The organism is Streptomyces panacea, from assembly GCF_040560175.1.
Lineage (GTDB): Bacteria > Actinomycetota > Actinomycetes > Streptomycetales > Streptomycetaceae > Streptomyces > Streptomyces panacea.
In genome coordinates, this window is the sequence record NZ_JARJHW010000022.1 from 1 (window position 1) to 55757 (window position 55757).

General features: G+C 71.7%; 51 protein-coding genes and 3 pseudogenes (1 of these 54 running past the window's edge). 28 read left to right on the forward strand and 26 right to left on the reverse strand.

All coding sequences use genetic code 11. From position 1 onward, the window contains the following. Positions 1–99 precede the first annotated feature (99 nt). Both P3L51_RS08175 and P3L51_RS08180 read left to right on the forward strand, forming a co-directional pair. Positions 100–1710 carry an alkaline phosphatase D family protein gene (locus tag P3L51_RS08175; protein WP_354604417.1) on the forward strand — a complete coding sequence of 537 codons (1611 nt, stop codon included), beginning with the start codon at positions 100–102 and terminating at the stop codon, positions 1708–1710. A gap of 276 nt (positions 1711–1986) precedes the next feature. Beyond that, positions 1987–3420 carry a GNAT family N-acetyltransferase gene (locus P3L51_RS08180; RefSeq protein WP_354604469.1) on the forward strand — a complete coding sequence of 478 codons (1434 nt, stop codon included), beginning with the start codon at positions 1987–1989 and terminating at the stop codon, positions 3418–3420. Here P3L51_RS08180 and P3L51_RS08185 read toward each other — a convergent pair. Continuing rightward, complete coding sequence (locus P3L51_RS08185; RefSeq protein ID WP_354604418.1) at positions 3332–4600, reverse strand: trans-sulfuration enzyme family protein; 1269 nt, start codon at positions 4598–4600, stop codon at positions 3332–3334. The two genes, P3L51_RS08180 and P3L51_RS08185, sit on opposite strands and share 89 nt — an antisense overlap. 59 nt (positions 4601–4659) lie before the next feature. Between P3L51_RS08185 and P3L51_RS08190 the strand changes: the two genes are divergently transcribed. Both P3L51_RS08190 and P3L51_RS08195 read left to right on the forward strand, forming a co-directional pair. After that, positions 4660–5160, forward strand: a complete 501-nt coding sequence (locus tag P3L51_RS08190; RefSeq protein ID WP_354604419.1) for an Lrp/AsnC family transcriptional regulator — start codon at positions 4660–4662, stop codon at positions 5158–5160. 41 nt (positions 5161–5201) lie between these two features. Beyond that, entirely contained in the window at positions 5202–6884 is a 1683-nt protein-coding gene (locus P3L51_RS08195; RefSeq protein ID WP_354604420.1) for a DUF885 domain-containing protein, read from the forward strand. A gap of 419 nt (positions 6885–7303) precedes the next feature. Here the strand turns inward: P3L51_RS08195 and P3L51_RS08200 are convergent, their stop codons facing one another. From P3L51_RS08200 to P3L51_RS08210, 3 genes are all read right to left on the reverse strand, one after another. Then, the gene (locus tag P3L51_RS08200) at positions 7304–10327 is read right to left on the reverse strand and encodes an AAA family ATPase (protein ID WP_354604421.1); all 3024 of its coding nucleotides are present in this window, start codon (positions 10325–10327) and stop codon (positions 7304–7306) included. Beyond that, entirely contained in the window at positions 10324–11490 is a 1167-nt protein-coding gene (locus tag P3L51_RS08205; RefSeq protein ID WP_354604422.1) for an exonuclease SbcCD subunit D, read from the reverse strand. The genes P3L51_RS08200 and P3L51_RS08205 overlap by 4 nt, the downstream gene beginning before the upstream one ends. A 69-nt stretch (positions 11491–11559) precedes the next feature. Continuing rightward, positions 11560–12186, reverse strand: a complete 627-nt coding sequence (locus P3L51_RS08210; protein WP_354604423.1) for a YigZ family protein — start codon at positions 12184–12186, stop codon at positions 11560–11562. A gap of 113 nt (positions 12187–12299) precedes the next feature. Between P3L51_RS08210 and P3L51_RS08215 the strand changes: the two genes are divergently transcribed. Next, complete coding sequence (locus P3L51_RS08215) at positions 12300–12719, forward strand: CoA-binding protein (protein ID WP_354604424.1); 420 nt, start codon at positions 12300–12302, stop codon at positions 12717–12719. Positions 12720–12743: 24 nt separating this feature from the next. On the opposite strand, the gene P3L51_RS08220 is transcribed toward P3L51_RS08215, so the two are convergent. Beyond that, the gene (locus P3L51_RS08220; protein ID WP_354604425.1) at positions 12744–13307 is read right to left on the reverse strand and encodes a YbaK/EbsC family protein; all 564 of its coding nucleotides are present in this window, start codon (positions 13305–13307) and stop codon (positions 12744–12746) included. A 28-nt stretch (positions 13308–13335) separates the two neighbouring features. Further along, positions 13336–13908, reverse strand: coding sequence for a helix-turn-helix domain-containing protein (locus P3L51_RS08225; RefSeq protein WP_354604426.1), 573 nt, complete (start codon positions 13906–13908; stop codon positions 13336–13338). A 95-nt stretch (positions 13909–14003) separates the two neighbouring features. Here P3L51_RS08225 and P3L51_RS08230 point away from each other — a divergent pair, with 95 nt between their 5' ends. Continuing rightward, complete coding sequence (locus tag P3L51_RS08230; RefSeq protein WP_354604427.1) at positions 14004–14870, forward strand: EamA family transporter; 867 nt, start codon at positions 14004–14006, stop codon at positions 14868–14870. A 22-nt stretch (positions 14871–14892) separates the two neighbouring features. Here the strand turns inward: P3L51_RS08230 and P3L51_RS08235 are convergent, their stop codons facing one another. Then, complete coding sequence (locus tag P3L51_RS08235; protein WP_354604428.1) at positions 14893–15636, reverse strand: acyltransferase; 744 nt, start codon at positions 15634–15636, stop codon at positions 14893–14895. Between the two features lie 359 nt (positions 15637–15995). Between P3L51_RS08235 and P3L51_RS08240 the strand changes: the two genes are divergently transcribed. From P3L51_RS08240 to P3L51_RS08260, 5 genes are all read left to right on the forward strand, one after another. Further along, positions 15996–17759 carry a sensor histidine kinase gene (locus P3L51_RS08240; RefSeq protein WP_354604429.1) on the forward strand — a complete coding sequence of 588 codons (1764 nt, stop codon included), beginning with the start codon at positions 15996–15998 and terminating at the stop codon, positions 17757–17759. Positions 17760–17986: 227 nt separating this feature from the next. Further along, a complete protein-coding gene (locus tag P3L51_RS08245) occupies positions 17987–18409 on the forward strand; it encodes a roadblock/LC7 domain-containing protein (RefSeq protein ID WP_354604430.1) in 423 nt (140 codons plus the stop codon). Beyond that, positions 18406–18765 carry a DUF742 domain-containing protein gene (locus tag P3L51_RS08250; RefSeq protein WP_354604431.1) on the forward strand — a complete coding sequence of 120 codons (360 nt, stop codon included), beginning with the start codon at positions 18406–18408 and terminating at the stop codon, positions 18763–18765. Before P3L51_RS08245 ends, P3L51_RS08250 begins: the two co-directional genes overlap by 4 nt. After that, positions 18746–19360: a GTP-binding protein gene (locus P3L51_RS08255; protein ID WP_354604432.1), complete on the forward strand. Its 615-nt coding sequence runs from the start codon at positions 18746–18748 to the stop codon at positions 19358–19360. The genes P3L51_RS08250 and P3L51_RS08255 overlap by 20 nt, the downstream gene beginning before the upstream one ends. Beyond that, entirely contained in the window at positions 19357–20655 is a 1299-nt protein-coding gene (locus P3L51_RS08260; protein ID WP_354604433.1) for a cytochrome P450, read from the forward strand. The genes P3L51_RS08255 and P3L51_RS08260 overlap by 4 nt, the downstream gene beginning before the upstream one ends. Before the next feature lie 112 nt (positions 20656–20767). On the opposite strand, the gene P3L51_RS08265 is transcribed toward P3L51_RS08260, so the two are convergent. Beyond that, positions 20768–21994, reverse strand: coding sequence for a cytochrome P450 (locus P3L51_RS08265; protein ID WP_354604434.1), 1227 nt, complete (start codon positions 21992–21994; stop codon positions 20768–20770). Between the two features lie 196 nt (positions 21995–22190). Here P3L51_RS08265 and P3L51_RS08270 point away from each other — a divergent pair, with 196 nt between their 5' ends. Then, complete coding sequence (locus tag P3L51_RS08270) at positions 22191–22721, forward strand: gamma carbonic anhydrase family protein (protein ID WP_354604435.1); 531 nt, start codon at positions 22191–22193, stop codon at positions 22719–22721. Positions 22722–22732: 11 nt separating this feature from the next. Here the strand turns inward: P3L51_RS08270 and P3L51_RS08275 are convergent, their stop codons facing one another. Continuing rightward, positions 22733–23398, reverse strand: coding sequence for a DedA family protein (locus P3L51_RS08275; protein ID WP_354604436.1), 666 nt, complete (start codon positions 23396–23398; stop codon positions 22733–22735). A gap of 136 nt (positions 23399–23534) precedes the next feature. Continuing rightward, positions 23535–23972, reverse strand: a complete 438-nt coding sequence (locus tag P3L51_RS08280; RefSeq protein WP_354604470.1) for a DUF4442 domain-containing protein — start codon at positions 23970–23972, stop codon at positions 23535–23537. A gap of 108 nt (positions 23973–24080) precedes the next feature. On the opposite strand from P3L51_RS08280, the gene P3L51_RS08285 reads away from it, so the two are divergent. Next, the gene (locus P3L51_RS08285; protein WP_354604437.1) at positions 24081–25148 is read left to right on the forward strand and encodes a DUF8017 domain-containing protein; all 1068 of its coding nucleotides are present in this window, start codon (positions 24081–24083) and stop codon (positions 25146–25148) included. A 74-nt stretch (positions 25149–25222) separates the two neighbouring features. Here P3L51_RS08285 and P3L51_RS08290 read toward each other — a convergent pair whose 3' ends face one another. From P3L51_RS08290 to P3L51_RS08305, 4 genes are all read right to left on the reverse strand, one after another. Beyond that, on the reverse strand, positions 25223–26068 hold the full coding sequence (locus P3L51_RS08290; RefSeq protein WP_354604438.1) for a spermidine synthase: 846 nt from the start codon (positions 26066–26068) through the stop codon (positions 25223–25225). A gap of 91 nt (positions 26069–26159) precedes the next feature. Further along, entirely contained in the window at positions 26160–27338 is a 1179-nt protein-coding gene (gene tuf, locus P3L51_RS08295) for an elongation factor Tu (protein WP_354604439.1), read from the reverse strand. Between the two features lie 97 nt (positions 27339–27435). Continuing rightward, the gene (locus P3L51_RS08300) at positions 27436–27573 is read right to left on the reverse strand and encodes a hypothetical protein (protein ID WP_354604440.1); all 138 of its coding nucleotides are present in this window, start codon (positions 27571–27573) and stop codon (positions 27436–27438) included. Between the two features lie 66 nt (positions 27574–27639). Then, complete coding sequence (locus tag P3L51_RS08305) at positions 27640–28338, reverse strand: DNA alkylation repair protein (RefSeq protein ID WP_354604441.1); 699 nt, start codon at positions 28336–28338, stop codon at positions 27640–27642. 139 nt (positions 28339–28477) lie between these two features. Here P3L51_RS08305 and P3L51_RS08310 point away from each other — a divergent pair, with 139 nt between their 5' ends. Next, the gene (locus P3L51_RS08310; RefSeq protein ID WP_354604442.1) at positions 28478–29227 is read left to right on the forward strand and encodes a TVP38/TMEM64 family protein; all 750 of its coding nucleotides are present in this window, start codon (positions 28478–28480) and stop codon (positions 29225–29227) included. Between the two features lie 76 nt (positions 29228–29303). On the opposite strand, the gene P3L51_RS08315 is transcribed toward P3L51_RS08310, so the two are convergent. Genes P3L51_RS08315 through P3L51_RS08330 form a run of 4 tightly spaced genes read right to left on the reverse strand, consistent with a single transcriptional unit; the run spans position 29304 to position 35479 of the window. After that, positions 29304–30377 (reverse strand): enoyl-CoA hydratase/isomerase family protein, encoded by a 1074-nt coding sequence (locus P3L51_RS08315; protein ID WP_354604443.1) that lies wholly within the window; start codon positions 30375–30377, stop codon positions 29304–29306. Further along, positions 30374–31390 carry a methylmalonyl Co-A mutase-associated GTPase MeaB gene (gene meaB, locus P3L51_RS08320; RefSeq protein ID WP_354604444.1) on the reverse strand — a complete coding sequence of 339 codons (1017 nt, stop codon included), beginning with the start codon at positions 31388–31390 and terminating at the stop codon, positions 30374–30376. Before meaB ends, P3L51_RS08315 begins: the two co-directional genes overlap by 4 nt. Positions 31391–31394: 4 nt before the next feature. Further along, entirely contained in the window at positions 31395–33602 is a 2208-nt protein-coding gene (gene scpA / locus P3L51_RS08325; RefSeq protein WP_354604445.1) for a methylmalonyl-CoA mutase, read from the reverse strand. Beyond that, entirely contained in the window at positions 33599–35479 is a 1881-nt protein-coding gene (locus P3L51_RS08330; protein ID WP_354604446.1) for a methylmalonyl-CoA mutase family protein, read from the reverse strand. The genes scpA and P3L51_RS08330 overlap by 4 nt, the downstream gene beginning before the upstream one ends. A gap of 340 nt (positions 35480–35819) precedes the next feature. Between P3L51_RS08330 and P3L51_RS08335 the strand changes: the two genes are divergently transcribed. The 5 genes from P3L51_RS08335 to lnt all read left to right on the forward strand — a co-directional run bounded on the left by P3L51_RS08335 (position 35820) and on the right by lnt (position 39812). Beyond that, positions 35820–36692 (forward strand): undecaprenyl-diphosphate phosphatase, encoded by an 873-nt coding sequence (locus P3L51_RS08335; protein WP_354604447.1) that lies wholly within the window; start codon positions 35820–35822, stop codon positions 36690–36692. 39 nt (positions 36693–36731) lie between these two features. Further along, entirely contained in the window at positions 36732–37004 is a 273-nt protein-coding gene (locus P3L51_RS08340) for a DUF4873 domain-containing protein (protein ID WP_354604448.1), read from the forward strand. A 205-nt stretch (positions 37005–37209) separates the two neighbouring features. Then, positions 37210–37380, forward strand: coding sequence for a hypothetical protein (locus tag P3L51_RS08345; RefSeq protein WP_023543147.1), 171 nt, complete (start codon positions 37210–37212; stop codon positions 37378–37380). A gap of 241 nt (positions 37381–37621) precedes the next feature. Then, positions 37622–38080, forward strand: coding sequence for a nuclear transport factor 2 family protein (locus P3L51_RS08350; protein ID WP_354604449.1), 459 nt, complete (start codon positions 37622–37624; stop codon positions 38078–38080). Positions 38081–38201: 121 nt separating this feature from the next. Next, on the forward strand, positions 38202–39812 hold the full coding sequence (lnt, locus tag P3L51_RS08355; RefSeq protein ID WP_354604450.1) for an apolipoprotein N-acyltransferase: 1611 nt from the start codon (positions 38202–38204) through the stop codon (positions 39810–39812). Here the strand turns inward: lnt and P3L51_RS08360 are convergent. Continuing rightward, positions 39736–40641 (reverse strand): Gfo/Idh/MocA family protein, encoded by a 906-nt coding sequence (locus tag P3L51_RS08360; RefSeq protein ID WP_354604451.1) that lies wholly within the window; start codon positions 40639–40641, stop codon positions 39736–39738. The two genes, lnt and P3L51_RS08360, sit on opposite strands and share 77 nt — an antisense overlap. Before the next feature lie 252 nt (positions 40642–40893). Here P3L51_RS08360 and P3L51_RS08365 point away from each other — a divergent pair, with 252 nt between their 5' ends. Continuing rightward, positions 40894–41337: a hypothetical protein gene (locus P3L51_RS08365; protein WP_354604452.1), complete on the forward strand. Its 444-nt coding sequence runs from the start codon at positions 40894–40896 to the stop codon at positions 41335–41337. A 58-nt stretch (positions 41338–41395) separates the two neighbouring features. On the opposite strand, the gene P3L51_RS08370 is transcribed toward P3L51_RS08365, so the two are convergent. The 7 genes from P3L51_RS08370 to P3L51_RS08400 form a co-directional block, all read right to left on the reverse strand. Then, entirely contained in the window at positions 41396–41857 is a 462-nt protein-coding gene (locus P3L51_RS08370) for a hypothetical protein (RefSeq protein WP_354604453.1), read from the reverse strand. Positions 41858–41978: 121 nt separating this feature from the next. Beyond that, the gene (locus P3L51_RS08375) at positions 41979–42662 is read right to left on the reverse strand and encodes a uracil-DNA glycosylase (RefSeq protein ID WP_354604454.1); all 684 of its coding nucleotides are present in this window, start codon (positions 42660–42662) and stop codon (positions 41979–41981) included. 79 nt (positions 42663–42741) lie between these two features. Then, a complete protein-coding gene (locus P3L51_RS08380) occupies positions 42742–44322 on the reverse strand; it encodes an ABC transporter substrate-binding protein (RefSeq protein ID WP_354604455.1) in 1581 nt (526 codons plus the stop codon). Positions 44323–44429: 107 nt separating this feature from the next. Further along, positions 44430–45206, reverse strand: coding sequence for an SDR family oxidoreductase (locus P3L51_RS08385; RefSeq protein ID WP_354604456.1), 777 nt, complete (start codon positions 45204–45206; stop codon positions 44430–44432). 17 nt (positions 45207–45223) lie between these two features. After that, the gene (locus P3L51_RS08390) at positions 45224–45985 is read right to left on the reverse strand and encodes an SDR family oxidoreductase (protein WP_354604457.1); all 762 of its coding nucleotides are present in this window, start codon (positions 45983–45985) and stop codon (positions 45224–45226) included. A 174-nt stretch (positions 45986–46159) separates the two neighbouring features. Further along, positions 46160–46543 carry a DUF3037 domain-containing protein gene (locus tag P3L51_RS08395; RefSeq protein WP_354604458.1) on the reverse strand — a complete coding sequence of 128 codons (384 nt, stop codon included), beginning with the start codon at positions 46541–46543 and terminating at the stop codon, positions 46160–46162. Continuing rightward, complete coding sequence (locus P3L51_RS08400; protein WP_354604459.1) at positions 46540–47394, reverse strand: HipA family kinase; 855 nt, start codon at positions 47392–47394, stop codon at positions 46540–46542. Before P3L51_RS08400 ends, P3L51_RS08395 begins: the two co-directional genes overlap by 4 nt. 400 nt (positions 47395–47794) lie before the next feature. On the opposite strand from P3L51_RS08400, the pseudogene P3L51_RS08405 reads away from it, so the two are divergent. From P3L51_RS08405 to P3L51_RS08440, 8 genes and pseudogenes are all read left to right on the forward strand, one after another. Further along, positions 47795–48226 (forward strand): annotated as a pseudogene (locus P3L51_RS08405) (class I SAM-dependent methyltransferase). A gap of 395 nt (positions 48227–48621) precedes the next feature. After that, positions 48622–49266, forward strand: a complete 645-nt coding sequence (locus P3L51_RS08410; protein ID WP_354604460.1) for a GntR family transcriptional regulator — start codon at positions 48622–48624, stop codon at positions 49264–49266. Then, positions 49263–50210 (forward strand): dihydrodipicolinate synthase family protein, encoded by a 948-nt coding sequence (locus P3L51_RS08415; RefSeq protein WP_354604461.1) that lies wholly within the window; start codon positions 49263–49265, stop codon positions 50208–50210. The genes P3L51_RS08410 and P3L51_RS08415 overlap by 4 nt, the downstream gene beginning before the upstream one ends. Then, positions 50207–52003: an L-arabinonate dehydratase gene (gene araD / locus P3L51_RS08420; protein ID WP_354604462.1), complete on the forward strand. Its 1797-nt coding sequence runs from the start codon at positions 50207–50209 to the stop codon at positions 52001–52003. The genes P3L51_RS08415 and araD overlap by 4 nt, the downstream gene beginning before the upstream one ends. A gap of 87 nt (positions 52004–52090) precedes the next feature. After that, entirely contained in the window at positions 52091–53047 is a 957-nt protein-coding gene (locus tag P3L51_RS08425) for a carbohydrate ABC transporter permease (RefSeq protein ID WP_435594406.1), read from the forward strand. Positions 53048–53055: 8 nt separating this feature from the next. Continuing rightward, a complete protein-coding gene (locus P3L51_RS08430) occupies positions 53056–53949 on the forward strand; it encodes a carbohydrate ABC transporter permease (RefSeq protein ID WP_354604471.1) in 894 nt (297 codons plus the stop codon). Then, positions 53946–55088, forward strand: a pseudogene (locus P3L51_RS08435) (Gfo/Idh/MocA family protein); the annotation flags it as partial. The gene P3L51_RS08430 and the pseudogene P3L51_RS08435, both read left to right, overlap by 4 nt. An 18-nt stretch (positions 55089–55106) precedes the next feature. Further along, a pseudogene (locus tag P3L51_RS08440) lies at positions 55107–55757 on the forward strand (DUF6807 domain-containing protein) (its annotated part continues 201 nt past the right edge of the window); the annotation flags it as partial.

The window sequence follows — 55757 nt, forward strand, 5'->3', positions numbered from 1 at the left end:
TGTACCGGCCGCCGCCGGGGGCTACGTATGGCACGGCACAGCAGTCGCACCGTTCCCCCGTGTCACGGCCCCACCGATCCCGCCGCAGGAGGCACATCGATGACGAACAGTCCCCGGAAACCCGCCAACGCCACGGACCGCCGCACGGTGCTGCGCGGCTCCGTCGCCGCGTCCGCCGCGCTGGCCCTGCCCGCGACCGCCGCGGCCGTCGCCGGTACCGTCGCGGGCGCCGCGCCCGCCCTGGCGCTCTCCGGCCGGCCGAGCGCCGACTGGGGGGTCCAGACGGGCGACGTCACCTCGTCGTCCGGCCTGGTGTGGATCCGCTCCGACCGGCCCGCGCGGATGCTGGTGGAGACCTCGGCGACCAGTTCCTTCCGCCGTACGCGCCGATGGCACGGCCCGCTGCTGGGCCCCGGCACCGACTTCACGGGGACGACGCCGCTGCACGGGCTGCCCGCCGGTGAGCAGGTGCACTACCGGGTGACGCTCGCGGACCCCGACGACCCGCGGCGTACGGGCGAGCCGGTGTACGGCTCGTTCCGTACGGCCCCGGAGCGGCGCCGGCAGGATGTGCGGTTCCTGTGGTCGGGCGACATCGCCGGCCAGGGCTGGGGCATCAACCCGGACATCGGCGGCTATCGCGCGTACGACGACATGCGCCGGCTGGATCCGGACTTCTTCCTGTGCAGTGGCGACACTGTCTACGCGGACGGGCCGCTGCTGCCGTCGGTGACGCTCCCCGACGGGCGGATCTGGCGCAACATCGTCACGGAGGAGAAGGCGAAGGTCGCCGAGACGCTCAACGAGTACCGGGGCCAGTTCCGCTACAACCTGCTCGACCACAACGTCCGCCGGTTCAACGGGCAGGTGCCGACGATCGTGCAGTGGGACGACCACGAGGTGCGCAACAACTGGTACCCGGGCCAGATCCTGGACGACGTCCGGTATCAGGAGAAGAACGTCGACGTGCTGGCGGCGCGCTCGATCCAGGCGTTCGGCGAGTACTTCCCGGTGCGGACGCTCCAGGCGCGCGGCGAGGACCGGCGGGTGCACCGGGTGGTGCGGTACGGGCCGCTGCTCGACGTGTTCGTGCTGGACATGCGCTCGTTCCGTAACGCCAACTCCCCCGGCCGGCAGGCGGACGACACGACGGGCATCCTCGGCGCCGAGCAACTCGACTGGCTCAAGCGCGAGTTGTCGCGGTCGCGCGCGGTGTGGAAGGTGATCGCGGCCGACATGCCGATCGGTCTGGTCGTGCCGGACGGCGCGGCGAACATCGAGGCCGTCGCGCAGGGCGACCCGGGCGCGCCGCTGGGCCGGGAGCTCCAGATCGCCGACCTGCTGCGGTACATCAAGCACCGCCGGATCACCGGCACGGTGTGGCTGACGGCGGACGTGCACTACACGTCGGCGCAGCACTACGAGCCGGAGCGGGCGGCGTTCAAGGACTTCGCCCCGTTCTGGGAGTTCGTGTCGGGTCCGCTGGCGGCGGGCGGTTTCCAGGCGAACGCCTTGGACTCGACCTTCGGGCCGAACCGCGTCTTCGTCCAGGCGCCGGACCGGGCGAACGTCTCGCCGATGGAGTCGTCCCAGTACTTCGGCGAGGTCGCCATCGACGGGGAGAGTGGCGAGTTGACGGTGCGGCTGCGGGCCGAGGGGAACAAGGTGCTGTTCAGCAAGGTCCTGAAGCCGGGGCGGGTGGGCCAGTAGGAGCGCGTCTCCACGGATGCGCGGGTACCGCGAGGTGCCCGCGCGTCCGGGAGCGGGTAGCCTCGCCGGTGGTGAACGGGTGAACCGCCCCCGTCCCGGACCGCCGTCGGTCGCGCCTCCCGTGGGCCCGCGTCAGGACTCCCCGAGGAATGAGCAAGTCGCGCCATAAATCAGCCAAAAGTAGTTGATAGGCGAACAGAAGCATCTTTTACCCATCAGTCACAGTACGTTCGTTATCGCGCAACACCGTTGGGTCACAGTGAGGTCATGACCGATGTGACTTCATCGAAGAGTGCCCGCCGCCCCCACCACTGGCGCCGGGATCTCGTCGAACTGGCCGCCCTGTTCACCGCGGTTGCGGTCGCCGACGCTGTCGCGAACATGGTGGCGCACGGGCCGGACGGACCCTTCCTGCTCGTCGCCTCCGCGATCGCCCTGATCATCACGGCCGCATTCCACACCTGGTGGTCAAGACACCACGGCCACGCACCACCTCGTGAGGCGCCGCGGGCCGACGTCCCGCCGGGCGACGCCCAGGACGCCCCCGCCCCCGCCCCCGTCGGCATCGACGCCGACGCCGACAGCGCCACCGCCCTCTGGCGGATGCGCGCCACCGTGCGCGACGCCCCCGGCTCACTGGCCGCGCTGTGCACCGTCCTCGCCGTCCGCCGGGTCGACATCCTCACCCTCCAGACCCACCCCCTGGCCAGCGGCACCGTCGACGAGTTCCTGTTGCGGGCGCCCGCCTCGCTGCCCGCGCGGCAGCTCACCCGTGAGATCTCCCTGGCGGGCGGCGCTGACATCTGGATCGAGCGCGCCGACACGCACGATCTCGTGGACGCGCCGACCCGGATCCTGGGCCTGGCCACCCGTACCGCCCTGGACGCCGCCGAACTGCCCCTCGCCCTGCGCCAGTTGCTGGGCCGCTGCACGATCCACTCACTGCCCGCGGCCTCCCCCACCGGCGGCCCGACCGGCGGGCGAGCCCCCGTCGAGGACATCCTGGAGGGCACCACCATGCGGATGCGCGACCCGAACGGCGGCGTGATCAGCGTCGAGCGCCACCACCTGCCGTTCACGCCCACCGAGTTCGCCAGGGCCCGCGCCCTGGTGGAACTCGACGCGCGCCTCGGCCCGCGCGTCCCGCGCAGCCGGGACGTCCTGACACTGCCCGAGGGCAGGATCACCGTGCGCCGCGCCGACCAGAGCGACGTCGACGCGGCGTCGGCGATGCACGAGCGCTGCTCGGAGCGCACCCTGGGCCTGCGCTACCACGGCCCCGTCGGCGACGCGGACCGCTATCTCGACCATCTGCTGAGCCCGCGCCACGGGCAAACACTCAAGGTCCAGACGGCGTCGGGGCGCCTCGTGGCGCTCGGCCATCTGCTGTGGGACGGCGACGAGACCGAGGTCGCGCTGATCGTCGAGGACGCCTGGCAGCGGCGCGGGATCGGCTCCGAGCTGCTCGGCCGGCTCGTCGCCCTCGCCGTCGAGGCCGGCTGCACGAGCGTGTACGCCGTCACCCAGGCGTCCAACACGGGCATGGTCGCCGCCATGCGCGGGCTCGGTCTGCCGCTCGACTACCAGATAGAGGGTGGCACGCTGGTCGTCACCGCCCGCCTCAAGGGGACGGACGAACAGCGGACGGACGAACGGCGGACGGTGTACGGGACTCCGGAGATCGCGATGCGTGACCAGGCCGGGCGCTGAGCGCCTCGGTCAGATCCCGCCACAGGTCCTCGACGTCCTCCAGCCCGACCGACATCCGCAGCAGGCGGTCGCTCACCCCGGCCGAACGCCGGTCTCCCTCGGCCACGATGCGGTGGCTGATGGAGGCCGGGTGCTGGATGAGCGAGTCCACGCTGCCGAGGCTCACCGCCGGGGTGATCAGCCGGACCGCGGCGATCACCTCGTGCGGGTCCCCGTACACCTCGAAGGAGACCATCGCCCCGCCGATGCTCGGGTAGTGCACCCGGGCGATGCGCGGGTCGGTGGCCAGCCTGCGGGCCAGGTCGGCGGCGGTGGCCGACGCCGCCCGTACGCGTACCGGCAGCGTGGACAGCCCCCGCAGGAGCAGATAGCCGGCCATCGGGTGCAGGACACCGCCGGTCGCGAACCGCACCTGGCGCAGCTTGCGCGCGAACTCCTCGTCGCACGCCACGACTCCGCCGAGGACGTCGCCGTGCCCGCCGAGATACTTCGTCGCGCTGTGCAGGACGAGCCGCGCGCCGTGCTCGACGGGCCGTTGCAGGACGGGCGTCGCGAACGTGTTGTCGACCAGCAGCGGTATCGAGCCGCAGGAGTGGGCGACGGCGGCGATGTCGACCTCCGCGAGGGTCGGGTTCGCGGGGGTCTCGACCATCACCAGACCGGTGTCGGGCCGGATCGCGTCGGCGATGCCCGCCGGATCGGTCCAGGTGACCTCCGTACCGAGGAGCCCGGCGGTCAGGAGGTGGTCGCTGCATCCGTACAGAGGACGTACGGCGACGACATGGCGCAGCCCCATGCCCGACCGTACGAGCAGGACGGCCGTCAGAGCCGCCATGCCGCTGGCGAAGGCCACCGCGCTCTCGGTGCCCTCCAGCCGCGCGAGCGCCGTCTCGAACCGGGCCGTCGTCGGGTTGTCGAGGCGCGCGTAGACGGGCGGCCCCTCGGGGCGCGCGCCGGTGGCGGCGAACTCGTCGATCCGCGCGGCCTCGTCACGGGTGTCGTACGAGGGGTAGGTCGTCGACAGATCGATCGGCGCCGCGTGCACACCGAGCCGTGCGAGGTCCTCCCGCCCCGCGTGCACGGCTTCGGTCGCGAGCGCGCGGGGAAGGGTCCGGGGGAGCGCCCCGGCGAGGGGTACGGCTACGGGGTCGGTGATGCCGCCGGCATCGATGGAGTCCATGGACGCACTCTGAACATCCGACGGGAATCGCGGGTGGGGCCCCGTGTTACGTTCGCCGGATGAGCGAGTCGGTCGTACTTGACCCGGTCGATCTGCACATACTGCGCCTGTTGCAGAACGACGCACGGACCACCTACCGGGAGATCGCCGCCGAGGTCGGCGTGGCCGCGTCGACCTGTCTGGACCGGGTGTCCAGATTGCGGCGGTCCGGGGTGATTCTGGGACACCAGCTACGCCTCGATCCGGCCAAACTCGGCCGCGGACTCCAGGCGTTGCTCTCCGTGCAGGTCCGGCCGCACCGACGCGAGCTGATCAAGCCGTTCGTGGAGCGGATCCGGAGCCTGCCCGAGTCCCGCGCGCTGTTCCATCTGACCGGGCCCGACGACTATCTGGTCCATGTCGCGGTGGCCGACACGGCGGACCTCCAGCGGCTCGTGGTGGACGAGTTCACCTCACGGCCCGAAGTGGCCCGTGTCGAGACGCGGTTGGTCTTCCAGCAGTGGGACTGCGGCCCCCTCATGCCCCCACCATCAGCCATTCCGTCGGCGACCCGGTCCTGAAGGAGGGTGACGCGCGCTCCTCCCTCGGAGAGGATGTCGCCATGCCAGACACTTCCAGCAGCGCGCTGCCCCGCCAGGTCGCCGACGCCTATGTCGACGCACTCATCGAACTCGATCCGATCACCGGTACCTTCCTGGGCGTCGCGGCCAGTTCCGGTCGCCTGCCCGACTTCTCACCGGCCGGAGCGAAGGCACTCGCCGACCTCGCCCGCGAGACCCTCGCCAAGCTCGACATCGCGACGAAGCTGCCGGGTGCCGACAGTGACCAGGAGCGGCGCTGCGCCAGGCTGCTCCACGAGCGGCTGACGGCCGAACTCGCCGTCCACGACGCCGACGAGCATCTGCGCGCCGTCAGCAACATCCACTCCCCCGCCCACAACGTCCGCGACATCTTCGCCGTGACGCCGACCGAGACGGACGAGGACTGGGCGGCTGTGGCCCAGCGCCTGCGGGCCGTACCGGCCGCGCTGAACGGCTTCCGTGAGTCGCTGGCCCTCGGCCTGGAGCGGAAGCTGCCGGGCGGGCCGCGGCCGACCGCGACGTTCATCGGCCAGCTCACGGAGTGGGCGGGTGACGGCCGCGGCTGGTTCGAGGAGTTCGCGGCGGCCGGCCCCGACTCCCTCCGTACGGAGCTGGACGAGGCGGCGGGCGCCGCCACCGGCGCCGTCGCCGCACTGCGCGACTGGATGCGCGACGTGTACGCGCCGGCCGTCGAGGACGCGCCCGACACCGTGGGCCGCGAGCGCTACGCCCGCTGGTCGCGCTTCTTCAACGGCACGGACCTCGATCTCGACGAGGCGTACGCCTATGGCTGGTCCGAGTACCACCGGCTGCACGCCGAGATGACCACCGAGGCCGCGAAGATCCTGCCCGGCGCGACGCCCTGGGAGGCGCTGGCGCACCTCGACAAGCACGGCGAGCACATCGAAGGCGTGGAGGAGGTACGCAAGTGGCTCCAGGCCCTGATGGACGAGGCCATCGAGGCGCTGGACGGCACGCACTTCGAACTGGCCGACCGGGTACGGAAGGTGGAGTCCCGCATCGCCCCGCCGGGCGGCGCGGCGGCGCCGTACTACACCGGCCCCTCGGAGGACTTCTCCCGTCCCGGCACCACCTGGCTGCCGACGATGGGCGAGACCCGTTTCCCGGTGTACGACCTGGTGTCGACCTGGTACCACGAGGGCGTCCCCGGCCATCACCTCCAGATCGCGCAGTGGACCCATGTCGCCGACCAGCTCTCCCGGTACCAGGCGTCCGTGGGCGGTGTCAGCGCGAACGCCGAGGGCTGGGCGCTGTACGCGGAGCGGCTGATGGACGAGCTGGGCTTCCTGCCGGACGCGGAGCGCAGGCTCGGCTATCTGGACGCACAGATGATGCGCGCCTGCCGGGTCGTCGTGGACATCGGCATGCATCTGGAGCTGGAGATCCCGGCGGACTCGCCGTTCCACCCCGGTGAGCGCTGGACGCCCGAACTGGCGCAGGAGTTCTTCGGCAACCACAGCGGCAGGCCGGCTGACTTCGTGGAGAGCGAGCTGACCCGCTACCTGTCGATGCCGGGCCAGGCGATCGGCTACAAGCTGGGCGAGCGGGCGTGGCTGCTGGGCCGGGCGAACGCGCGTGAGCGGCACGGCGACGCGTTCGACGCGAAGGCGTGGCACATGGCGGCGCTGTCGCAGGGCTCGCTGGGGCTGGACGATCTGGTGGACGAGCTGTCCAAGCTCTGACCCTGGGCGCCCGGCACGACGGTGCCGGGCGCCCGGCCCGTACTCGCGACGCTCGGGGCGTGACGCTCGGAGCTCGGGGGCCGGGCGTCGGGGGCCGGGCGGGACCTTGAAGTCACGCCCTGAGGGCTGTCCCGTCATCCCCGGCAGGCGCCCGACGACAGCCACGGCACCTCGCCGCGCTGTCGGACCGCCCGGATGCGCCCGGCACGAGGGCCACCCTCCGCCTCGCGACGCACCGCATCTGACGCCGCGCGCCGATCCACCGGGGACCACGGGACAGCCCTGAGGACCGGTCGGCTCCCGGCGGTACGTCCGCGGGGCGCTCCCGGGGCCGGGGGCCGCCCGCATGGGCGGCCATGATGGTCGGCCGCCCGAGGGTTGTCATGTATTGCCGCGCGTGGCGCCGCCGACCGCCCCGTTCACCCGTCGGTGCCCCCCGTGCGGAGGCTGACCGTCGAGCCCCGGCGGGACTTCGTCACCTCCAGCTGGGTCGGGATCCGGCGGCGGAGGTCGGCGACATGGCTGACTATGCCGACGCTGCGGTCGCGTTCGCGCAGCGAGTCCAGCACGTCGAGCACCTCGTCCAGCGTCTGGTCGTCGAGGCTGCCGAAGCCCTCGTCGATGAAGAGGGTGTCCAGACGCGCGCCGCCCGCCTCGTCGGTGACGACGTCGGCGAGGCCCAGCGCGAGTGCGAGGGAGACGAAGAACGTCTCGCCGCCGGAGAGGGTCGCGGTGTCCCGCGCGCCGCCCGTCCAGGAGTCGACCACGTGCAGTCCGAGCCCGGACCGCTTCGCTCCGCCGCTCCGCGCGTCGGAGTGGACCAGGGTGTAGCGGCCCGAGGACATGCGCAGCAGCCGTGCGGTGGCCGCCGCCGCGACCTGTTCGAGCCGGGCCGCCAGGACGTACGACTCCAGGCGCATCTTGCGGTCGTTGTCGTTGGACGTGCCGGCGGTGAGCGCGGCGAGGCGGGCCACCCGCTCGTACTCCGTACGGAGGGGGCCGAGACGCCGCACCTCCTCCTCGGCCTGCCGGGAGAGCCCGGCCAGCTGCGCGCCGCGCTCGCGGGCGCCCGCCAGCGCGGCTGACGCGGCGCGCAGGGCCGACTCGGCGGCCTCGTAGGACATCAGGGCCGTGTCGAGCCGCGCGGGCGGGCGCTCGGCGGCGTCGCGCGCGTCGGGCTCGGCGAGCCGGTCGGCGACGGTGGCGGCCTCGGCCTGCCAGTCGTCCATCCGGTGGGTCAGGCCGCGTTGCTCCGCGCCGGAGAGCAGTGCGGCCGCCGCCGCGCGCGGGGTGTCGAACCCGGCCCGGAACGCGGCGTCGGCGAGCCGGTCGTCGCTCTCCTTGAGCCGTTGGGCCGTGGTATCGAAGTCCCTTACGGCGTCGGCCGCTTCGGCGAGCAGCCGTGCCCTGTTCGCGAGCAGTTCGGCGTGCGCGGCGACGCTGTCGGCGTCGCCCCGGGCGCGGACCAGTTCCGATTCGAGGCCGGTCTGTTCGTGGTCGAGCGCTTCGCGCCGTGAGGTACGGGCCGCGACGCGGTTCTCGGCCGACCGCCGTGCGGTGAGCCGGTCCTCACGCTCGCGTTCCGCGTGGGCCAGTGCCTCGCGGGCCGCGTGCGTACCGGCGGCGAGACGGTGTGCCTCCGTGTACTCGCGGCCCAGGCGCCCGGTGAGCGCGACCAGTTCGGCGACGGTCGATCCACCGGCCGCCGACCGGGCCGCCGCGTACTCCTCGCGTACCGAGGCGTGCTCGCGCTCGGCCTCCGCGACGGCCGCCTCCGCTCTCCGGGAGGCGGCGAACGCGGCGTCCTCCGACGCCTGTCCGACCTGGCCCGCCGTGGCGCGCGCGGGCTCGGGGTGGTCGGCGGAGCCGCAGACCGCGCACGGTTCGCCCGCGACGAGCCGGTCGGCGAGTTCGGCGGCGATGCCGCGCAGCCGTCTCTCGCGCAGGTCGAGCCAGATCTCCTTGGCGTCGTTGGCGCGCTCGCGGGCGCTGTTCAGGAGACCTTCCGACCCCGCGGCCCGCGCTTCGAGCGTGTCGCGCGTGTGGGCGGCTTCGAGTTGGCCGCGTGCCGGTTCGAGCTGTCCGGCGAGCTGTTCGGCGCGGGTCGCCGCCTCCTGGGCCGTCTCGACGCGTTCCTGGTGCTGTCGGCGGGCGGAGTCCCAGTCGGCGAGCCAGCCCGCGGCGTCGGCCAGAAGTTCATCGTCGGCGCGCGCCTGGCGGTCCAGGTCGGCCCGTTCACGGCTGATCTCGGCGCTGCGGCGCTCGGCGCCCCGGGCGGCGTCGACCCGGCCCAGCTCCTCGATCATCTTCCGCTCCAGCGCGAAGAGTTGGTCGGCGCCGCTCTCGGTGAGTTCGGCGGGGAGCCGGGTGCGGGCCCGGTCGCGGTCTGCGGCGGCCGTACGGTGCGCGCGCTCGGCGTCCTCGCGCAGGGCGAGCGCGGGGGCGACCCGGTCGGCCTTGCGGGCCCGCTCCAGCGTGGCGCGCGCCGCCTCGTACTGAGGACGGCGGGCTTCGAGCGCCTCGGCCCGTCGCCGTCCTTCGGCGAACCTCTCCTGGAGCCTGGCCAGTTCGCGCTCGGTGTCGAGCAGTCGGCGTGCCGTGGCCTGCCGGCTCTCGGCGCCCGAGAGGGCCGACCCGGCGATGTCCAGGCGCTCGTGCGCCGTGGAGCGGGCAACGGCCGCCCACGCCAGGACGGCGGGGGCGAGGCCCGGATCGCCGGGCTGCCGTGCGGGCAGCGGCTGTTCGATGCCCGCGCCCGCCGCCTGGGCGATGCGCTGCGCGACGCCGAGCAGCCGTTCGTCCCCGGCCCGCACCTGCTGTTCGGCGCCCCGGCGCAGCTCGGCGAGCCGGTCCTCGACGGCGGCGAACCGGCGGGTGTCGAAGAGTCGGCCGAGCAGCTTGCCGCGCGCCTCGGCGTCGGCGCGCAGGAAGCGCGCGAAGTCGCCCTGCGGCAGGAGGACCACCTGGCAGAACTGCTCCCGGCTCATGCCGAGGAGCTGGCCGATCTCCTCGCCGATCTCCTGGTGGGACCGGCTCAGTCCGTGCCACTGGGCGCTTTGGGAGTCGTACTCCCGCAGTTGGCTCTGCGCCTTCTCCGTGGTGACGCCGGTGCCGCGCTTCTTGGGGCGGGTCCGGGCGGGGCGGCGGGTGATCTCCAACCGCCGCCCGGCGACGGTCAGTTCGAGCAGGACCTCCGTGGAGGTGCCGGCCGGGGCGTGGTCGCTGCGCAGGGAGGCGTCCTTGGTGGCACCGCCCTTGATCTGGCGCGCTCCGGGCACGGCGTCGTACAGCGCGTAGCAGACGGCGTCGAGCACGGAGGTCTTGCCGGCGCCGGTCGCGCCGTGCAGCAGGAAGATCCCCGCGGCGCTGAGCGCGTCGAAGTCGATCTCCTGGGTGTCGGCGAACGGGCCGAAGGCGGTGATGGTCAGCCGGTGGAGTCTCACCCGGTCACCTCGCGTGCGGCGGCGTCGACCCGTACGTGGTCGAAGGCGCCGCGCAGCACGGTCCGTTCCCGGTCGTCGGGCCCGGCGCCACCGCGCACGTGTGCCACGAAGTCCTCGGCGATCTCCTGGTCGCTGCGGCCTTCGAGGCGCTGCGCGTAGGTCGCGGCCGGGGCCTCGTCGCCCCGGTCGGGGTCGAAGACGAGGCTGAGGGTGTGCGGGAAGCGTTCGGCGAGGCGTGCCATGGGTTCGGCGGGACGCACGGGGTCGGTGAGTGTCGCCTCGATCCAGGCCTGTTCGTGGCGGGTGAGCGCCGGGTCGTCGAGGAGGTCCGCGAGGGCGCCGCGGAGGCGGGCCAGTGGGCGCGGCACCGGGCAGTCGATGCGCTCGGCGTCGATCTCGCCGGCGGGGCCGAGGTCCACCAGCCACATCGTCTTGCGGTGGTCGCTCTCGGAGAAGGAGTACGCGAGGGGGGAACCGGAGTAGCGGACGCGCTCGGTGAGGGCTTGCGCGCCGTGCAGATGGCCGAGGGCCACGTAGTCGACGCCGTCGAAGGTGCCGGTGGGCACGGCGGACACGCCGCCGACGGTGATGTCGCGCTCACTGTCGCTGGCGGCGCCGCCGGCCACGAAGGCGTGCGCGAGGACGACGGAGCGGGTGCCCGCGGGGCGTTCGGCGAGGTCGGCCCGTACGCGGTCGAGCGCGGCGGCGAGCACCGCCTCGTGGCCGGCCTTCGCCGCTTTGAACTCCTCGCGGACCAGGGCCGGTTCGAGATACGGCAGGCCGTAGAAGGCGACGTCGCCGTGGGCGTCGGAGAGGACGACGGGGGTGGCGCAGCGCGCCGGGTCGGTGCGCAGGTGGATACCGGCGTGGTCGATGAGCCCGGCGCCGACGCCCAGTCGACGGGGCGAGTCGTGGTTCCCGGAGATCATCACGGTCGGTACGCGCGCCTCGGCGAGCCGGTGCAGCGCGCGGTCGAACAGCTCGACGGCGGAGAGCGGGGGCACCGCCCGGTCGTACACGTCGCCCGCCACGAGGACCGCGTCCACCTCGTGCGTCAGCGCGGTCGCCACGAGGTGGTCGAGGAAGGCCGCCTGTGCGTCGAGGAGGCCGACCCGGTGGAAGGACCGTCCCAGGTGCCAGTCCGACGTGTGCAGGAATCTCATGATCCTTGAGGGTAACGGTGGGGTCGGACATCAGGTGTGGCTACCGCGATACGGCGCGGTCGGCGGGCGTCAGACGTCGCCGTACGCCTCACCGCCCAGCGCCAGTACGGCCGTTCCGGCCGTGGTGTCGGCGAGCCAGGCGCGGAAGGCGTCGACGTCGGCGTCCGGCAGTCCGATCCCGATGGTCACTATCTCCGCGTACCGCACGTCGCGTACGGAGCGGCCGGTGGCCCGCAGTTCGTTCTCCAGTTTTCCGGCCCGCTGGTGGTCGACGATGATCGTGGCCAGCCGGTAGCGCCTGCGCGTGACGGTGCCGAGCGTGTCGAGCGCTTCGCCCACCGCGCCTCCGTAGGCGCGGATCAGCCCTCCCGCGCCGAGCTTGACGCCTCCGTAGTAGCGCGTGACGACGGCGACGACGTAGCGCACGTCCCGGCGCATCAGCATCTGGAGCATGGGCGCGCCGGCCGTGCCGCCCGGCTCTCCGTCGTCACTCGCCTTCTGTACGGAGGCGTTGGCGCCGATCACGTAGGCGAAGCAGTTGTGCGTGGCCGTGGGGTGTTCCCGGCGTACGTCCGCGACGAAGTCCTGCGCCTCCTGTTCGGTGGCGGCGGGCGCGAGCGCGCAGAGGAAACGCGACCGGTTGACCTCGGTCTCGTGGACGCCCTGGCGGGCGACGGTGCGGTACTGCTCATGCATCGCGCCACCCTAGGCTCTGTGGGTACCGCTCGGTATGGCGGGCCCTCGCCAAAGAGCGGGACACCGTGGGAAGGGCGGGGGAATTGCCTGGCCGTTCCGTCCGTTGTCCGGGCATGTACGCAGACGATGAGACGCTACGCAGGATTCTGACCTCCACCGGCGACACCTGGGCGGTCGTCGGCCTCTCGGGCAACACGTCGCGGGCGGCGTACGGCGTGGCGGCCGTGCTCCGGCGCTTCGGCAAGCGGGTGGTGCCGGTGCATCCGAAGGCGGAGACGGTCCACGGCGAGCAGGGGTACGCGTCGCTGGCCGAGATCCCGTTCCCCGTCGATGTGGTGGATGTGTTCGTCAACAGCGAGCTGGCGGGTCCGGTCGCCGAGGAGGCCGCCGCAATCGGCGCGAAGGCGGTCTGGTTCCAGCTCGGGGTGATCGACGAGCAGGCGTACGAGCGCACGCGGGCGGCCGGTCTCGACATGGTGATGGACCGCTGCCCGGCGATCGAGATCCCGCGGCTCGGCGTCGCCGCCGGCTGAGCGGCCCCGCCGCGTCGCCGCCGCTCAGCCGGTGGCGACGCCAAGCCCCTCGATGACCACGGCGCCGGGCAGGGCGGCGAACGCCTTGCCGGGCACGATCAGTTTGCCCCGGCGGCGTCCGCTGCCGATCAGCACCCACTCGGTGTCCACGACGGCGGCGTCCACGAGGAGCGTCCAGCCGGCGGGCAGGCCGATGGGTGTGATGCCGCCGTACTCCATGCCGGTCTCGCCGGTCGCGGAGTCCATCGGGGCGAACGAGGCCTTGCGGGCGCCCAGTTGCCTGCGTACGACTCCGTTGACGTCCACGCGGGTCCGGGACAGCACGAGACAGGCGGCGAGGGTGGACTCGCCGCCGCGCCTGCCCGCCACGACGACGCAGTTGGCCGACCGGTCGAGCAGATCGGCGCCGTGGTGCTCCACGAAGGCGGCGGTGTCCGCGATCTCCGGGTCGGTGTCCACGTAGAGCAGCTGGTCGGCCGGTACGCCGCCCCGCCAGGCCCGTACGGCGTCGGCGACCGGCTGCGTGAGCAGGTCGAGACAGTCGGGGGCGGGCCGGGCGTTGTCGAAGTCTCCGATGGGGGCGCGCATGGGCGTCAAGCTAACAGGACGGCCGGATTCAGCGCGCGGGCGGGATGGAGACCGCCATGGTCATCTCGACGGTCACCGCACCGTCGTTGCGGTAGGCGTGCGGCACGTTCGCCTCGAAGACCGCCGAGGAGCCCTCGGCCACCGGATGCGAGGCGCCGTTCACGACGAGGGTCAGTGCGCCCGCGGTGACGTGCAGCAGTTCGGTGGTGCCCTCGGGGTGCGCGTCGGATTCGCTGCGCTCGCCCGGCATCAGCGTCCAGGACCACAGTTCGAGCGGTCCGCGTGACTCGGTCCCGACCAGCAGGACGGTGTTGCTGCCCGCGTCGGTGGACCACATGCGTACCGCCTGGTCGGCCGGTACGACCCTGACCTGTGGGCCCTGCTCGTAGTCGAGGAGCGTGGTGATGCTGATGCCGAGCGCGTCGGCGAGCTTCACCGTCGTACCGACGCTGGGGTTGGTGCGCGCCTGCTCGATCTGGATGATCATGCCCCGGCTCACCCCCGACCGGGCCGCCAGGGCGTCGAGTGTGAAGGCTCGCTCGCCGCGCCACCGTTTGAGATTGCGGGCGAGCGACTGGGTCAGCTGATCGAGGTCCGACACATTCCGTCCAATATATTCAATGACACAGTTCAATGGACTGCACTACGGTGTGGTGTACCAACCGTCCACCACACTGTACTGGCGAGGTTCGCTCCATGACCGCACTGTTCGCGCTGGCCACCTGCCTGCTCTGGGGTCTGGCCGACTTCGGCGGTGGGGTGCTCACCCGGCGCGTCCCCGCCCTGATCGTGGTCGTGGTGTCGCAGTCGATCGCCGTCGTGGTCCTGGGCGCCGTCGTCGTCGCCACCGGCGCCTGGAGCGAGGCGGGACCGCTGCTCTGGTACGCGGTCGCCGCCGGAGTCGTCGGCCCCGTCGCCATGCTCTCCTTCTACAAGGCGCTCGCGCTCGGCCCGATGGGCGTCGTGTCGCCGCTCGCCTCGATCGGTGTGGTCGTGCCGGTGGGCGTCGGCCTCGTCGTCGGTGAGCGGCCCGGACTGCTCCAGTTCGCCGGGATCGCCGTGGCGGTCGTGGGCATCATGCTGGCGGGCGGGCCCGAGCTGCGCGGAGCGCCGGTCCGGCGGCAGGCCATCGCGCTCACGCTGGTCGCCGCGTTCGGCTTCGGCGCGGTCATGGCGCTGATCTCCGAGGCGTCGACCTCGATCACGGGCCTGTTCCTGGCCCTCTTCGTGCAGCGCGTCACCAACGTCGGCGTCGGCGGAGCCGCGCTGTACGTGTCGGTGAGGCGGGGCGCGCCCGCGCTGCCCGAGAACGGCGGGATCCCGGTGGTCCGCGCCGCCCTGCCCGCGCTGGCGTTCGTCGGACTCGCGGACGTCGCCGCCAACGGGACCTACTCGATCGCCGCGCAGAACGGCCCCGTCACCGTCGCCGCCGTCCTGGCCTCGCTGTATCCCGTGATCACGGCGGTCGCCGCGCGTGGCGTCCTGAAGGAGAGGCTGCGCGCCGTCCAGGCGGCGGGCGCCGGGCTCGCGCTGATCGGTACGGTCCTGCTGGCCGCGGGCTGACCTCCCGTACGCCCTCCGGGGGCTACGACCGGTCCGGATCCAGCTCGGCGAGCGCCAGGAGTTGCTCCGGGGTGACGCCCTCCGGGATCGGTACGGGCGCGGGCGTGCGCAGCGGCGGCTGCCAGCCCCGCTCCGGGTCCCAGCTCCGTACGACCCGCGCCGGCGCCCCCGCCACCACCGCGTGGTCGGGCACCTCCCCGCGTACGACGGCTCCCGCCGCGACCACCACGTTGCGCCCCAGCCGTGCCCCGGGAAGGATCACCGCGCCGGTGCCCAGCCAGCAGCCCGGCCCCACGGTGACCGGCTCCGTGCGGGGCCACTGCTTGCCGACGGGGACCTTCGGATCGTCGTAACTGTGGTTCGTCGACGTGATGTAGACGTACGGCCCGCAGTAGGTGTTCGAGCCGATGGTCACCGCGGTGTCGGCGATGACATGGCTGCCCCGGCCGAGTACGACACCGTCGCCGAGCCGCAGGATCGGGTCCGCGCCCAGGTCGAGGCCGGGCATCATCCCGGCGGTCAGCGTGACGTGTTCACCGATGACGCAGTGCTCGCCCAGCTCGATCCACGGCTCGCCGAAGACGGTGCCCTGCGGGAAGGCGAGGCGGGTCCCGGTGCCGATCCGGCCGAAGCGCAGCCTGCCCGGATGCTCGGCGCTGACCGCGCCCGCCTCCTGGACCCACCTCCAGCCGCCCTGGACGGCCCGCGAGACGAGGCGGCGGCGCCAGGCGGTCAGTGCGCGGAACGTGACTCTGCTCTTGGGCACCCGCCCACGGTATCGGCGGGGCCGGGGCGGTTCGGCGCCCCGAGCTGTGACGTTCACCCCACACCGCCACGGACCGCCGGAAGCGCCCCTGCTGACACTCCTGTACCACGACTCCGGCCTCCGGGTGGGCGAGTTCACGGCCCACTCCCTCATTGGTGGGCACTGGTCCGCAGCGGCCCTGCCGAACCGCGGCGCGTGCGTAGCGTGAACGCCACACACGGCGACGCCCCACACGGGGATGCCACACGCGGCCCGGAGAATCACCGTTCCAGTCGGTGACCGGCGCCACTCACCACGGTCGACGCGCGCCGGTCGGCCGGTCTGTTTCCCCCCGCACTCGAATACCGAGGGACCGCGGAATGTCAGTGCCTGTCGCACCGAGCCCCCACCGCGTACTGAAAACGCGCCCCCTGTCGCTCGCCGGGCCGCCCGCCCTGCTGCTCGTGGCGGGAGCGGCGGCCGGCGCGGCGGCCGCGACCGCCCCCGCCGCCGCCCGCGGTTGGCTGGTGACGTCGCTCGCCGTCGCCTGGGTGATCCTCGCCTCCGTCGTCGTCGGGGCCGCGCTGACGCTGCGGCGTCACCGCCGCGGCTCGGTCGCGGCCGGCGCCGAGATCCAGTCGCTCCACACCCAACTGGCCAGGAGCGGCGCGGAGTCGGCCCATCTGGTGAACGTCACACTCCCGAACGTGGCCAAACGGCTGCGCGACGGCGCGAGCACCGAGGAGACGCTCGCCGCCGCTCCCGCGCCGTCCGACCCCCAACTCCAGTGCGTCCTGCGGACGTTCGCCGAGGAGGTGGCGCTCGGCGAACGCCGCGCCGCCGCCGCGGTCGCCGACCACGACACGGCGGTGACCAGGCTCGGCCGGATCGCCGACGATCTGGACCTCCTGTCGACGGTGACGCTGCCCACCGCGCTCGGCGGGCTTCGCGAGGGCCGGGGCGCCGACACCGTACTGGCCGATCTGAAGCGTCCGTCCGATCCCCGGCTCCGGGTCCTGACCGACGCGGTCGTACGGGACTTCGCCATCAGCGAGCGGCGCGGCTCGGCCGCCCAGGCGGCCAGCGCCAAGGCCCTGAGCCGGGTGCAGGCCAAGGCCGTGAGCATGCTCGCCGATCTCCGTGAGATGCAGGAACGTCACGGCGAGGAGGTCTTCGGCGATCTCCTGAGGCTCGACCACAACACCTCGCAACTCGGCCTGATGACCGACCGGCTGGCACTGCTGATGGGCGGCCGGGCGAGCCGCGCCTGGAACAAGCCGATCGCCATGGAGAGCGTCCTGCGCGGCGCCGTCGGCCGGATCGCGGCCTATCAGCGCGTACGGCTGCACTGTTCGAGCACCGCGGCCGTCGCCGGATTCGCCGCCGAAGGCGTCATGCACCTGCTGGCCGAACTGATGGACAACGCCGCGAACTTCAGCCCGCCGATCGACGAAGTCCACGTCTATGTCGAGGAACGCAGCGCGGGCATCGTGGTGACCATCGAGGACAGCGGCCTCAAGATGGCCGACGCGGCCATGCGGCGCGCCGAGGAGTCGGTGTCGGGACGCGCGAACGACCTGGCGACCCTCCAGGGCACCCGGCTCGGCCTGGCGGTCGTCGGACGGCTGGCCGCCAAGTACCACCTGAGCGTCAACTTCCGTCCCTCCTCGCGCGGTGGCACGGGCGTCGTCGTGCTCTTCCCGCCGCAGCTCCTCGCCCAGCGGCGGACCGCCGCGCCCCAGCTGTCGGGGCGGCACGCCGCGCCGGTACCGGCCGACACGGTCACCGAGCCGGCCGGTACGGCCCCGACCGCCGCACCCCCGCCGGTGCCCCCGTCGACCGCGCTGCCGTCGGTGCCGTCGGTGCCACGGCCCTCACCCGCCGCGCCGGGCAACGGCCCCCGGGTCGCGACGCCGGGCGGGCTGCCCGTACGGCCGCCGGGCCGCACCATGGCGGCGGCCGACCGCGACAGGGCGCCCACGGACGGCCCGGACGACGCCGGGCGCCCGCGCAACGGCGCGGCGCCCCGGGCCACCCCGCCCGGCCGCGACGCCGGATCGCAGTTCGGCGCCTTCCACCGCGCCCGGCTTCCCGTGGACGGCACCGCCGAGGGGCCGCGGCCGAAGCCCGGCGACACCCCCTGAGGCGCTTGTCGTTCCCCGTACGGCGCCGGACGCGGAGGCCGTGCGGCACAGACCGGGAAGCCGAGGCCCGGAAGCCGAAGCCCGAAGCCGAGGCCCGGAAAGACCGGCGCAGCAGGCGCCCACCCCCGTCAGCGAACGTGAGCAACGCGAGCACCGTGAGATTGGAGGCACGGGCCGGTGATCGGCTTCCCCCCGGTCGATCCCGCCCCACGCAACCCATGCATTCCATGCCAACGACCGACAACAGCCTGACCTGGCTCCTTGAGAGCCTGCTGGAGCGCACCCCCGGCACCCGGCACGCCCTGGTGCTGTCCCGCGACGGACTCAAACTCTGCTGGAGCCGGCATCTGACGCTCGACCAGGCCGACCAGCTGGCGGCGATCTGCTCCGGCATCCAGGCGCTCGCGCAGGGCGCGTCCGTCGAGTTCGGCAACGGCACGGGGGGCGTACGCCACTCGATGACGGAGTTCCACGGCGGCCTGCTCTTCATCATCGAGGCCGGCGACGGCGCGCATCTCGCGGTGGTGGCCGAGGACGGCGCCGATCCCGGCGTCGTGGGCCATCAGATGACCGAGCTGGTCGACCAGATCGGCGAGCATCTGCGCGCCGAGCCCCGGGCCCCGGCGTCCCCCGAAGTCGCCACGTCATGACCCGCCGACCCGTCGACACCGGCCGTCCCGACCGGCTGTACACCGTCACCGGTGGCCGCAGTCGCGCCGACCACGACGCGTTCGACCTGGTCACACTGATCGTCAGCGAGTGCGCGCCGACCCGGGGGATGCAGTCGGAACACCACACGATCCTCGAACTGTGCCGCCACCCGACGGCGGTCGTGGAGATCTCGGCGGAGCTGAGACTGCCGGTGACGGTCGTACGGATCCTGCTCGGCGACCTCCGGGCGACGGGCCGGATCACCGCCCGCCACCCGCGCGTGGCGCGGTCCGTCTCCGCCCTGCCCGACTCCGCCCTCTTGAAGGAGGTGCTCCATGGACTCCGCAACCTCTGAACTGCCCGCCCGCGTTCCACTGACCGACGCCGCCGAGACCGGACTGAAGATCGTGATCGTGGGCGGCTTCGGGGTCGGCAAGACGACCCTCGTCCGCTCGGTGAGCGAGATCCGTCCGCTCAACACCGAGGAGGTGATGACGCAGGCCGGCGTGGGTGTCGACGAGACCGCCGGGCTCACCACGAAGACCACGACGACGGTCGCCTTCGACTTCGGCCGGATCAGCCTCACCGACCGGGTGGTGCTCTATCTGTTCGGCGCGCCGGGCCAGGAGCGGTTCTGGTTCCTGTGGGACCGCCTCTTCTCCGGCACGCTGGGCGCGGTCGTGCTGGTCGACATCCGGCGGATGAGCGAGTCCTGGTACGCCATCGACCGGCTGGAACATCACAGGACGCCGTTCGTGGTCGCGGTCAACCGGTTCGACGACGACATCTCGGCGTTCTCGCTCGACGAGATCCGCCAGGCGCTGTCGCTGCCCGAGCACATCCCGCTGATCAACTGCGACGCGCGGGTCCGCTCGTCCGGCAAGAACGTCCTGATCGCCCTCGTGGACCACCTGTACGAACTGGCGATGGCACGGGAGTTGACGCCATGACCGATCCACACGCCCCCTACCCCGAAGCCCTCGACGCCCCGGGCGCGCTCCCCGGGGCCCAGCCGCCGCCCGGCTGCCCGGCCGCGCACCCCGACTCGGTGCCGCTGAGCGGACTGGAGTTCCAGCAGACGCCGTCGCAGCTCTACCGCAGCCTGCGCCGCGAGCACGGCACCGTCGCCCCCGTCCTGCTGGACGGCGGGATCCCCGCGTGGCTGGTGCTCGGCTACTCCGAGGTCGGCTATGTCACCAGCCACGACGAACTGTTCGCCAGGGACTCCCGCCGCTGGAACCAGTGGGCGGCGATCCCCGCCGACTGGCCGCTGCTGCCGTACGTCGGCCATCAGCCGTCCGTACTGTTCACCGAGGGCGCCGAGCACCAGCGGCGGGCCGGTGTCATCACCCGGGCGCTGGAGGCGGTCGACCAGTTCGAACTGGCCCATGACTGCCATCAGATCGCCGAGCAGCTGATCGACGCGTTCGCGGGCGCGGGGCACGCCGAGCTGATGGCGTCGTACGCCCACGCGCTGCCGATGCGGGCCGCAGTCCAGATGTGCGGCATGCCGGCCGGTGGCGCCGACACCGAGGAGCTCGTACACGATCTGCGGGTGTCGCTGGACGCGGGCGAGGGCGACGACCCGGTGTCGGCGTATCTCCGGGTGCAGGAGCGCGTCCAGCAGTTGGTGCAGGACAAGCGCGCCCGGCCCGGCTCCGACGTCACCTCGCGGATGGTCGGTCATCCGGCGGGGCTGGCGGACGAGGAGATCGTCCAGGACCTGATCTCCGTCATCGCCGCGGCGCAGCAGCCGACGGCCAACTGGATCTGCAACACACTGCGTCTGCTGCTGACCGACGACCGGTTCGCGCTCAATGTGTCGGGCGGGCGGCTGAGTGTCGGGCAGGCGCTCAACGAGGTGCTGTGGCTGGACACTCCGACGCAGAACTTCATCGGCCGGTGGGCGGTGCGCGACACGCAGCTGGGCGGGCGGCACATCCGGGCCGGTGACTGTCTGGTCCTGGGGCTCGCGGCGGCCAACACCGATCCGCAGATCTGGCCCGAGGGTCATATCGGCGCGGAGAACTCGGCGCATCTGTCGTTCAGCAACGGCGAGCACCGGTGTCCGTATCCGGCGCCGCTGCTGGCCGACGTGATCGCCCGTACGGCGGTGGAGTCGCTGCTGGAGCGGCTGCCGGATGTCGTACTGGCCGTGGAGCCGGGCGAGTTGACGTGGCGGCCGTCGATCTGGATGCGGGGCCTGACGGCGCTCCCGGTGGAGTTCACCCCGGTGGTGGGGTGAACCCTGGTGGTGGGGTCGACCCCGGTGGTGGGGTGAGCGTGAGCCCCCGGTGCCGTCCTCGATCGCCGTACGGGCTCTCCTGACCCCGTACGGCGATCCCGCCCCGGACCCGTCAGCTCGCGACCGGTGTGAATGTCACCGGCAGCGACCGCGGACCGCGCGTGAACACCCCCTGCTCGACCGGGTCGAACCCCTCCGCCAGCCGCAGATCGGGCATGGCGTCGAGCAGTTGTCCCACCCCGATCCGCACCTCCGCCCTGGCCAGCAGCGCGCCCACGCAGAAGTGCCGCCCGAGCGCGAACGCCAAGTGGTCCGCGGCGGCGGAGAACGCGGTGGTCGTCGTCAGGTCCTCCCGGAAGAGGTCGAAGGTGTCCGGCTCGGCGAAGCGGTCACCGTCCCGGTTGGCGGCGCCTATGAGGCAGGTGACGGTGGCGCCCGAGGGTACGGTGCCACCGCTGAGCGTGACCTCCTCGGCGGTCTGCCGCATGATCATGTGCACCGGCGGCGTGAACCGCAGGGTCTCGGCGAACGCCCGGTCTATCAGGCTCCGGTCCTCCCGCACCGCGGCGAGCTGGTCCGGGTGCGTCAGCAGATTCGCGAAGATCGAGGCGATGGCCTTGTCGGTGGTCTCGCCGCCCGCCGCGAGCAGCAGGCTGCAGAACGCCTTGATGTCCTCGTCGCTCATCCGCACCCCGTCGACCTCGGCGGCGCAGAGCGTCGAGAGCAGGTCGTCGCCCGGATTCTCCCGGCGGGCCCGGATGACCGGGACCATGTACTCGGCGAACTCGATCCGGGTCCGTTCGCCAGCGGCGGTCACCTCGGGGTCGGCGGAGAGATTCCCGAGGAAGGCGATGACGGTGGTGTACCAGCCGTGGAAGCGGGCGTGGTCGGCCCGGTCCAGCCCCAGCATCTCGGCGATGACGTTGACGGGGAAGCGGGTCGCGAAGGCATCCACCAGGTCGGCCTTCCCGGTGTGCCGGAAGGCGTCGACGAGTTCGCGGGCGTTGCTCTCGATGACCGGCAGGAATTTCTCCTCCAGGTCGCTGCCCCGGAAGGCGGGTGCGACGAGCGCACGGCGTACGGCGTGCTCACGGCCGCTCAGTTGGAGGATCGTCTTCCCGTGCACGGGCTCGATCTGCCAGTGGTAGTTCTCGGTGGTGAACGCCGACGCCTTGTCCTTGAACGCCCGTTCCACGTCCTCGTAGCGCGAGATGAGGTAGCTGTTGGTGGCCTCGTGCCAGATGAGCGGCGCGCTCTCGCGCATCAGGCGGTAGGCCGGGTACGGATTCTCGGCGAACTCGGGCGACAGGATGTCGGGGACCTGCTGTGCGGTGGCCATGGAGCTCCCTCGGTCGAAGCGACGGCAACATTCGACTCGCCCAAGGCTATTGACCGGCCGTCGGTTCAGCCAGACGTGTCCTGGCCGACCTGGTGCCGGAGCGGGTGGGCCCGTCGCTTACGGTTCCGGTACGCGCACACGGCACGGCGCACACGGCACGGGGCACGCGGCACGGGGCCGCACCGGAGGAGACGGCATGACACAGCGGGCACTGATCGCGGGTGTGGGTGGCGGCGAGCCCGTGATCGATCCGACGGCGTTCGTGGCACCGACGTCGGTGGTACTGGGCGAGGTCACCATGGCCGCCGGTTCGAGCGTCTGGTACCACACGGTGCTGCGGGCCGACGGCGGCCCGATCGTCATCGGGGCCGACAGCAACATCCAGGACAACTGCACCGTGCACGTCGACCCGGGCTCCCCCGTCACGATCGGCGAGCGCGTATCGGTGGGGCACAACGCGGTGCTGCACGGCTGCACCGTGGAGGACGACGTGCTGGTCGGGATGAGTGCCGCCGTGCTCAATGGGGCGCACATCGGCGCCGGTTCACTCGTCGCGGCCCAGGCGCTGGTGCCGCAGGGCATGCGCGTGCCGCCGGGCTCACTGGTCGCCGGGGTGCCGGCCAGGGTCAAGCGGGAGCTGACCGAGGAGGAGCGCGAGGGCATCAAGCTCAACGCGGCGGTCTATCTGGAGCTGGCCGCACGCCACCGGGCCGTGCACGAGGGCTGACGCCGGGGCCGTCAGTCGGTCGCGGGTACGGGCTCCGGCCCGCCCTTGGCCGCCGGCTCCGCCTCGGCCGACGTCGTGGCCTTCTTCGCCCGGTTCCTGATGACGAGCATCGAGGTGACGCCGATCAGTACCGCGAGGACGAGGCCCAGCCAGGAGAAGCGCTTCAGCCACGCCTCGGCGACGACACCCACCGAGTAGACGACGGCGGTCGTCCCCCCGGCCCAGACGATTCCGCCCAGTACGTTGGCGATGAGGAACTTCCAGTACGGCATCCGCAGCACGCCCGCGAGCGGCCCGGCGAAGATCCGCAGCAGTGCGACGAAACGGCCGAAGAAGACCGCCCACATGCCCCACTTCTGGAACGACCGCTCGGCCATGGCGATCTGTGCCTCGCCGAAGTGCTTCGGGAACTTGCCCGCGAGCCACCCGAGCAGTGGTCTGCCGCCCCTGCGGCCGATGGCGTAGCCGATCGAGTCGCCGATGATCGCGCCGGCGGTGGCGGACGCCCCGAGGACGTACGGGTTGATGTCACCGTGCTGCGAGGCCAGTAGCGCCGAGCTGACGAGGACGATCTCACCCGGCAGCGGGATACCGAGGCTTTCGAGCCCGATCACCACGCCGACCAGCACATAGACGCTGATCGCCGGTACGGTCTCCAGCCACTCCTGGACGTGCAAGACCGGTTCCTCCTGTGTCGGATGTGCCGCTGCCCGGCGTGCGCCTTCCAGGCGCACGCCGGGCAGCCTACCTGGGCGTGGCACTTCCCGATGACCGCGGCCGGCCCGGCCCCGGCCGTCGGCGGCGGCGGCCGGGTCAGGTGTTGAGGCGCAGCGTCCAGACGATGGTCATCTCGCCGGTGACGGCACCGTCCTCGCGGTTGAAGACGACGGCGACGGGGAACTCGGGGCGACCGCCCTCGTCGAGTTCGGCGACGACCTCGGCCACCGGGCGGCCCACGGTGGCGGTCGCCGTGATGTCGCCCATGGCGAGCTTTTTGTAGCCTATTTCCGCCTTGACAACGAGCGGGACGGCGCGGGAGAGCTGGTCGCCGAAGGCGGCGAGCACGATGGCGCCGCTGACGGTGTCCCCGAGCGTGAACATCGCGCCGGCGTGCGGGCCCCCCATGTGGTTGTGGAAGTCGGCCTGGTCCGGAAGCCGTACGACAGCGCGTTCGGCGGTGGTTTCGAGGAACTCCATGTGGAGGGTCCTCGCCATGGGAACGGTGGCGGCGAGCATCTCGCCGACGGTCATCTGATCAGAGTTCATACGGCGCGACATTACCCACGAGTAGCCTCAGTTGCCATCCTGCGACAGGGCGGCCGTAGCAGTGCGTGGACACCCCCTCTATCGTTACTCGCCATGTGGCCAGGACAGCAGCCGCCCGGGGGCGAGCAGAACCCGCAGGATCCGAATTCCAACCCGTACCAGCAGCCGGGGTACCAGCAGCCGAATCCCTACCAGCAGCCGGGGTACCAGCAGCAGCCGGGTTATCCGCAGCAGCAGCCCGGCTACCCGCAGCAGCCGGGACAGCAGCAGCCCAACCCGTACCAGCAGCCGACCAGACCGCAGTACGCGGTCCCGGGGCCCGGGCAGCCGGGCGGACCCGGTGGTCCCGATCCCTCGCAGGACAAGAAGCGCACGAGGACGGTCGCGATCATCGCGGCCTCGGCGGTCGTCGTGGCAGCAGCCGCCACGGGCTTCTTCGTGATGCAGGGCGACGGCGGGAGCGAGAACGTCGCCGACGACTCCAAGGCGTCCGAGTCGAAGGAGCCGAAGACGAAGCCGTCGCCGGAGGACAACCCGCGCGACGGTTCGGGCGCCGGCAAGCCGACCGTCGCGGGCTGGAAGGTCGTGACCAACCCCAATCACGGGACCCAGTTCGACGTCCCCGCCGACTGGGTCGTCGAGAAGCCCGACACGTTCTCGGGCTTCGAGGACGCCGAGAAGGGTGACGGCTCGCCCGCCATCAGCTTCTCCGCACCCGCCTTCCTCAAGGAGAACTGGTGCGAGCAGGACACCGACAAGGACGGCACGATGGAGACCGTCAGCCTCGGCGGCACGGGCACCAAGGGCGGCCAGGGCGCCAAGGACACCGCGACCGCCGCCAGCAACGAGTCCGGCAGCTGGGTCTGGGCCGCGTACGCCCAGGAAGCCACCGAGGCGCAGCAGCAGGCGGCGATCAAGGTCGAGAAGTCCAAGGCCTTCACGACGGAGGCCGGACTCAAGGGGCACTACTCGACGGCCGCGAGCACGGGCCTTCCCAAGAAGGAGAAGTGCGACAGCGACGGCAAGTCGATCGCCTTCACCTTCACCAACGCCAAGGGTGACTACACGACATGGGTCGTGTACGGCGCCAAGGGCGTGGACGACGAGATCCCGGACGCCACGCTGATGAAGATCATGAGCACCGTCCGGCTGGCCCAGTAATCCGGACCTGAGTCCCGTCCGGCGTCCTGACCGGTGTACGGCCGAGCCCCCGCGGACCACCTCCACGCGGGGGCTCAGCCGATGCCGAACGCCCCCTCGGGCGGCTCGGGCGACGCCACCGCGCCGGCGTCGCGCACGACCGGCGCGGCACCGGTGAACCGCCGTAGCGACGCCCCGTGTTCGACCCGCGCCGGAAAGGCGTCGGAAGCGGTCCGGCGCGCCAGGGCCGCCGTGTCGATCGGCGCGTGCGAGGCGAGGAGTACGGCGTTGCCGAACCGGCGTCCGCGCAGCACCGACGGCTCGGCGATCAGCGCCAGCTCCTCGAACACCGAGGCAAAGGTGGCCAGTTGGGACTTGAGGAAGGTGAAGGGCGCGCCGTCGGCGAGGTTGGCCGCGTAGAGGCCGTCGGTCCGCACCACGCGCTCGGCGAGGCGCGCGTACTCCACGGATGTCAGATGGGCGGGCACCCGCGAGCCGCCGAAGACGTCGGCGATGAGCAGATCGACCGAGCGGGCCGGCGCGGAGGCGAGCCAGGCCCGGGCGTCCGCGCCGTGCACGGCGATCCCGGCGCCCGCCGGGAGCGGCAACTCCTCGGCGACCAGCGCGAGCAGCGCCCCGTCGGCGTCGACCACGTCCTGTGCCGACCCCGGCCGGGTGGCGCTCACGTAGCGGGGCAGGGTGAGGGCCCCGCCGCCGAGGTGGAGCACGGTGAGCGGGTCGCCCTCGTCGGCGGCGCGGTCGACGACGTGCCCGAGGCGCCGGGTGTACTCGAATTCGAGATGGGTCGGTTCGTCCAGGTCGACGTACGACTGGGGTGCGCCGTCGACCGTCAGCAGCCAGGCCCGTTCGCGGTCCACGTCGGGCAGCAGACGGGCGGTGCCGCGGTCGACGGTCCGGATGACGGGGATCGCTTCGTTCACCGTCTCATTGTGCGCGCCGTGCCGTGCGGGCCCGACCGGGGCCCGTCCCCCCCGGGAAGGGAGGAGACGGGCCCGGCCGGATCCGGCCGCGTCAGATCAGCTCGGTCACCGTGCCCGCGCCGACCGTGCGTCCGCCCTCGCGGATCGCGAAGCCGAGCCCGGACTCCAGCGGCACGTCCCTGCCCAGCTCCACGGTCAGGGTGACCGTGTCACCGGGACGCGCCACGGCCAGCTCGCCGAGGTCGATGTCGCCGACCACGTCCGCCGTCCGGATGTAGAACTGCGGCCGGTATCCCGTGGTGACCGGCGTCGTACGCCCGCCTTCCTTCGCCGACAGGACGTACACCCGCGCGGTGAAGCGCCTGCTCGGTACGACACTGTCCGGCGCGGCCACCACATGGCCCCGGCGGATCGCGTCGCGTGGCATGCCGCGCAGCAGCAGGGCGACGTTGTCGCCGGCCTCGGCGGACTCCATCGGCTTCCCGAAGGTCTCCAGCGAGGTGACCGTGCTGAGCTGCGGCCCGGAGTCGGCACCGAGCACCTCGATCCGGTCGCCCACGCGCACGGTGCCGCGCTCGACGGCGCCGGTGACGACCGTGCCGCGCCCGGTGATGGTCAGGACGTTCTCCACCGGGAGCAGGAACGGCGCGTCGGTGTACCTGACGGGGATCGGCACGTAGGTGTCGACCGCGTCGAGCAGCGCCCGCACGGCCTCCGTCCAGCGCGGGTCGCCCTCCAGCGCCCGGAGCCCGGAGACCCGGACGACGGGAACGCTCTCCCCGCCGTACCCGTGCGCGCTGAGCAGTTCACGGACTTCCAGCTCGACCAGGTCGGTCAGCTCGTCGTCGCCGGCGTCGGCCTTGTTGAGGGCGACGACGATGTGGTCGACGCCGACCTGGCGGGCGAGCAGTACGTGCTCGGCGGTCTGCGGCATGATCCCGTCGAGCGCGGACACGACGAGGATCGCCCCGTCGAGCTGCGCGGCTCCGGTGACCATGTTCTTGATGTAGTCGGCGTGGCCGGGCATGTCGACGTGCGCGTAGTGCCGGGTGTCCGTCTCGTACTCGACGTGCGCGATGTTGATGGTGATACCGCGCGCCGCCTCCTCCGGGGCCCGGTCGATCCGGTCGAACGGCACGAACGTGCCGGTCCCGCTCTCGCTGAGGACCTTGGTGATGGCCGCGGTCAGGGTGGTCTTGCCGTGGTCGACGTGGCCCATGGTGCCGATGTTGAGGTGCGGCTTGGTGCGCACGTATGCCGTCTTGGGCATGGCTGACGTGTTCCTTCCAGGAACTCGAAGCGTGGTGGGGACCCCGGGGCCTTGCCGACCCTCCCCCTGTGGGGTCCGCCGGACGATCCGGGAAGGGTCAGCTTCGGGCGCCGTCGAGGAGCGCCGTGGCGGCGGCCTCCGCCGCCACCGCTTCGGCGTGCGCTGCGAGGAATGCGGCAGCCTTCGGCGCGTCCGCGACTGCGGACTGCGCTGCGTGGAAGGCGTACCGGAACATGCCTTTGATGATGTCCGACGGGCGACGGGGCGTCGACAGGTTTTCTCACACCCCGCGCCCCGGCGGTCAGAGGTGCTTCAGGGCCTCGCGCACGGAGAGCGGGGAGAGCCGGTCGCGGGCTCCCGCCACGAAGTCCTGGACGGCGGCCGGGTCCGTCTTGGCGTACTCGCGCAGGCACCAGCCGATCGCCTTGCGGATGAAGAAGTCGGGGTGCCCGGACTGCCGGAGGCAGTAGCCGAACAGCCGCCCGGTGTCGGTCTCCCGCTTGTAGGCGAGCTGGTGCAGCAGCGCGGTGCGCGCGATCCACAGGTTCTCGTCCTCGATCCAGACGTCCATCTCCTTCAGCAGGGAGGGGTCGGCGGCGACCAGCCCGCCCGCGAGATGGGCGGCGAGGAGGTCGACCGTGTCCCACCAGGGGTCCGTGGAGACGAGGTGCCGTACGACGGGGAGGAAACCGGAGGAGAGGCGCCCGACATGGCGGCGGAGGTAGTCGACCGCGAAGTACCGGTACTCCCGCTCGGGCAGCTCCCAGCAGCGCAGCGCGATCGCCACGCAGTCCGTCTCGTCGGGGCGCGGCAGTGAGTGGAGCACCCGCCGTGACAGCGCGCGGCGTTCGGGGGTGGGGACGCCGAGGAAGGGGGCGATGCCCTTCATGTACGCGGCGGACCGCTCGGCCCGTACCGGATCGGCGGCTGTGGCGTAATCGACCGTGAGCCGTTCCAGGACGGTGTCGGCGAGCGCGCTGGGCGGCGGGGCGAGGGTCATGACGTGCAGGCTAAGGGCAGCCACCGACAACGCGGGCGGGCCGGCGTACGTCCCCGGAGGAGCCGCTCGGACGCCCGAGTGGCGGTTGTCTCCCGCCCCTTGACGACGATCACCACTCGTCGTCGGTTAGTCTCCCCGAATGCTCGACCCTGTCGACAGGCCGTCCGCCGGCCTCACGGTCCGCTGGACGAGGGTGCTGCTCTCACCCTGGTCCAGGCTCTCTCTCCTCGTGCTCGTACTGGTGTGCGCGGGGATCGCGGTGCTGGTCTACGAACCGCAGAGATTCATCTCGGCCGGCTGGCCGCAGCTGAGCGGCGGTGCCGCGGTGGTGCTGTTCGCCGCCGCCTACGGGGTGTGCACGGCGGCCTTCGTGCCGCGCCCGCTGCTGAATCTCGCGGCGGGCGCCCTGTTCGGGACGGCGGTCGGCCTCCCGGCGGCCATCGCGGGCACGGTGCTGGGCGGGGGGATCGCCTTCGGACTCGGCCGTTTCCTCGGTCAGGACGCGCTGCGTCCGCTGCTGCGGGGCCGCTGGCTGACCGCGGCGGACGGCCAGTTGAGCCGGCACGGCTTCCGTTCGATGATGGTGGTCCGCCTGTTCCCGGGGGTGCCGTTCCAGGCCGCCAACTACTGTGCGGCGGTGTCGCGCATGGGCTGGGCGCCGTTCCTGCTGGCGACGGCCGTGGGGACGATCCCCAACACGGCGGCGTACGTGGTCGCGGGCAGCCAGGCGGGCTCGCCGACGTCGCCGGCGTTCCTGATCGCGATGGGTTTCATCGTGCTGACGGGCGCGGGGGCGGCGGCGCTGGCCTGGCGCAAACGCCACCGGCTGCGCCCGGGCCCGGCGAACGAGGCCCCCGCGGAGGACCGGATACCGGAGCCGGTGGGCTGACCGGGGCCCGGTCCTCGATAAGGCCTTCTCATCCCTCGAACACCGGGCCGGAAGCGTCCTCAATCGCCGGGCGGGCTCAAGAACGTCCGCCCGACCCGCCCAGCACCAGGTCCCCGCCGGGCGGGATCGTCGAGAAGCGGGCCACGTCGGACGGCGTGACCTCCGTCAGCTCCGCCGGTGACCACCTCGGCGTCCGGTCCTTGTCGATCACCTGCGCCCTGATGCCCTCCACCAGATCGGGCGTCCGCAGCGCCGCGCACGACGCGCGGTACTCCGCGGCCAGCACCTCCTCCAGCGTCCCCTGCCGCCGCGCCCGCCGCACGGCCGCGAGCGTCGCCTTCAGCGCCGTGGGCGACTTCGTCAGGATCGTCTCCGCCGTCTGCTTCGCCGCGTGGTGCCCACTGGCGAACAGCCGGTCCACGATCTCCTCGACCGAGTCCGCCGCGTAACACGCGTCGATCCACTCCCGGTCGGCGGCCAGTTCCCCCTCGGGCGGCGCCGTCGCATGGCGCCGTACGGCCACCGGCACGTCCGTGGAGGCGAGTTGGGCCGCCAGCTCGGGCAGCCGTTCGGAGGGGACGAAGTGGTCGGCGAGTCCGCAGAGCATCGCGTCGGCCGCGCCGACCGCCGCGCCGGTGAGGGCGAGATGCGTGCCGAGTTCGCCGGGCGACCGGGAGAGCAGATACGTACCGCCGACGTCCGGCACGAGGCCGATGCCGGTCTCGGGCATGGCGATCCGCGAGCGTTCGGTGACGATCCGGACGTCGCCGTGCGCCGAGACGCCCACGCCGCCGCCCATCACGATGCCGTCCATGAAGGCGACGTAGGGCCCCGGGTGGCGCGCGACGCGGGCGTTGAGCCGGTACTCGTCGCGCCAGAACGCGGGCGACGCGGCGCCGCCCGTACGCGCGTCCTCGTAGATCGCCCGGATGTCGCCGCCCGCGCACAGCCCGCGTTCCCCGGCGCCGTCGAGGACCACCGTCCTGATGGACGGGTCCCGCTCCCACTCGGTGAGGGCGGCGTCGATGCGCGACACCATGGCGTGGGTGAGGGCGTTGAGCGCGCGCGGCCGGTTGAGCGTGAGCCGCCCGACGCGCCCGTCGCGCCGTACGAGAACCGTCTCGTCCTCCTCAGGAGGGCCGTCCTTCATCGTCCGCCCCCTTCGGCCCCGGCCGGCAGGTCCAGTGCCTCGACGATCCGCTCGGCGGCCAGCGTGGCCGTCAACGAGCCCTCCCGTACCTCCTGTTCGAGCACCGGGGCGAGGCTGCGTACGCCCGGATGGCTCCGCAGCCGGTCCAGCAGGTGGTCACGGACCATCGACCACGTCCAGTCGACCTGCTGGTCGCTCCGCTTGCGCTGGAGGCGTCCACTCGTGTCGAGGACCTTGCGGTGCTGCTCCAGCCGCTCCCAGACGGTGTCGAGCCCGGTCCCCTCACGCGCGCTGCACGTCAGCACCGGCGGCGTCCACGCCGCGTCGGCCGGGTGCATCAGCCGCAGCGCGCCCGCGAGTTCACGCGCGGCGGACTTCGCGTCCCGCTCGTGCGGCCCGTCGGCCTTGTTGACGGCGATGAGGTCCGCCAGCTCCAGCACGCCCTTCTTGATGCCCTGGAGCTGGTCGCCGGTGCGGGCGAGACTCAGCAGCAGGAAGGAGTCGACCATGTTCGCGACGGCTGTCTCCGACTGGCCGACGCCGACGGTCTCGACGAGCACCACGTCGTAACCCGCCGCCTCCATCACGATGATCGTCTCGCGGGTCGCCTTGGCGACGCCGCCCAGCGTGCCCGCCGTGGGCGACGGCCGCACGAACGCAGCCGGGTCGACGGCCAGGCGCTCCATACGGGTCTTGTCGCCGAGGATCGAGCCGCCGGTCCTGCTGGACGACGGGTCGACGGCGAGGACGGCGACCCGGTGCCCGAGACCGGTGAGCAGGGTCCCGAGGGCGTCGATGAAGGTGGATTTGCCGACACCGGGCACGCCGCTGATACCGATCCTGCGCGCCGTGCCGGTGTACGGCAGAAGCGCGGTCAGGAGCCGCTGGGCGAGTTCCCGGTGGTCGGCCCTGGTGGACTCCACGAGGGTGATGGCGCGCGCGACCGCCGAACGGGAGCCGTCGAGCACGCCTTTGGCGTACGCGTCGATGTCGATGGTGTTCCGAGGGGCCACCGGCTCACCGCTCGTGGCCGAGAGCGGCGGTCAGGGTCGTGAGCAGATCGAGCGCGGCGTCGGGAATGACCGTGCCGGGCGGGAAGACGGCCGCCGCGCCCGCGCGGTGCAGTTCCTCGATGTCCCCGGGCGGGATCACACCGCCGACGACGATCATGATGTCCTCGCGGCCCTCCTTGGCGAGTTCCTCACGCAGGGCGGGCACGAGCGTGAGGTGCCCGGCGGCCAGCGACGACACCCCGACGATGTGCACGTCGGCCTCGACGGCCTGCCGCGCCACCTCGCCGGGCGTCTGGAACAGCGGGCCGACGTCGACGTCGAAGCCCAGGTCGGCGAAGGCGGTCGCGATGACCTTCTGGCCGCGGTCGTGGCCGTCCTGGCCCATCTTGGCGACCAGGATGCGCGGGCGCCGCCCCTCGGCCTTCTCGAACTCCTCGACCGCGCCACGGGTCCGTTCGACCGCCGGTGACGCGCCGGCCTCGTTCCTGTACACACCGGAGATGGTACGGATCTGGCCGGAGTGCCGCCCGTACACCTTCTCCAGGGCGTCGGAGATCTCGCCGACGGTGGCCTTGGCGCGCGCCGCGTTCACGGCGAGGGCCAGCAGGTTGCCGTCGAGGCCCCGGGTCGATCCCGCCTCGGCCGCGCCGGTCAGGGCGCGCAGCGCGTCCTGGCAGACGGCCTCGTCGCGCTCGTCGCGGAGCCGGCGCAGCTTGGCGATCTGCTGCGTCCGTACGGAGGAGTTGTCGACCGATCGGACCTCGATCTGCTCGTCGGTCTCGACCAGGTACTTGTTGACGCCGATGACGGGCTGGCGACCGGAGTCGATCCTGGCCTGGGTACGGGCCGCCGCTTCCTCGATCCGGAGCTTGGGGATGCCCTCCGCGATGGCCTGCGCCATGCCGCCGGCCGCCTCGACCTCCTCGATGTGCTGCCAGGCGCGGCGCGCGAGGTCGTAGGTGAGCTTCTCGACGTACGCGCTGCCGCCCCACGGGTCGATGACGCGGCAGGTGCCCGACTCCTGCTGGAGCAGCAGTTGGGTGTTGCGGGCGATGCGCGCGGAGAAGTCGGTGGGCAGGGCCAGCGCCTCGTCGAGTGCGTTGGTGTGCAGCGACTGGGTGTGGCCCTGGGTGGCGGCCATCGCCTCGACACATGTACGGGGGACGTTGTTGAAGACGTCCTGTGCGGTGAGCGACCAGCCGGAGGTCTGTGAATGGGTGCGCAGCGAGAGGGACTTGGCGTTCTTGGGGTCGAACTTCTTGACGAGCCTGGCCCAGAGCAGCCGGGCCGCGCGCAGTTTCGCGATCTCCATGAAGAAGTTCATGCCGATGGCCCAGAAGAAGGAGAGCCGGGGCGCGAACGCGTCGACGTCGAGGCCCACGTCGAGTCCGGCGCGCAGATACTCCACACCGTCGGCGAGGGTGTAGGCGAGCTCCAGATCGGCCGTCGCGCCGGCTTCCTGGATGTGATAGCCCGAGATGGAGATGGAGTTGTAGCGCGGCATCTTCTGCGAGGTGTACGCGAAGATGTCGGAGATGATCCGCATCGAGGGCGCGGGCGGATAGATGTAGGTGTTGCGGACCATGAACTCTTTGAGGATGTCGTTCTGGATGGTCCCGGCCAGCTTCTCGGGCGGCACGCCCTGTTCCTCCGCCGCGACGATGTAGAGCGCGAGGACGGGCAGGACGGCGCCGTTCATCGTCATCGACACGGTCATCCGGTCGAGCGGGATGCCGTCGAAGAGCTGGCGCATGTCGTAGATCGAGTCGATGGCCACACCGGCCATGCCGACGTCACCGGTGACGCGCGGGTGGTCGCTGTCGTAGCCGCGGTGCGTCGGCAGGTCGAAGGCGACGGACAGGCCCTTCTGCCCGGCGGCGAGGTTGCGCCGGTAGAAGGCGTTGGACTCCTCGGCGGTGGAGAATCCGGCGTACTGACGGATCGTCCACGGCTGGTTGACGTACATCGTCGGGTAGGGGCCGCGCAGATACGGCGCGACGCCGGGGTACGTCCCGAGGAAGTCGAGGCCCGCGAGGTCCTGCGAGGTGTACAGCGGTTTGACGTCGATGCCCTCGGGTGTGTTCCAGACGAGGTCGGCGTCGCTCCTGCCGGTGCTCTCCTTGACGGCGGCGCGCCACTGTTCCTCGTTCGCGCCCGTGGCCGCGGCCGTGGCGGGCCCCAGGTCGATGCCGGTGAAGTCGGGGACGGTCATCGCGCCACTCCCAGGTGGTCGAGGGCGGCCGAGAGTACGGCGACGGCGTCGTCGCCCGCGGCGACGAACTCGTCGACTCCGGCCCGGGTGAAGGTCTCGCGCTGTTCGCCGGGTCGTCCCGCGAGGTACACGCGGGTGGCGCCGGCCGATTTAAGTGCCGCGGCGACCTGTTCGGCCTGTTCGGCGTAGAGCGGGTCGCTGGAGCAGAGGCAGGCGATGGTGGCGCCGCTGCGGGTGAGCGCGTCGGCGACGGTGGTGGCGTCGATGGTGACCGGGTCGTGGACCGGTTCGATGCCGCCGGACTGGAAGAGGTTCGACGCGAAGGTCGCGCGCGCCGTGTGCGCGGCGGCCGGGCCGAGCGCCGCCAGCAGGACGCGGGGGCGGGCGCCGGTCGACGCGAGGTGCGCGTCGGAGCGGGACCGCAGGGTCTCGAAGGCGTCGTCGCGGTGGACGGTGGGCAGTCCGCCGGTCGCGGCCGGGGGCGCCGCGTCGCGTACGACGGGTGCCTCGGCCAGCTGGGGGAACTCGCTGACGCCGGTGACCGGTTCGCGGCGGCGGGCCAGCTTCTCGGAGCGGGCCGCCCAGGTCCCGGCGAGGCGGTCGGCGATCAGGCCGGCGCGCAGCGCGGCGCGCTGGCCGCCGGCCCGTTCGATCTCCTGGAACCAGGCCCAGGCGGCGTGCGCGAGTTCGTCGGTGAGCCGCTCGACGTACCAGGAGCCGCCCGCCGGGTCGATGACGCGGCCGAGGTGGGACTCCTCGATGAGGATGGTCGAGGTGTTGCGGGCGATGCGGCGGGCGAAGCCGTCGGGGAGTCCGAGGGTGTGGTCGAAGGGCAGCACGGTCACGGAATCGGCGCCGCCGACCCCGGCGGCCAGCGAGGCGACCGTGGTGCGCAGCATGTTCACCCACGGGTCACGACGGGTCATCATCGCCGAGGACGTCACGGCGTGTTGGCGCTGTGCGGCGCCGGCCGGTCCCGCTCCGCTCACCTCGGCGACCCGGCCCCACAGCCTGCGCGCGGCGCGCAGTTTGGCGATGGTGAGGAACTGGTCGGCGGTCGCGGCGTACCTGAACTCCAGTTGGCCGCAGGCCGCTTCGACGGAGAGCCCGGCGGCGTCGAGGTCGCGCAGGGCGGCGACGCCCGCGGCGAGCGAGCAACCGAGTTCCTGCGCCGCCGAGCCGCCCGCCTCGTGGTAGGGCAGGGCGTCGACGACGAGGGCCCGCAGTCCGGGATACTCCCGGTGGCACAGCCCGGCGAGTTCGGCGGCGGCGCCCCGGAGTCCGGGGGCCTCGTCGCCGGTACGGGCGAGGCGGCCGAGCGGGTCGGCGCCGAGGGTGCCGCGCGCCTCGTCCCGGGGGACGTCGCGTTCGTCGTACAGGCGCAGCAACTCGGCGGCGGCGGCGGGGAATTCGTCGCCCGCGTCGAGCGCGATCGGGGCGAGGTCGAGATAGACACCGTCGAGGGCGTCGGCCAGACCGGAGACGGGTACGCCCGCCTCTCCCACCGCCAGCCACAGCGAGGTGGTGCCGTTGGCCAGGTCTTCCAGTACGGCGTCGTTGGTGCGCGCCGGGTCGGTGCGCGCGTGGCGCTGTCGTACGTCCCAGCCGCCGGGCGCGGGGCCGCCGGGGGTGCCGCCCCGGGTGAAGGGCGCGAAGCCCGGCAGGCCGCCGTCGCCCGGGTCGTCGGCCGCGGTGTAGAGGGGACGGGTGGTCAGTCCGGCTTCGATCGATGTCGACAGTGCGTCCTCGGCGGCGGTTCCCGAGACGTCCCGACCGGATTTCCGGAGTACCCCCTCCACCAGGCCCTGCCACTGCTCATGGGTCGGTGCGGGGAACTCGGCTGCCAGCGAAAGCCCGCTGTCGGGCAGGAGCGTCATGCCGAGATGTTAGGGCAGCCCATTCGGCGGTTAGCAGGTGGAACCGATGTGACCTTTCCCTCGCCCCCTTACGCCCCCTGACTGCCACCCGATGCGCCCCCGCCGCCCTCTCCTCTCCTCGTATCCTCGTCGGTTCCGCGTGTTCCGCGCCGGGGGCAGGGGGTTGGCGCCGTCCCGTAATCCGCAGCGGCTACGCTGCCCCAGACCGGCGCGTGATGCCCCTCCACACCCCCGCACGGATGAGCGATTTCCGCGCGCCGATTTATCAGTCCGCAACCCGCCACTGCCCCGTGTTCGCACCGGCCGGTGCACGATCTTTTCTTGGATGGCGTAGCACCCAATGTCTTGGTTCGAATCACTCATCCTCGGACTCGTCCAGGGGCTGACCGAGTTCCTGCCCATCTCCTCCAGCGCGCATCTGCGGCTGACGGCCGCCTTCGCGGGCTGGCACGACCCGGGTGCGGCGTTCACCGCGATCACCCAGATCGGTACGGAGGCGGCGGTCCTCATCTACTTCCGCAAGGACATCGCCAGGATCGTGTCGGCCTGGTTCCGCTCGCTGACGGACAAGGCGATGCGCTCCGACCACGACGCGAAGATGGGCTGGCTGGTGATCGTCGGCTCGATCCCGATCGGTGTGCTCGGGCTGGCGTTCAAGGACCACATCGAGGGGCCGTTCCGTGATCTGCGGCTGATCGCGACGACGTTGATCGTGATGGGCATCGTCCTCGGCATCGCGGACCGGCTGGCCGCGCGTGACGAGGCCGGCGGCAAGCACCGCGCCGTCAAGGAGCGCAAGTCGCTGAAGGAACTGGGCGTCAAGGACGGTCTGATCTTCGGGTTCTGCCAGGCCCTGGCGCTGATTCCGGGTGTCTCGCGGTCGGGTGCGACGATCAGCGGTGGACTGCTGATGGGCTACACCCGTGAGGCGGCGGCGCGTTACTCGTTCCTGCTGGCCGTCCCGGCCGTACTGGCCTCGGGGGCCTTCGAGTTGAAGGACGCGGGCGAGGGGCACGTCTCGTGGGGGCCGACGATCTTCGCGACGATCGTCGCCTTCATCGTCGGATACGCCGTCATCGCGTGGTTCATGAAGTTCATCACCACCAAGAGCTTCATGCCGTTCGTGATCTACCGGATCCTGCTCGGCATCGCGCTGTTCATCCTGGTCGGTACGGACACCCTGAGCCCGCACGCGGGCGATTCCGGCGGCTGACCGGACGGGAAAGGCCGCGCGGGGGCACACACTGACGCCATGAGTAACTATCAGGGACCGGCGACCCTCATCGTCGGCGACTCCGAGATCCCGGTCGTGGCCACCCTCAGTGGCGACCGGTCCGGCGCGCTCGGGTCGTGGGGCGGCAGCGTCCAGACCGAAGGGGTGGCGGACGGTCTCTACGAGCCCTCGGCCGACGACGGCATGCGGATCCGGCTGCCCGACGGGCGGGAGGGCAGCGTGCTGGCCACCCGTACCGCCATCGGCAGCGGGCGGATGAGGATCTCCGGGAGTGGCGACATCCCCTTCTGACCTTCCCCCCGGGGCAGTTGTGTGCGCACGGTGTGCCGAAGGACACGTTTGCCCGTGGCACGTGCCCGCGCCGCCGGATGGCGCGCGAAACCCTTGGTGGCACTGGGATCGGAGCTGACGCTCCGTGGGGTTGCCCTGTCGGCGTGTGAGCTATGCCGCTCGCCGAACGGCCCGGGAACCTCGCGGCGGCCCGTACGGTTGCCGTATGTCCACAACTTCCTCCTCCGCTCCCGCGGCGTCCGGCGCCGTCGCGGCCAACGAGCGCATCCGCGCCCTGGTCGACGCCGCCGACGGCACGTGGCCGGCCGAGGAGTACGAAGTCCTGCTGCTGGAATGGGCGGCGGCCTTGCACGACTCGGTCGACGAAGCCGCTTAGTCCCTGTCCGGGCTCCCGCGCGGAGGCGCGTAACGAAAGCCGGACGTCAGGCCCGGTCACGCGGTGTCACCGCGTGGCCGGGCCTCTCTCATGGCCGGTGCCTTCTCCGACCGGTGCCTTCTCCGTGCGGGCCGGGCGGGGGCGAGCCGTACGACGCGATACCGGCCGATCTCATGGACCGGATGATCGACAGATCCGTTCAGCCCTTGGCCTGGGGCCTCCGCTGCCGGAGACTGACCCGATGACGCAGCGTGTGGATCTCGCGACCGTGATGGACCAACTGGCCATCGATGAGGTGATCAGCGGTTACGCGATGGCCGTGGACGATTCGGACTGGCCCGGCTTTCTCGCCCTCTTCACTCCCGACGGGCGCGCCGACCACCGTGCCGCCGGTGGAATCGAGGGGTCGGCCGCCGAGGTGGCGGACTGGCTCGCCGGTGTCCTGGGCCGTTTTCCCGTACGCCAGCACCTGATCGGCAACCGCCGGCTGAGCTTCCAGGACCTCGGCGGATATCCGGGCGACCGCGCCGAGGTACGGGCCGACTGCCTGAGCACGATGTTCCCGGAGTCCGGTGAGGAGACGGCCGCCATCGGCCGTTACACGTTCGGCCTCTCCCGCACCGACGACGGATGGCGGCTGCACAGCGTCGTGGCGCGGGAGCGGGCGCGACGCGGCGCGGGTGTCACCACCGAGGGCTGACGGCGCGCGGGGCTGACGCGCCGGGGGCGCTCTGTCGTCGTACGCCCCCTCTCCCGCACACTGATCGGGAAGCACCGCTCAGGGGCGGACGGGCGGATCGGGCGGCACGAGGAGGCGCGGCATGCGGGTTCCGGCCGGCCGGCGGGAGATCTGGGGCCGCCGCTCGACTTCACCGGTGTGGCGCGGCGCCGCGGCCGTGACGGCCGGCGCGCTGCCCGCGCTCTCCTTCCCCGAACCGGGCCTCTGGTGGCTCGCGTACGGGGCTCTCGTGCCGTGGATGCTGCTGGTACGTACGGCTCCGACGGGCCGCCGCGCGGCCCTGGACGGCTGGCTCGGCGGGCTGGGCTTCATGCTCGCCGTCCATCACTGGCTCATGCCGAGCCTCCATGTGTTCATCGTGTTGCTGGCCGGGCTGCTGGGGCTGCTGTGGGCCCCGTGGGGCTGGCTGGTCCGCCTGCTGCTCGGCGGGCGCCCCTCACCCCGGCGTGCGGCCGCCGCGCTGGCGGTGGTGCCGTCGGGCTGGCTGATGATCGAGACCGTGCGGTCGTTCGAGGGCCTGGGCGGTCCCTGGGGGCTGCTGGGGGCCGCCCAGTGGGAGGTCGCCCCCGCGCTGCGGCTCGCCTCGGTGGGCGGCGTATGGCTGGTGACCCTTCTGGTGGTCACCGTGAACACCGCGCTGACCGTGCTGCTCACGGTGTCCACGGCCCGTACGGTCGCCGTCGCGGGGCTCGCGGCATCCGCCGTCGCCGTGACCTCCGCGTGGCTGTGGGCGCCACGCCCGGAATACTCGGGGCAGGCGCGTGTCGCCGTCGTCCAGCCCGGTGTCTTCGGCGGTCCCGACAGCGTCGAGCGGCGCTTCGACCACAGCGAGGAGCTGACCCGCTCGCTGGCCGGCCGGGATCTCGATCTCGTGGTGTGGGGCGAGAGCAGCGTCGGCCACGATCTGGCCACCCGGCCCGATCTCGCGGCGCGCATCGCCGTGCTGTCGCGCCAGGTCGGCGCCGAGATCCTGGTCAACGTGGACGCTGCGGGCACGGACGCGGCGGGGCGCACCGGGATCTTCAAGAGTGCCGTGCTGGTGGGTCCGAACGGTCCGACGGGTGACCGCTACGACAAGATGCGGCTGGTGCCGTTCGGCGAGTACGTCCCGGCGCGCGCGGCGCTCGGCTGGGCGACGTCGGTGGGCAAGGCGGCGGGCGAGGACCGCAGGCGCGGCACCCGCCAGGTGGTCATGGTGCTGCCCGGCGAGGGGCGGGGCGGGCTGCGGCTCGGCCCGCTGATCTGCTTCGAGTCGGCGTTCCCCGACATGAGCCGGCGACTGGCCGGGGACGGCGCGCAGTTGCTCGTCGCGCAGTCCTCGACATCGTCCTTCCAGCGGAGCTGGGCACCGGAGCAGCACGCCTCGCTGGCCGCGCTGCGGGCGGCCGAGACGGGCCGTCCGACGGTGCACGCCACGCTCACGGGCATGAGCGCGGTGTACGGCCCGGAGGGCGAGCGGGTCGGCGCCCCGCTCGGCACGGACAGCGGCGCGAGCGCCGTGTACGAGCTGCCGCTGGCGCGCGGCACCACCGCGTACGTCCGCTACGGCGACTGGCCCCTTTACGGCGCGCTTGCCGTGCTGGCGGCCCTGTGCGCCGCCGAGGGCGTCCGCGCGCTCAGGCGGCCTGTGCCCGTACCGCCAGAACCACCTGTTCACACAGCTCGTGCGTCAGCAGAGCGTCCCGGGCACTGAGCGTCTTCCCGGCGCGTACCGCGTCCAGGAATGTCAGCACACACTGCTCGATACCGCGCTGCCGGGCCACCGACACCCAGTCGCCGCGCCTGCGGACGCTGGGCTGGCCCTTGTGGTCGACGATCTCGGCGAGGTGGTGGACGGCCCGCTTGGTGTCCTGTCCGGAGACTTCGAGGATCTCCTCGGTCGAGCCGTTCATCCGGTTCATCATGCCGATGGCGGTGAAGCCGTCGCCGGAGAGCTGGAGCATGACGTGCTCGGTCAGGCCCTCGCGGGTCCGGGCGCGGACGTCGATGTGCTCGACCGGGCCGGGGAGAAGGAAGCGCAGGGTGTCCACGACATGGATGAAGTCGTCCAGGACGAGCGTGCGGGCGTCCTCGGGCAGTCCGACACGGTTCTTCTGCATGAGGATCAGGTCGCGTGGGTGTTCAAGGCACTGCGCGTAGGCGGGGGCGAAGCGCCGGTTGAAACCGACGGCCAGGCTCGTCCCGCGCTCCTCGGCGAGGGCCACCAGCCGCTCGGAGTCCGCGAGTTCGTACGCGAGGGGCTTGTCGACGAAGGTCGGCACACCGGCATCGAGCAGGCGGGTGACGATCTCGGCGTGGGCGGAGGTCGGCGCGTGGACGAACGCGGCGTCCAGGCCCTGGCCGAGCAGCGAATCGAGGTCGGTGTGGCGCCGCTCGTCGGGGATGTGGTGGGCGTCGCCGACCCGCGTGAGGGTGGCCGGGGTGCGGGTCTGCAGATGCAGCTCGGTCCCGGGCAGCGTGGTGAGCACCGGCAGATACGCCTTCTGGGCGATGTCGCCGAGCCCTATGCAGCCGACCTTCACGTGGGTCTCCCTGTCGCCTTGCCGCGGTTCCGTCTCACGCGCGGGTGCGCGAGGGTCCGTCACGCGGACCCTGATCCGCAGCATACGGGCGCCGCGGGGGCCGCCGGTCGGTGACGCCCGCGAACCCGCGCGGCGGGACGCCGGGGCCGGGCGGGTCGACGGCGGCAATACCTGGGCGGGCCGTGTCACCCGTGCGGGTCACACCGCGCGATTGCGGCCCCGACGTGCCGGGCGGGCGGCAGAGTTGGCCGGGTGACGCGGCGGACGAGAACGACAGCACTGCTCCTGCTCGGTGTGGCGGTCGGCGGGACCTCGGCCTGTGTGGCCGTGGAGCCCGGGGCGGGGGCCGGTGCCGGGCCGGGCGTCGGGGCCGTACGTGAGGCCCCGGCGTCCGGCGCCGTGGAGCCGCAGATCGTGCAGCCGCCGGCGCGCGAGGTTCTGGAGGCCGCGGGGCCACCCCGGCGTACGCCCCCGACTCGATCTGCCGTGGCGGGGACCGGGGTGGGGCCGCCGCCCGAGCCGCCCCGCCGTCGTACGGCCGTACGACCGCCGGCGCCATCCGCACCCCCGGTCCGGGCGGCTCCGACGCCGCCGCCGGACAGGGGAACGGGGCTGTGCGCGCTCGGTACGCGCTACGGCGGCTGGGCGCCGGGCAGCCCGGAGAGCCGTATCTGCGAGCGGACGTACGGCGACTGACCGATCCCGGCGCATCCGCGGGTCGAACCGGTGTCACGACACCTCGACCGGCCCGGATCTAGGGCCTGTCGTCCAGCAGCTGCCGCTCCAGCCGGCCGATCGCTGTCCGTACGCCGTCGCCGTACCCGTCGTCGCCGAGCACGTTCACCGCGGCGCGCGCCCGGGAGAGATGGAGCCGTGCCGCGTCGGGGCGCCGGAGCTTCAGGTAGTCGGCGGCGAGGTTGAGATGGAGCGAGGGGTAGAAGGCCCGTACCGCCGAGGAGGTACCGGCAGTGGCCGGGCCCTCGGCCGCGGTCAGGGCGCGCAGGTCCCAGGCGAGTTCGTCGCCGGGGTCGTCCTGGGTGTCCGCCATGTAGTGCGCGAGCGTGCAGCGGTGGAGCGGGTCCCCCGATTCACCGATCTCGGCCCACAGCTCGCCGAACCGGTTGCGCGCCTCCTCGCGGTCACCGCCGTGGAGCAGCATGACCGCCTGGCCGATCCTGGTCAGGACGGCGTCCTCCGACACCTCGCGCTGCTCCATCGCCTGCCGCCTCCCGCGCCCGTCCGGTCGATCCCGTCCGGCCCGACGCTAACCGCAGCGACCGGCAATCGCGCACAGGCTCACCCGCCCGGCGCGGACCGCCGGGCGCGGCGGGGCCGGGTCAGCCCAGGTCGGGGACGCGCCAGTCGATCGCCTTGTGTCCCTGCGCGGCGATAGCCTCGTTGATCTGTGTGAAGGGGCGGGAGCCGAAGAACTTCTTCGCCGACAGCGGCGACGGGTGCGCGCCCTTGACCACCACGTGCCGTGTCTCGTCGATCAGCGGCAGCTTCTTCTGCGCGTAGGCACCCCAGAGCACGAAGACCGCGGGATCCGGCCGGGCGTCCACGGCGCGGATCACCGCGTCCGTCATCTGCTCCCAGCCCTTGCCCTTGTGCGAGTTGGCCTCGCCGGCCCGCACCGTGAGAACGGCGTTGAGCAGCAGCACGCCCTGCTCCGCCCACGGCATCAGATATCCGTTGTCGGGGACCGGGTGGCCCAGCTCCTCCTTCATCTCCTTGTAGATGTTCCGCAAGGAGGGAGGTGTGCGCACACCGGGCCGCACCGAGAAGCAGAGGCCGTGTCCCTGCCCCTCTCCGTGATACGGATCCTGGCCGAGGACCAGGACCTTCACCTGGTCGTACGGCGTGGCGTCGAGCGCGGCGAACACCTCGTCGCGCGGGGGGTAGACCGGCCCCTTCGACCGCTCTTCCTCGACGAACTCGGTGAGCTCCTTGAAGTAGGGCTTCTGCAGCTCGTCGCCGAGGACGCCGCGCCAGGATTCGGGCAGCATGTCGGTGTCGGTCACGTGAACAACCTCCGGTAAGCGATCAGTTGGTCCACTCCTGAACCTACCGGTGACCACTGACAATCGCGGCTGCGGGCGACTACCAGCTGGCCTTGCGGCTGAACTCCCAGAGCTGCATGACCGTCTGCGGGTCGAGCGCCCGCTCGCCGCCGCTGATCTCCTCGGACGCCGCGACGTAGAGCTTGCCCTGCCACAGCGGCAGCAGCCGCACGTCGTCGACGAAGATCTCCTGGGCGCGCTCGAACTGCTGGATCACGGCGCCGCGGTCGCTCTCGCGCCGCGACTGCGGCAGCAGGTCGTCGGTGATCTCGGAGTTCTCGTAGGGGGTGCTGAGCGCGTTGTTCTTGCCGACGAAGGGGGCCACGAAGTTGTCCGGGTCCGGGAAGTCGGGGAACCAGCCACGGCCGAAGACCGGGTACTCGCCCTTCTGGTAGCCCGCCTGGAAGTCCTTCCAGGGCTTGCTCTTCAGGGTGATCCTGAAGAGGCCGGAGGCTTCGAGCTGGCGCTTGAGTTCCGCGAACTCGGCCACCGTGCCGGAGCCGTAACGGTCGGTCGTGAACCAGAGGGTCAGCGGCACGGGCGTGTCGATGCCGGCGTCCTGAAGGATGGAGCGCGCCTTGTCGACATCCGGGTCGCCGTACTTGTCGAAGAAGCTCGTGGCGTGCCCGGAGATGCCCTTGGGGACCATCGAGTACAGGGGCTCGGCCGTGCCCTGGTAGACCTTGGCCACCAGCGCGTCGCGGTCGACCACCTGGGCCACCGCCTGTCGCACGGGCAGCTTCGCCGCCGACGCGTCCTTGGGGTTGAACACCAGGTAGCGGATGTCGGCGCCGACGGTCTCGATCAGCTGAAGGTGGTCGTTCTCGTCCTTCTTCTGTTCGAGTTCGACGACTTCCTCCGAGGTCAGGCCTCGGTAGATGACGTCGATCTCCTTGTTCTTCAGGGCTCCGAACATCTTGTCGGAGTCCTGGAAGTACTGGATCCTGACGGCTTTGTTCTTGCGGTCGGCGAAGCCCTTGTAGCGAGTGTTCTCGGCCAGTTCGGCGTCGCTGCCCGCCGTGTACGACTCAAGCGTGTAGGGGCCGGATCCAGTCAGTTTTCCGTCATCCCTGAGCTTGCCCGCCGGGTACTCCGCCGGGTCGACGATGGACATGGCGGGGGCGGCGAGGACGAACGGGAACGTGGCGTCGGGCTTGTTCAGGTTGAACGTGACGGTCAGATCGCCGTCGGTGGTGACGCCGTCGAGGGACGCGAGGAGTCCGTTGGGACCGCCGTTCACGTTGATCTTCACGATACGGTCGAACGAGTGCTTGACGGCGTCGGCATCGAGCTTGTTGCCGTTGGAGAACGTCAGTCCTTCGCGCAGCTGGCAGCGGTAGACCTTGTTCGTCGAGTCCGTGAATTTGCAGTTGTCGGCGGCGTCGGGCTGTGGAGTCGTGCTGCCGGTGGGGAACGCGACCAGGGTCTGGAAGACGTTGCGGTACAGCTCCCAGGAGTTGTCCCACGCGGCGGCCGGGTCGAGCGTGCTCGGCTCACTGGTGGTGCCGATCGTGATCTTGCGATCCCCGTCGGCGCTGTCCGCCGAAAACAAGCCACATCCGGCCAGCAGGGATATGGACGCGAGGGCTGCAGTCGCCTGCAATCTGGTCCGGTTGAACACGTGCACGCTCCTTGTTCAGCCACGAGTCGGCCGACCATACCGCAGCGCCCCATCGGTTCAATATGCATGTCCGATGGGGCACTTGGAGCATTTGTACACAAAACGTGTCAGTGCACGCCGGCGTTGAGGAAAATTCCGCCGTCGACGACCAGCGTCTGCCCGGTGATCCAGTCCGACTGGTCGGACGTGAGGAACGCCGCCGCGCCGCCGACGTCCTCCGGTACCCCGAGGCGCCCCAGCGGGTAGGCGGCGGCGGCCTCGGCCTCCCGGCCCTCGTAGATCGCCTGCGCGAACTTGGTCTTGACCACAGCCGGCGCGATGGCGTTGACCCGCACGCCGGGCGCGAACTCATGGGCCAGCTGGAGGGTCAGATTGACCATCGCCGCCTTGCTCATCCCGTACGCGCCGATGAACGGCGAGGCGGACACCCCCGCGACCGACGCGATGTTCACGATCGCACCACCGTGGTCCTTCTGCCAGGCGCGCCAGGTCAGCTGGGCGAAGCCCAGGGCCGAGATGACGTTGGTCTCGTAGACCTTGCGCGCGACGTTGAGATCCAGATCGGCCATCGGGCCGAACACCGGATTCGTTCCCGCGTTGTTCACCAGATAGTCGACGCGGCCGAACTCCTCCATGACGCGGTCGACCGCGGCGGCCTGGTGGCTCTCGTCGTGCGCCTTGCCGGGGAAGCCGATCACGCGGTCCGCGCCCAGCCGCTCCACCGCCTCCTTGAGCGCGTCCTCGCCGCGTCCGGTGATGCACACCCGGTCGCCGCGGGCGACGAGCGCCTCGGCGATGCCGTATCCGATGCCCCGGCTGGCGCCCGTGATCAGCGCGACCTTGCCGCTGTCGGGCCGGCCGCTGTCCTTCGACTGCTGCGTCATGTCGCTCACTCTCCGGTTCAGTTGAGGGGTCCGCCGGCGACGTACAGCACCTGGCCGGAGACGAATCCGGCGTCCTCGCCCGTGAAGAAGGCGATCGCGTTCGCGATGTCGTCGGGGACACCGACCCGCTGGACCGGGATCTGGGTGGCCGCCGCCGCCTGGAAGTCCTCGAAGCCCATGCCGACGCGGGCAGCGGTCCCCGCGGTCATCTCGGTGACGATGAACCCGGGGGCGACGGCGTTCGCGGTGACGCCGAACTTGCCGAGTTCCTTGGCCAGGGTCTTGGTGAAGCCCTGGAGGCCGGCCTTGACCGCGGCGTAGTTGGCCTGGCCCCGGTTGCCGAGCGCCGAGCTGGAGGACAGGTTGACGATACGGCCGAACTTCGCGTCCACCATGTGCGCCTGGCAGGCGCGGGCCATCAGGAAGGCGCCCTTGAGGTGCACGTTCATCACGGTGTCCCAGTCGGACTCGCTCATCTTGAAGAGGAGGTTGTCGCGCAGCACGCCCGCGTTGTTGACGAGGATCGTGGGCGCGCCCAGCTCGGCGGCGACGCGCGCGACGGCGGCCTCCACCTGGGCGGCGTCGGAGACGTCACCGCCGACGGCGAGGGCCTTGCCGCCCGCCGCGGTGATGGTGCCGACGGTCTCCGCGCAGGCCGCCTCGTCCAGGTCGAGTACGGCGACGGCCCGGCCCTCGGCCGCGAGACGTACCGCGGTCGCGGCGCCAATGCCCCGCGCCGCCCCGGTCACGACGGCGACACGCTGCTCGGTGGTGGACATGCTGCTTCTCCTCGTCCTTGGATCGCGGCGTCCGGCGCGAGAGCACTGAGCGACCGCTTAGTATTCAGCTGCCGTGACGCTAGAAGCCCTGACACCCGGTGTCAACGGCCCACGGGGGCGCCGAACGTATGTCACACCGCGAACGCCCGCGCCGAGCGGGTCTTTCCGCAGGCCCTAGCGCACCAGCAGGTCGAGCAGCCGCTCGACCTCCGCCGCCGGGTCGAGCGTCAGCCCCGTGTGTACGGGTCCCGGCTGGACGACCGTCGAGCGGGGCGCGATCAGCCAGCGAAACCGTCTCCCCGCGTCGTCCCGCGCCGCCTGCCCCGCCGGATCCCCGCCCGCGCAGACGCCCTCGACGGCACGCAGCGCGGCCCGCACCCCCGCCACATCGGCGTCCGGCGCCAGCGCCGCGAGCCGGGTCTCGTCCAGGTGCGTACGGGCGGCCACGAACGACTTGGCGCGGCAGTAGACGAGCACGCCCGCGTTGATGAACTCCCCGCGCTCGACCCTCGGCACCACGCGCAGCGGCGCGTACTCGAACACATCGCGTCCGTTCATCGGCCCTCGCCTCCGCTGTTCTTCTTCGTGGGATGCGGCCAGGGCGTGACGTGTTCGGTCAGCCAACCGGGTGCCTGCGAGGGGCGCGTCCCGGTCGGCGCGTCGAGCGTGAGGCGTTCGTGGATGGTGGCCGCGCGCGGCAGCAGCGCCGCCACATAGGCGCGCCGCACCGCGTCGGTGGAGTCGAACCCCGGCTCGTCCACGAGCCATTCGTCCGGCACGTCGGCGGCGACCTCGGTCAGCAGCTCCTCAGTGACCAGCGGCGCGAGCTCCGCCGCGGCTGAGGTGATGTCGGGCCGGAACGGCGCGAGGACGTGGTCGGAAGCGTCGTACGGCTTCGCGGCGGAGGCCCGGGCCCCCGGCCAGTTGTGGTGCCAGATCATGGTGGCGCCGTGGTCGATGAGCCACGTGTCCCCGTGCCAGACAAGCATGTTGGGGTTGCGCCAGGACCGGTCGACGTTGTTGATGAGCGCGTCGAACCACACGATGCGGCCGGCCTCGGCCGGGCCCACCTCGTAGGCGAGCGGATCGAAGCCCAGCGATCCGGGCAGGAAGTCCATTCCGAGGTTCAGCCCGCCGCTCGCCTTCAACAGCTCCTGCACCTCCTGGTCGGGCTCCCCGAGTCCGATCACGGGATCGAGCTGCATGGTGACCAGCTCCGGCACCCGCAGCCCGAGCCGCCGCCCCAACTGCCCGCAGATGACCTCGGCGACGAGCGTCTTGCGGCCCTGTCCCGCACCGGTGAATTTCATGACATACGTACCGAGATCGTCGGCCTCGACGATCCCCGGCAGCGACCCGCCCTCACGCAGGGGCGTGACATAGCGGGTCGCGATGACCTCACTCAGCATTCTCCCGGGCCACCCAACTCGTCGCCTCGCACTTCACGGCCGACCCCCACCTGCTCGCGGCCTCCGGCATGAAGTGAACATAGTAACCGGGCGTGACAGCCAGACGTGCGGCGTCCCGGCCACCCGCGCCAATCGTCACCACGGCCTCTCCCGGGCCCCATTCGCCGTGAAGTGAGCGAGCCGCACTCCCGTGCGACAACGCGTCATTGAATCCCGATGGAAGCTCACCCACCCTTTTCGACACGACGAATCGGATTGCCGCCGGAACGGAACTTCTCGCGTACGTAAGGGAGTTCCCACTCAGGGAAGATGAGATCCCGCGCGATCCGCGCCGGCCGACGGCGGAGCTGCCCGGCGGAGCTGCCCGGCGGAGCTGCCCGGCGGGGAAACGACGCAGGTCATGGCCGAGGAGGGGCAGTTCCTCGCGTTCCCGGTGGCGGCGACCGGAGTGAGGGACGTGCCGGCGATCGGCACCTTCACCGGCCACAGCACCCTGCGCATGGCTCGCGCGCCTGCGCCGCATGGGAAACCGGTCACCCGCGACATGACTGGGCGGTGGCCCGAGATCGGTGCCTAGTATTGGCGGCGGGCCGACGTTTCCGGGCGAATCGACGTTCGTATCGGTATGGCGACCGAAATTCTTGAAGAAATGCTCGCCGGCGGTTGTTCGAGCAATTTCGGTCTCATCTTCATCGATGCCGACAAGGCGAATCATCCCCGCGGCATTACGAGCCGGCTCTGCGACTCGTGCGACCGGGCGGGCTCCGGGACGACCAGCGGGTCGACGTCCCCCTCCTCCCGGTGGCCGGCGGCATCACCCTGGTCCGCCTGAGGTGAGGTCCGGAGCGATGAGCCGGGCCGTCGTGGAGGCGTCCCGTCGCGCGGCGACGAGGTGCAGCGGTTGGACATCCTCGTCCGAACTGCCCGGGACCCCCGGGCCCGCCCCAACCAGCACCAGCGTCAACCGGCTGTAACCGAACGGCATATGACGCGTCAGGCAGTCCCGACCAAAACGCACCACTTCGGCATAAACCGCCACCTCCGGACACGAGGGGCGGAACACTCCGTGACCGACACCCGTACCGGCGGGCCCCCTCGGACAGACCGACCCCTCGCCGAAGAACTTCTGCGCGAAGCATTGACGAAACATGTGCGCGGTCCTAGCTTCATCGCGTCGTACTTCGTACGTCATATATGAGACGCGATACGCGAGATGTGAGAGCGCCCATGGCCTTCGCTCCGAGTCCGATTCCCTCCCGCACCCAGTTCGTTCTGGAAGCGATCAAACACGGCATCCTGACCGGTGGTCTCAGCCCCGGTCAGGCCCTGGTCGAGACCGAACTGGCCGCGCGGTTCGGGGTGTCGAAAACTCCGGTCCGAGAAGCACTCAAGACGCTGGCCGGTACCGGCCTCGTCGTGATGAGCCAGTTCAAGGGCGTCACCGTGCGCACCGTCGACGCGGCCATGGCCCACGAGGTCTACGACGTAAGGCTGTTGCTGGAGCCGGAGGCGCTACGGCGCTCGCTGGCCCGGCACGCCTCGCTGGACGCCGCCCGCGACGCCCTGCTCAGGGCCGACGAGGCCGTGGACCAGGCCGAACGGTCCCTCGCCAACCGGGCGTTCCACCGGGAGCTGTACCTCTCCTGCGGCAATCCGATGCTGACCCGGATGCTCGACGAGGTACGCGACCAGGCCGCTCTCGTCTCGACCGTCGCCTGGGCCGCCGACCCGTCCTGGACGCGGGAGGCCGACGAGCACCGGGAGATCCTGCGCCTCGCGCTGGCCGGTGACGCCGCCGGCGCCGCACTCGCCCTGCACGATCACATCGCCTCCTTCGTACGGCGGGCGTTCCCCGAGGGAGATCACCTATGACCAGCCGGACGACCAACCCTACGACCGGCCGTACGACCGGCCCCGGTCTCGACGCGTCGCGGGAAGCGCTCGCCGATGTCGTGGCGATCCCCGTCACGCCGTTCGCCGACGACGACACCATCGACACCAAGGCGCACCGGGCCCTGCTGCGCCGGCTGATCGACGGCGGGGTGCGCACGCTCACGCCGAACGGCAACACCGGTGAGTACTACGCCCTCAGCCCCGACGAGCGCCGTACGGTCACCGAACTGACCATCGAGGAGGCGGCCGGGCAGGCGACGATCGTGGTCGGCATCGGCCTTGAGGTGCCGACCGCCGTGGCCGCCGCCGAGCACGCCCGGCGGGCCGGGGCCGCGATGGTGATGGTGCACCAGCCGGTGCATCCGTACGTCTCGCAGGACGGCTGGATCGACTACCACCGCTCCATCGCCGAGGCGGTGCCGGAGCTGGGCGTCGTCCCGTACATCCGTGATCCGCGACTGCGCGGCGAGTCCCTCGCGGAGCTGGGACGGCTGTGCCCCAACGTCATCGGCGCGAAGTACGCCGTGCCGGACGCCGCGCGCTTCGCGGCCTTCGCGCGCGACGCGGGTCTGGAACGGTTCGTCTGGGTGGCGGGACTCGCCGAGTTGTACGCCCCCTCGTACTTCGCGGGCGGCGCCACGGGCTTCACCTCGGGGCTCGTCAATGTCGCCCCGGCCGTCTCGCTGGGCATGCTGGAGGCGCTTCGTGCCGGGGACTACGACACCGCCATGAAGGTCTTCGAGCGGATCCGGCCCTTCGAGGATCTGCGCGCGGCACGGCAGTCCGCCGACAACGTGACCGTCGTCAAGGAAGCGCTCGCCGCGCTGGGCCTCTGCCGGCGCGACGTACGCCCGCCGAGCCGCGTACTGCCCGAGCCGGCCCGTGCCGAGGTCGCCGCCCTGATCGCGGGGTGGCCGACATGACCGGACCCGGCAAGCCCGCCGGACCCGGCACGTCCGACAGGCCCACCCCACCCGACGCGCCGAGCACCGACGGGCGGCGCGCCCCCGAGGATCTGCGCAGCCACCAGTGGTACGGCACGGACGGGCTCCGCTCCTTCAGCCACCGGGCCCGCACCCGCCAGCTCGGCTACCTCCCCGAGGAACACCTCGGCAAGCCGGTCATCGCGATCCTCAACACCTGGTCCGACATCAACCCCTGCCACGTCCACCTGCGCGAACGCGCCCAGGCCGTCAAGCGCGGCGTCTGGCAGGCGGGCGGATTCCCGCTGGAGTTCCCGGTGTCGACGCTCTCCGAGACGTTCCAGAAGCCGACCCCGATGCTCTACCGCAACATGCTCGCGATGGAGACCGAGGAGCTGCTCCGCTCCTACCCCGTCGACGGCGCCGTCCTGATGGGCGGTTGCGACAAGACGACACCGGCTCTGCTGATGGGCGCCGCGTCCGTGGACCTGCCCACCGTCTTCGTGCCGGCCGGGCCGATGCTCCCCGGGCACTGGCGCGACAAGGTCCTCGGCTCCGGCACCGACATGTGGAAGTACTGGGACGACAAGCGCGCCGGGCTCATCGGCGACTGCGAGCTGGCCGAACTGGAGAACGGCCTGGCCCGCTCCCCCGGCCACTGCATGACCATGGGCACCGCGTCGACCCTGACGGCAGCCGCCGAGGCACTGGGCGTCACGGTCCCCGGAGCCTCCTCGATACCGGCCGTCGAATCCGGACACGAACGGATGGCGGCCGAGTCCGGACGGCGCGTCGTGGAGCTCGTATGGAGTGGTCTCACGCTCTCGAAGATCCTCACCGCCGACGCGTACGAGGACGCCGTCGCCACCGTCCTCGCGCTCGGCGGCTCCACCAACGCCGTCATCCACCTCATCGCGATGGCCGGCCGCTCCGGCATCACCCTCACCCTCGACGACTTCGACCGTGTCGCCCGGACCGTGCCCGTACTGGCCAACCTCCGGCCCGGCGGCGCGTTCCTGATGGAGGACTTCCACTTCGCCGGCGGACTGCCCGGCTTCCTGTCCCGGCTGACCGACGTACTGCATCTGGACCGCCCCACCGTCGCGCACGACACCCTGCGCGAACAGCTCCGCGGCGCCCGCGTCCACAACGACGACGTCATCCGACCGCGCGACAACCCCCTCGCCGACGAGGGCGGCGTCGCCGTGCTGCGCGGCAACCTGTGCCCGGACGGCGCCGTCATCAAGCACATCGCCGCCGAATCCCACCTGCTGCGCCACACCGGACCCGCCGTCGTCTTCGACGACTACCGGCAGCTCCAGAGCACCATCAACGACCCGGCGCTCGCCCTCACCCCCGACCATGTGCTGGTCCTGCGCAACGCCGGCCCCAAGGGCGGCCCCGGCATGCCCGAGTACGGCATGCTCCCGCTCCCCGACTACCTGCTCAAGCAGGGCGTGCGGGACATGGTCCGGCTCTCCGACGCCCGTATGAGCGGTACCAGTTACGGCGCGTGCGTGCTGCACATCGCGCCCGAGTCGTACGTCGGCGGGCCCCTCGCCCTCGTCCGCACCGGTGACCTCATCACCCTCGACGTCGAGGCCCGCAGCCTCCATCTCCATGTGAGCGACGAGGAGTTGACGAGCCGCCGGGCCGACTGGGAGCCACCGCCCGCCCGTTACCAGCGCGGCTACGGCGCCCTGTACCAGGACCAGATCACCCAGGCCGACACCGGCTGCGACTTCGCCTTCCTGGCCCGGCCCGGAGACGTACCCGATCCGTACGTCGGCTGAACCGGCGGGAACGCACGCCCTCTTCCACCGAAGGACCTCACCGCAGGACCTCACCGAAGGAACGGAGAACCGGTCATGGCCTCAGCTGTGGCGCAGGACTCGTCAGGCGCCCCGCCCGGGGCGCCGAAGAAGCCGGGATCCCGTACGACCCGCACCAGAGGCACGGGCATCTCACCACGCCGCCTCCCGTATCTGCTGATCGCCCCGGCCGTACTGCTGATGGTGGGCTTCATCGCCTATCCGATGCTCAGCGTCTTCTACTACAGCCTGCGGAACTACAACCCCACCAAGCCCTGGCGCAACGGCTTCGCGGGCCTCGACAACTTCAAGCGGATCCTCACCGACGACCCGCTGTTCTGGGACAGCCTCGTCTTCTCCGCCAAGTGGGTCTTCACCGAGGTCACGCTCCAGCTCGCCCTCGGCCTGATCCTCGCGCTCCTCGTCAACCAGACGTTCGTGGGCCGGGCCGCGGCCCGCGCGCTGGTCTTCTCGCCCTGGGCCGTCTCCGGCGTCCTCACGACCACCATCTGGCTGCTGCTCTACAACCCCTCGACGGGCGTGGGCCGTTATCTCGCCGACGCGGGCATCGGCACCTACGGCTCGTCCGTGCTCTCCGACACCGGCACGGTCTTCTGGGCCGCCGTACTGGCCGAACTCTGGCGCGGGGTGCCGTTCTTCGCGATCCTCATCCTCGCCGATCTCCAGTCCATCCCCGGGGACCTGTACGAGGCGGCGTCGGTCGACGGGGCGAACAGGTTCCGGCAGTTCTTCCACATCACGCTGCCCCATCTGCGGGACGCGATCGTCCTCTCCACGCTGCTGCGTGCCGTGTGGGAGTTCAACAACGTCGACCTGCTGCTCACCCTCACCAAGGGCGGTCCGGCGGGCGTCACCACCACGCTGCCGCTGTACGTCGCGGTCACCGGGTTCGAGGCGCACGACTTCGGCTACGCGACCGCGCTGACGACCGTCGCCTTCGGGATCCTCCTCTTCTGCTCGATTCTCTATCTGCGCCTGAGCAAGTTCGGAGGCGATCACAAGTGACCGCGGTCATGACCGAGAAGGGCACTCCCCCGGTGCCCGCGGGCGGCAGCCGTAAGCCACCCTCGGTAAGGAGGAAGCGGCGCGAGCGCGCCTTCGACGAGACACCCCGGTGGCAGATCTATGTGCCGCTCGGGCTGTATCTCCTCTTCACCCTTGTCCCCTTCTACTGGATGGTGCTGTTCTCGCTGCGGCCCGCCGGCTCCACGTCGCTGGTTCCGTGGCCGATGACCTTCGACCACTTCGAGAAGGTCTGGAACGACCGCAGCTTCTCCGTCTTCTTCCAGAACAGCGCGCTGATCGGCGTGTTCACCCTGATCTGCACGACGGGGGTCGCGCTGGCCGGCGGCTACGCCCTGGCGCGCTTCAACTTCCGTATCAAGCAGGGCTTCATGCTGGCGCTCCTGTGCTCGCAGTTCATCCCCGGCGCGCTGATGCTGGTGCCGCTCTTCCAGATCTTCAAGAACCTCTCGCTCATCAACTCCCCGCTGAGCGTGGTCATCGCGGAGACCGTCTTCCAACTGCCGCTCTCCATCATCCTGATCAGCGGCTTCATCAAGAACGTGCCGTACTCCCTGGAGGAGGCGGCCTGGGTCGACGGCTGTTCACGGCTCCAGGCCTTTCGCATCGTCGTACTGCCGATGCTGCGGCCCGGTCTGATCGCCGTCGGCTCCTTCGCCTTCGTCCACAGCTGGAACCACTTCCTCTTCGCCCTGATGTTCCTGATGGACCAGGACAAGCAGACGATCCCGGTCGGGCTCTCCACCCTGATCGGGGCGGACAGCGTCGACTTCGGCGCGCTGGCGGCGGGCGGTGTGATCTCCGCGGTACCGGTCGTCATCGTCTTCGCCTTCATACAGAAGTGGCTGATCACCGGCTTCAGCGCGGGGGCGGTGAAGGGATGAGCCTCCCCGTGGTGCTCGCCGGGGCACGTGGCCACGGCCGCACGCATCTGCGCAACATCCACCGGCTCGAACAGGCGGGCCTGGTACGGCTCGTGGGCGTCTGCGAGCTGACCCCGCTCTCCCCCGGGGAGCTGGCCGGTTTCGACGCCCCCGAGCAGTCGGCCGATCTCGGGGAGCTGCTGGACCGCACGGGGGCGGGGGCGGCCGTCATCTGCACCCCCATCCACACGCACACCGATCTCGCGCTCACCGCCGCCGCCCACGGGGTGCCCACCCTGCTGGAGAAACCGACCACCGCCTCGTACGCGGAGTACGAGCGGCTGCTCACCGGGCTGGCGGAGCGGGGCACGGCCTGCCAGATCGGGTTCCAGTCGCTGGGGTCCCATGCCCTGGACGCGATAAGGGAGTTGGTACGGGGCGGCGCGATCGGACAGCTCCGTGGGATCGGCGCCGCCGGGGCATGGGTGCGCGACCACGCCTACTACCGCCGCGTCCCCTGGGCCGGTCGACGCGCGCTGGACGGCCGGGACGTCGTGGACGGGGTGCTCACCAATCCGCTGGCGCACGCGGTCGCGACAGCCCTGCGCGTCGACGGCAGCGATCTGGCCGAGTCCCTGTCCTCGATCGAGCTGGAGCAGTTCCGGGCCAATGACATCGAGGCCGACGACACGAGCTGTCTGCGGCTGACGACAGCCGGAGCCACCCGGATCACGGTCGCCGTCACGCTGTGCGCGGAGCGGAATTCGGAGCCGTACGTCGTGATCCACGGCACCCGGGGCCGTATCACCTTCTGGTACAAGCAGGACAGGGTGCGGGTGGAGGCCGAGGGCCGGGAGCCGGCCGAGACGGTGTACGGGCGCACGGACCTGCTGGAGAATCTGGTCGCGCATCTGCGCGAGGGCGCGGACCTTCTCGTACCGCCGCACCGCACCGGCGCCTTCATGCGGATCCTGGAGGCCGTCAGGACGGCGCCGCTGCCCGCGCCGCTGCCCCCCGGCGCCTGGTACGACGCGCCCGGTGAAACGGGGCCGCGCCGGATCGTCAAGGGCGTCGACGCGCTGGTCGCGGAGAGCGCCGAGACGCTGGCCACGTTCTCGGAACTGGGCGCCGGCTGGGCCACGAGCGGGGCCGTGCAGCCGGACACGACGGTGCTGCGCTGCGACGGTCGCGCCGTGGCCGACTACGCGCACCGGCCGCGGCTGCCCGCGACGCTGTCCCCGCGCCCGTATCTGCACCCCGTACGGACCTTCGGCGGCCGGGTCGTCACCGAACTGCGGCCCGCCGACCACGCGCACCACCTCGGGGTCTCCGTCGCCGTCCCGGACGTGGCGGGCGTCAACTTCTGGGGCGGTCGCACCTACGTGCGCGACCAGGGCCCGGTGGCGCTCGACAACCACGGCGCGCAGGAGCACACGGGGTGGCTGCGGCGGGAGCCGGACGGCTGCGCGCAGGAGCTGTCCTGGACGCGGGAGGGACGCGAACTGCTCAAGGAGCGGCGCGCGTTCGGCACGCTCGCGCTCTCCGCCGACGCCTGGGTCCTGCACTTCACGTCAACGCTGACCAACGTGTCGGGCGAGGACCTGTCGATCGGGAGCCCGGCCACCAACGGGCGGCCGGGGGCGGGATACGGCGGGTTCTTCTGGCGCGCTCCCAAGGAGGACGCGGCGGCCCCCCGGCCCGAGGTGTTCACCGGGACCGCGAGCGGCGAGGACGCGGTGCACGGGACGACCGCGGAGTGGCTGGCGCTGGCGGGCCGGGACTGGACGCTCGTCTTCGCCGGGGCGGACGAGCGGACACGGCGGGACCCG

Excerpts from the sequence above, each read along its gene's own strand:
- P3L51_RS08175 (WP_354604417.1), top strand. The coding sequence starts at position 100 with ATGACGAACAGTCCCCGGAAACCCGCCAACGCCACGGACCGCCGCACG.
- P3L51_RS08185 (WP_354604418.1), bottom strand. The coding sequence starts at position 4,600 with ATGGACTCCATCGATGCCGGCGGCATCACCGACCCCGTAGCCGTACCC.
- P3L51_RS08190 (WP_354604419.1), top strand. The coding sequence starts at position 4,660 with ATGAGCGAGTCGGTCGTACTTGACCCGGTCGATCTGCACATACTGCGC.
- P3L51_RS08195 (WP_354604420.1), top strand. The coding sequence starts at position 5,202 with ATGCCAGACACTTCCAGCAGCGCGCTGCCCCGCCAGGTCGCCGACGCC.
- P3L51_RS08205 (WP_354604422.1), bottom strand. The coding sequence starts at position 11,490 with ATGAGATTCCTGCACACGTCGGACTGGCACCTGGGACGGTCCTTCCAC.
- P3L51_RS08210 (WP_354604423.1), bottom strand. The coding sequence starts at position 12,186 with ATGCATGAGCAGTACCGCACCGTCGCCCGCCAGGGCGTCCACGAGACC.
- P3L51_RS08215 (WP_354604424.1), top strand. The coding sequence starts at position 12,300 with ATGTACGCAGACGATGAGACGCTACGCAGGATTCTGACCTCCACCGGC.
- P3L51_RS08220 (WP_354604425.1), bottom strand. The coding sequence starts at position 13,307 with ATGCGCGCCCCCATCGGAGACTTCGACAACGCCCGGCCCGCCCCCGAC.
- P3L51_RS08230 (WP_354604427.1), top strand. The coding sequence starts at position 14,004 with ATGACCGCACTGTTCGCGCTGGCCACCTGCCTGCTCTGGGGTCTGGCC.
- P3L51_RS08240 (WP_354604429.1), top strand. The coding sequence starts at position 15,996 with ATGTCAGTGCCTGTCGCACCGAGCCCCCACCGCGTACTGAAAACGCGC.
- P3L51_RS08245 (WP_354604430.1), top strand. The coding sequence starts at position 17,987 with ATGCCAACGACCGACAACAGCCTGACCTGGCTCCTTGAGAGCCTGCTG.
- P3L51_RS08250 (WP_354604431.1), top strand. The coding sequence starts at position 18,406 with ATGACCCGCCGACCCGTCGACACCGGCCGTCCCGACCGGCTGTACACC.
- P3L51_RS08255 (WP_354604432.1), top strand. The coding sequence starts at position 18,746 with ATGGACTCCGCAACCTCTGAACTGCCCGCCCGCGTTCCACTGACCGAC.
- P3L51_RS08260 (WP_354604433.1), top strand. The coding sequence starts at position 19,357 with ATGACCGATCCACACGCCCCCTACCCCGAAGCCCTCGACGCCCCGGGC.
- P3L51_RS08265 (WP_354604434.1), bottom strand. The coding sequence starts at position 21,994 with ATGGCCACCGCACAGCAGGTCCCCGACATCCTGTCGCCCGAGTTCGCC.
- P3L51_RS08270 (WP_354604435.1), top strand. The coding sequence starts at position 22,191 with ATGACACAGCGGGCACTGATCGCGGGTGTGGGTGGCGGCGAGCCCGTG.
- P3L51_RS08280 (WP_354604470.1), bottom strand. The coding sequence starts at position 23,972 with ATGACCGTCGGCGAGATGCTCGCCGCCACCGTTCCCATGGCGAGGACC.
- P3L51_RS08285 (WP_354604437.1), top strand. The coding sequence starts at position 24,081 with ATGTGGCCAGGACAGCAGCCGCCCGGGGGCGAGCAGAACCCGCAGGAT.
- tuf (WP_354604439.1), bottom strand. The coding sequence starts at position 27,338 with ATGCCCAAGACGGCATACGTGCGCACCAAGCCGCACCTCAACATCGGC.
- P3L51_RS08300 (WP_354604440.1), bottom strand. The coding sequence starts at position 27,573 with ATGTTCCGGTACGCCTTCCACGCAGCGCAGTCCGCAGTCGCGGACGCG.
- P3L51_RS08305 (WP_354604441.1), bottom strand. The coding sequence starts at position 28,338 with ATGACCCTCGCCCCGCCGCCCAGCGCGCTCGCCGACACCGTCCTGGAA.
- P3L51_RS08310 (WP_354604442.1), top strand. The coding sequence starts at position 28,478 with ATGCTCGACCCTGTCGACAGGCCGTCCGCCGGCCTCACGGTCCGCTGG.
- P3L51_RS08315 (WP_354604443.1), bottom strand. The coding sequence starts at position 30,377 with ATGAAGGACGGCCCTCCTGAGGAGGACGAGACGGTTCTCGTACGGCGC.
- scpA (WP_354604445.1), bottom strand. The coding sequence starts at position 33,602 with ATGACCGTCCCCGACTTCACCGGCATCGACCTGGGGCCCGCCACGGCC.
- P3L51_RS08330 (WP_354604446.1), bottom strand. The coding sequence starts at position 35,479 with ATGACGCTCCTGCCCGACAGCGGGCTTTCGCTGGCAGCCGAGTTCCCC.
- P3L51_RS08335 (WP_354604447.1), top strand. The coding sequence starts at position 35,820 with ATGTCTTGGTTCGAATCACTCATCCTCGGACTCGTCCAGGGGCTGACC.
- P3L51_RS08340 (WP_354604448.1), top strand. The coding sequence starts at position 36,732 with ATGAGTAACTATCAGGGACCGGCGACCCTCATCGTCGGCGACTCCGAG.
- P3L51_RS08345 (WP_023543147.1), top strand. The coding sequence starts at position 37,210 with ATGTCCACAACTTCCTCCTCCGCTCCCGCGGCGTCCGGCGCCGTCGCG.
- P3L51_RS08350 (WP_354604449.1), top strand. The coding sequence starts at position 37,622 with ATGACGCAGCGTGTGGATCTCGCGACCGTGATGGACCAACTGGCCATC.
- lnt (WP_354604450.1), top strand. The coding sequence starts at position 38,202 with ATGCGGGTTCCGGCCGGCCGGCGGGAGATCTGGGGCCGCCGCTCGACT.
- P3L51_RS08370 (WP_354604453.1), bottom strand. The coding sequence starts at position 41,857 with ATGGAGCAGCGCGAGGTGTCGGAGGACGCCGTCCTGACCAGGATCGGC.
- P3L51_RS08385 (WP_354604456.1), bottom strand. The coding sequence starts at position 45,206 with ATGACGCAGCAGTCGAAGGACAGCGGCCGGCCCGACAGCGGCAAGGTC.
- P3L51_RS08390 (WP_354604457.1), bottom strand. The coding sequence starts at position 45,985 with ATGTCCACCACCGAGCAGCGTGTCGCCGTCGTGACCGGGGCGGCGCGG.
- P3L51_RS08395 (WP_354604458.1), bottom strand. The coding sequence starts at position 46,543 with ATGAACGGACGCGATGTGTTCGAGTACGCGCCGCTGCGCGTGGTGCCG.
- P3L51_RS08400 (WP_354604459.1), bottom strand. The coding sequence starts at position 47,394 with ATGCTGAGTGAGGTCATCGCGACCCGCTATGTCACGCCCCTGCGTGAG.
- P3L51_RS08410 (WP_354604460.1), top strand. The coding sequence starts at position 48,622 with ATGGCCTTCGCTCCGAGTCCGATTCCCTCCCGCACCCAGTTCGTTCTG.
- P3L51_RS08415 (WP_354604461.1), top strand. The coding sequence starts at position 49,263 with ATGACCAGCCGGACGACCAACCCTACGACCGGCCGTACGACCGGCCCC.
- araD (WP_354604462.1), top strand. The coding sequence starts at position 50,207 with ATGACCGGACCCGGCAAGCCCGCCGGACCCGGCACGTCCGACAGGCCC.
- P3L51_RS08430 (WP_354604471.1), top strand. The coding sequence starts at position 53,056 with ATGACCGAGAAGGGCACTCCCCCGGTGCCCGCGGGCGGCAGCCGTAAG.